40 protein-coding genes and 6 pseudogenes (2 of these 46 only partly in view) are annotated in these 57,671 nt (G+C 70.3%); 23 read left to right on the forward strand and 23 right to left on the reverse strand.

Translation table 11 applies throughout. From position 1 onward, the window contains the following. Nucleotides 1-1,139, forward strand: partial view of a glutamate--tRNA ligase gene (gene gltX, locus ID554_RS22690; protein ID WP_396888562.1) — the 3' portion only. The gene continues 274 nt to the left of window position 1, outside the view; only the last 1,139 of its 1,413 coding nucleotides appear in the window; its start codon lies off the left edge, out of view; its stop codon occupies nucleotides 1,137-1,139. Between the two features lie 283 nt (nucleotides 1,140-1,422). Here the strand turns inward: gltX and tnpC (ID554_RS22695) are convergent, their stop codons facing one another. The 5 genes and pseudogenes from tnpC (ID554_RS22695) to ID554_RS22715 form a co-directional block, all read right to left on the reverse strand. Then, entirely contained in the window at nucleotides 1,423-2,871 is a 1,449-nt protein-coding gene (tnpC, locus tag ID554_RS22695; protein WP_191088556.1) for an IS66 family transposase, read from the reverse strand. 59 nt (nucleotides 2,872-2,930) lie between these two features. Continuing rightward, complete coding sequence (locus ID554_RS22700) at nucleotides 2,931-3,401, reverse strand: FkbM family methyltransferase (RefSeq protein ID WP_223884203.1); 471 nt, start codon at nucleotides 3,399-3,401, stop codon at nucleotides 2,931-2,933. A 102-nt stretch (nucleotides 3,402-3,503) separates the two neighbouring features. After that, complete coding sequence (locus ID554_RS22705) at nucleotides 3,504-3,995, reverse strand: hypothetical protein (protein WP_223884204.1); 492 nt, start codon at nucleotides 3,993-3,995, stop codon at nucleotides 3,504-3,506. Between the two features lie 478 nt (nucleotides 3,996-4,473). Next, nucleotides 4,474-4,995: pseudogene (locus ID554_RS22710) on the reverse strand (sigma-70 family RNA polymerase sigma factor); the annotation flags it as partial. Continuing rightward, the gene (locus ID554_RS22715) at nucleotides 4,985-5,329 is read right to left on the reverse strand and encodes a YciI family protein (protein ID WP_117231201.1); all 345 of its coding nucleotides are present in this window, start codon (nucleotides 5,327-5,329) and stop codon (nucleotides 4,985-4,987) included. The pseudogene ID554_RS22710 and the gene ID554_RS22715, both read right to left, overlap by 11 nt. A gap of 306 nt (nucleotides 5,330-5,635) precedes the next feature. Between ID554_RS22715 and ID554_RS22720 the strand changes: the two genes are divergently transcribed. Beyond that, complete coding sequence (locus ID554_RS22720; protein WP_117231200.1) at nucleotides 5,636-5,905, forward strand: hypothetical protein; 270 nt, start codon at nucleotides 5,636-5,638, stop codon at nucleotides 5,903-5,905. Beyond that, nucleotides 5,905-6,942, forward strand: coding sequence for a hypothetical protein (locus ID554_RS22725; RefSeq protein ID WP_117231199.1), 1,038 nt, complete (start codon nucleotides 5,905-5,907; stop codon nucleotides 6,940-6,942). The genes ID554_RS22720 and ID554_RS22725 overlap by 1 nt, the downstream gene beginning before the upstream one ends. 10 nt (nucleotides 6,943-6,952) lie before the next feature. On the opposite strand, the gene ID554_RS22730 is transcribed toward ID554_RS22725, so the two are convergent. Both ID554_RS22730 and ID554_RS22735 read right to left on the reverse strand, forming a co-directional pair. Beyond that, the gene (locus tag ID554_RS22730; protein WP_117231198.1) at nucleotides 6,953-8,107 is read right to left on the reverse strand and encodes a hypothetical protein; all 1,155 of its coding nucleotides are present in this window, start codon (nucleotides 8,105-8,107) and stop codon (nucleotides 6,953-6,955) included. Further along, nucleotides 8,104-8,628, reverse strand: a complete 525-nt coding sequence (locus ID554_RS22735) for a SigE family RNA polymerase sigma factor (RefSeq protein ID WP_117231197.1) — start codon at nucleotides 8,626-8,628, stop codon at nucleotides 8,104-8,106. Before ID554_RS22735 ends, ID554_RS22730 begins: the two co-directional genes overlap by 4 nt. A gap of 149 nt (nucleotides 8,629-8,777) precedes the next feature. Here ID554_RS22735 and ID554_RS22740 point away from each other — a divergent pair, with 149 nt between their 5' ends. The 3 genes from ID554_RS22740 to ID554_RS22750 are packed head-to-tail and all read left to right on the forward strand — an operon-like array spanning nucleotide 8,778 to nucleotide 10,737. Then, nucleotides 8,778-9,137, forward strand: a complete 360-nt coding sequence (locus ID554_RS22740; RefSeq protein WP_117231202.1) for a GntR family transcriptional regulator — start codon at nucleotides 8,778-8,780, stop codon at nucleotides 9,135-9,137. Next, nucleotides 9,134-10,045, forward strand: coding sequence for an ABC transporter ATP-binding protein (locus ID554_RS22745; protein WP_117231196.1), 912 nt, complete (start codon nucleotides 9,134-9,136; stop codon nucleotides 10,043-10,045). The genes ID554_RS22740 and ID554_RS22745 overlap by 4 nt, the downstream gene beginning before the upstream one ends. Then, nucleotides 10,042-10,737 carry an ABC transporter permease gene (locus ID554_RS22750; RefSeq protein WP_117231195.1) on the forward strand — a complete coding sequence of 232 codons (696 nt, stop codon included), beginning with the start codon at nucleotides 10,042-10,044 and terminating at the stop codon, nucleotides 10,735-10,737. Before ID554_RS22745 ends, ID554_RS22750 begins: the two co-directional genes overlap by 4 nt. 98 nt (nucleotides 10,738-10,835) lie before the next feature. Here the strand turns inward: ID554_RS22750 and ID554_RS22755 are convergent, their stop codons facing one another. After that, the gene (locus tag ID554_RS22755) at nucleotides 10,836-13,004 is read right to left on the reverse strand and encodes a carbohydrate-binding module family 20 domain-containing protein (protein ID WP_117231194.1); all 2,169 of its coding nucleotides are present in this window, start codon (nucleotides 13,002-13,004) and stop codon (nucleotides 10,836-10,838) included. Between the two features lie 368 nt (nucleotides 13,005-13,372). Here ID554_RS22755 and ID554_RS22760 point away from each other — a divergent pair, with 368 nt between their 5' ends. Then, complete coding sequence (locus ID554_RS22760) at nucleotides 13,373-14,209, forward strand: IS5 family transposase (protein WP_191088610.1); 837 nt, start codon at nucleotides 13,373-13,375, stop codon at nucleotides 14,207-14,209. On the opposite strand, the gene tnpC (ID554_RS22765) is transcribed toward ID554_RS22760, so the two are convergent. Then, the gene (gene tnpC / locus ID554_RS22765; RefSeq protein ID WP_191088556.1) at nucleotides 14,116-15,564 is read right to left on the reverse strand and encodes an IS66 family transposase; all 1,449 of its coding nucleotides are present in this window, start codon (nucleotides 15,562-15,564) and stop codon (nucleotides 14,116-14,118) included. The two genes, ID554_RS22760 and tnpC (ID554_RS22765), sit on opposite strands and share 94 nt — an antisense overlap. A 127-nt stretch (nucleotides 15,565-15,691) precedes the next feature. Here tnpC (ID554_RS22765) and ID554_RS22770 point away from each other — a divergent pair, with 127 nt between their 5' ends. From ID554_RS22770 to ID554_RS33195, 3 genes and pseudogenes are all read left to right on the forward strand, one after another. After that, nucleotides 15,692-17,119 carry an IS1380 family transposase gene (locus ID554_RS22770; protein ID WP_199489339.1) on the forward strand — a complete coding sequence of 476 codons (1,428 nt, stop codon included), beginning with the start codon at nucleotides 15,692-15,694 and terminating at the stop codon, nucleotides 17,117-17,119. Nucleotides 17,120-17,897: 778 nt separating this feature from the next. Then, nucleotides 17,898-19,361: a group II intron reverse transcriptase/maturase gene (gene ltrA, locus ID554_RS22775; RefSeq protein ID WP_199489335.1), complete on the forward strand. Its 1,464-nt coding sequence runs from the start codon at nucleotides 17,898-17,900 to the stop codon at nucleotides 19,359-19,361. Between the two features lie 106 nt (nucleotides 19,362-19,467). After that, nucleotides 19,468-19,584 (forward strand): annotated as a pseudogene (locus ID554_RS33195) (IS5/IS1182 family transposase); the annotation flags it as partial. A 104-nt stretch (nucleotides 19,585-19,688) separates the two neighbouring features. Here the strand turns inward: ID554_RS33195 and ID554_RS22785 are convergent. Next, complete coding sequence (locus tag ID554_RS22785; protein WP_117231187.1) at nucleotides 19,689-21,215, reverse strand: DUF6297 family protein; 1,527 nt, start codon at nucleotides 21,213-21,215, stop codon at nucleotides 19,689-19,691. After that, entirely contained in the window at nucleotides 21,212-21,868 is a 657-nt protein-coding gene (locus tag ID554_RS22790; RefSeq protein ID WP_117231188.1) for an ABC transporter ATP-binding protein, read from the reverse strand. The genes ID554_RS22785 and ID554_RS22790 overlap by 4 nt, the downstream gene beginning before the upstream one ends. A gap of 61 nt (nucleotides 21,869-21,929) precedes the next feature. On the opposite strand from ID554_RS22790, the gene ID554_RS22795 reads away from it, so the two are divergent. The 3 genes from ID554_RS22795 to ID554_RS22805 all read left to right on the forward strand — a co-directional run bounded on the left by ID554_RS22795 (nucleotide 21,930) and on the right by ID554_RS22805 (nucleotide 24,372). Next, on the forward strand, nucleotides 21,930-22,859 hold the full coding sequence (locus tag ID554_RS22795) for an LLM class F420-dependent oxidoreductase (RefSeq protein WP_117231189.1): 930 nt from the start codon (nucleotides 21,930-21,932) through the stop codon (nucleotides 22,857-22,859). A 9-nt stretch (nucleotides 22,860-22,868) separates the two neighbouring features. Continuing rightward, nucleotides 22,869-23,069: a hypothetical protein gene (locus ID554_RS22800; protein ID WP_158573875.1), complete on the forward strand. Its 201-nt coding sequence runs from the start codon at nucleotides 22,869-22,871 to the stop codon at nucleotides 23,067-23,069. Between the two features lie 67 nt (nucleotides 23,070-23,136). Further along, nucleotides 23,137-24,372, forward strand: a complete 1,236-nt coding sequence (locus tag ID554_RS22805; protein WP_117231190.1) for a D-arabinono-1,4-lactone oxidase — start codon at nucleotides 23,137-23,139, stop codon at nucleotides 24,370-24,372. Nucleotides 24,373-24,375: 3 nt separating this feature from the next. On the opposite strand, the gene ID554_RS22810 is transcribed toward ID554_RS22805, so the two are convergent. Next, on the reverse strand, nucleotides 24,376-25,515 hold the full coding sequence (locus tag ID554_RS22810; RefSeq protein WP_117231191.1) for a site-2 protease family protein: 1,140 nt from the start codon (nucleotides 25,513-25,515) through the stop codon (nucleotides 24,376-24,378). Between the two features lie 237 nt (nucleotides 25,516-25,752). Here ID554_RS22810 and ID554_RS22815 point away from each other — a divergent pair, with 237 nt between their 5' ends. Further along, on the forward strand, nucleotides 25,753-29,031 hold the full coding sequence (locus ID554_RS22815; protein WP_117231192.1) for a DEAD/DEAH box helicase: 3,279 nt from the start codon (nucleotides 25,753-25,755) through the stop codon (nucleotides 29,029-29,031). Between the two features lie 32 nt (nucleotides 29,032-29,063). On the opposite strand, the gene ID554_RS22820 is transcribed toward ID554_RS22815, so the two are convergent. Continuing rightward, nucleotides 29,064-29,828, reverse strand: a complete 765-nt coding sequence (locus tag ID554_RS22820) for a helix-turn-helix domain-containing protein (protein WP_223884207.1) — start codon at nucleotides 29,826-29,828, stop codon at nucleotides 29,064-29,066. A 1,512-nt stretch (nucleotides 29,829-31,340) separates the two neighbouring features. On the opposite strand from ID554_RS22820, the gene ID554_RS22825 reads away from it, so the two are divergent. Both ID554_RS22825 and ID554_RS22830 read left to right on the forward strand, forming a co-directional pair. Further along, the gene (locus ID554_RS22825; RefSeq protein WP_223884208.1) at nucleotides 31,341-36,371 is read left to right on the forward strand and encodes a polymorphic toxin-type HINT domain-containing protein; all 5,031 of its coding nucleotides are present in this window, start codon (nucleotides 31,341-31,343) and stop codon (nucleotides 36,369-36,371) included. Between the two features lies 1 nt (nucleotide 36,372). Then, nucleotides 36,373-36,822 carry a hypothetical protein gene (locus ID554_RS22830; RefSeq protein WP_147333525.1) on the forward strand — a complete coding sequence of 150 codons (450 nt, stop codon included), beginning with the start codon at nucleotides 36,373-36,375 and terminating at the stop codon, nucleotides 36,820-36,822. 227 nt (nucleotides 36,823-37,049) lie between these two features. On the opposite strand, the gene ID554_RS22835 is transcribed toward ID554_RS22830, so the two are convergent. Together ID554_RS22835 and ID554_RS22840 are read right to left on the reverse strand one after the other, a co-directional pair. Beyond that, nucleotides 37,050-37,832, reverse strand: a complete 783-nt coding sequence (locus ID554_RS22835; RefSeq protein ID WP_223884209.1) for an ISAs1 family transposase — start codon at nucleotides 37,830-37,832, stop codon at nucleotides 37,050-37,052. A gap of 27 nt (nucleotides 37,833-37,859) precedes the next feature. Further along, nucleotides 37,860-39,174, reverse strand: a pseudogene (locus ID554_RS22840) (ISL3 family transposase). Between the two features lie 514 nt (nucleotides 39,175-39,688). On the opposite strand from ID554_RS22840, the pseudogene ID554_RS22845 reads away from it, so the two are divergent. Then, a pseudogene (locus ID554_RS22845) lies at nucleotides 39,689-40,045 on the forward strand (hypothetical protein); the annotation flags it as partial. Between the two features lie 124 nt (nucleotides 40,046-40,169). Here ID554_RS22845 and ID554_RS22850 read toward each other — a convergent pair. Next, nucleotides 40,170-42,332: an MMPL family transporter gene (locus ID554_RS22850; RefSeq protein WP_199489256.1), complete on the reverse strand. Its 2,163-nt coding sequence runs from the start codon at nucleotides 42,330-42,332 to the stop codon at nucleotides 40,170-40,172. Nucleotides 42,333-42,480: 148 nt separating this feature from the next. Between ID554_RS22850 and ID554_RS22855 the strand changes: the two genes are divergently transcribed. After that, nucleotides 42,481-43,044, forward strand: coding sequence for a TetR/AcrR family transcriptional regulator (locus tag ID554_RS22855; RefSeq protein ID WP_117229759.1), 564 nt, complete (start codon nucleotides 42,481-42,483; stop codon nucleotides 43,042-43,044). 41 nt (nucleotides 43,045-43,085) lie between these two features. Here the strand turns inward: ID554_RS22855 and ID554_RS22860 are convergent, their stop codons facing one another. Together ID554_RS22860 and ID554_RS22865 are read right to left on the reverse strand one after the other, a co-directional pair. Then, on the reverse strand, nucleotides 43,086-43,943 hold the full coding sequence (locus tag ID554_RS22860; RefSeq protein ID WP_117229769.1) for a L,D-transpeptidase: 858 nt from the start codon (nucleotides 43,941-43,943) through the stop codon (nucleotides 43,086-43,088). A 305-nt stretch (nucleotides 43,944-44,248) separates the two neighbouring features. Further along, nucleotides 44,249-45,697: an alpha-amylase gene (locus ID554_RS22865; RefSeq protein WP_117229758.1), complete on the reverse strand. Its 1,449-nt coding sequence runs from the start codon at nucleotides 45,695-45,697 to the stop codon at nucleotides 44,249-44,251. A 268-nt stretch (nucleotides 45,698-45,965) separates the two neighbouring features. On the opposite strand from ID554_RS22865, the gene ID554_RS22870 reads away from it, so the two are divergent. The 4 genes and pseudogenes from ID554_RS22870 to ID554_RS22885 all read left to right on the forward strand — a co-directional run. Next, the gene (locus ID554_RS22870; RefSeq protein ID WP_223884210.1) at nucleotides 45,966-47,780 is read left to right on the forward strand and encodes a ferric reductase-like transmembrane domain-containing protein; all 1,815 of its coding nucleotides are present in this window, start codon (nucleotides 45,966-45,968) and stop codon (nucleotides 47,778-47,780) included. Beyond that, on the forward strand, nucleotides 47,777-49,243 hold the full coding sequence (locus ID554_RS22875) for an NADH-quinone oxidoreductase subunit NuoF family protein (protein ID WP_117229757.1): 1,467 nt from the start codon (nucleotides 47,777-47,779) through the stop codon (nucleotides 49,241-49,243). The genes ID554_RS22870 and ID554_RS22875 overlap by 4 nt, the downstream gene beginning before the upstream one ends. Before the next feature lie 130 nt (nucleotides 49,244-49,373). Then, nucleotides 49,374-49,979: a redoxin domain-containing protein gene (locus ID554_RS22880; protein ID WP_117229756.1), complete on the forward strand. Its 606-nt coding sequence runs from the start codon at nucleotides 49,374-49,376 to the stop codon at nucleotides 49,977-49,979. Continuing rightward, a pseudogene (locus tag ID554_RS22885) lies at nucleotides 49,976-50,845 on the forward strand (cytochrome c biogenesis CcdA family protein); the annotation flags it as partial. The gene ID554_RS22880 and the pseudogene ID554_RS22885, both read left to right, overlap by 4 nt. Before the next feature lie 160 nt (nucleotides 50,846-51,005). On the opposite strand, the gene serS reads toward ID554_RS22885, so the two are convergent. The 5 genes and pseudogenes from serS to ID554_RS22910 all read right to left on the reverse strand — a co-directional run bounded on the left by serS (nucleotide 51,006) and on the right by ID554_RS22910 (nucleotide 56,560). Next, nucleotides 51,006-52,286 carry a serine--tRNA ligase gene (serS, locus tag ID554_RS22890; protein ID WP_117229755.1) on the reverse strand — a complete coding sequence of 427 codons (1,281 nt, stop codon included), beginning with the start codon at nucleotides 52,284-52,286 and terminating at the stop codon, nucleotides 51,006-51,008. Nucleotides 52,287-52,468: 182 nt separating this feature from the next. Then, nucleotides 52,469-53,621: pseudogene (locus ID554_RS22895) on the reverse strand (DNA polymerase III subunit beta family protein). Nucleotides 53,622-53,720: 99 nt separating this feature from the next. Further along, nucleotides 53,721-54,926: a saccharopine dehydrogenase family protein gene (locus ID554_RS22900; protein WP_117229754.1), complete on the reverse strand. Its 1,206-nt coding sequence runs from the start codon at nucleotides 54,924-54,926 to the stop codon at nucleotides 53,721-53,723. 12 nt (nucleotides 54,927-54,938) lie between these two features. Further along, nucleotides 54,939-56,120, reverse strand: a complete 1,182-nt coding sequence (locus ID554_RS22905) for an alcohol dehydrogenase catalytic domain-containing protein (protein WP_117229753.1) — start codon at nucleotides 56,118-56,120, stop codon at nucleotides 54,939-54,941. After that, on the reverse strand, nucleotides 56,117-56,560 hold the full coding sequence (locus tag ID554_RS22910) for a hypothetical protein (RefSeq protein WP_117229752.1): 444 nt from the start codon (nucleotides 56,558-56,560) through the stop codon (nucleotides 56,117-56,119). The genes ID554_RS22905 and ID554_RS22910 overlap by 4 nt, the downstream gene beginning before the upstream one ends. A 187-nt stretch (nucleotides 56,561-56,747) precedes the next feature. Between ID554_RS22910 and ID554_RS22915 the strand changes: the two genes are divergently transcribed. Continuing rightward, nucleotides 56,748-57,671, forward strand: partial view of a helix-turn-helix transcriptional regulator gene (locus tag ID554_RS22915; RefSeq protein WP_117229767.1) — the 5' end (the start) only. The gene runs 1,833 nt beyond the window's last position; only the first 924 of its 2,757 coding nucleotides appear in the window; the start codon lies at nucleotides 56,748-56,750; its stop codon lies beyond the right edge, outside the window.

Here is a 57,671-nt window from a genome sequence, read left to right on the forward strand (position 1 = left end):
AGGCCATCGATCGGCTCCTCGCCGCCGGGCTCGCCTACTACTGCGACTGCGCTCGGGGTCAGGTCATCGCACGTACGGGCAGCGAGCACAAGGGCTATGACGGCTACTGCCGCGACCGTGGTCTGCCCACCGGGGACGGTTGCGCGCTGCGCTTCCGTACCCCCGATGAGGGCTCGACTGTGATTGTCGATCTGGTGCGCGGTAAGCCGACGTTCGAGAACGCCCTGATCGAGGACTTCGTCATCGCTCGTGGCGACGGCTCGCCGGTGTTCCTGTTGGCGAACGTGGTCGACGACATGGTCATGGGCATCACCCACGTGATCCGGGCTGAGGAGCACCTGCCCAACGCGCCGAAGCAGCAACTGCTGTGGGAAGCGCTGGGCGCGGAGCCGCCGGTGTGGGTGCATGCGCCGATCCTGGTCAACGAGAAGCGCCAGAAGCTCTCCAAGCGCCGCGACCGGGTCGCTCTGGAGGATTTCCGCGTCGAGGGCTACCTCGCCGAGGCGATGCGCAACTACCTGATGTTGCTCGGCTGGGCACCCTCCGGCGACCGGGAGATCCTGCCGTGGGACGACATCGTGGCGGAGTTCCGGCTGGAGGATGTGAACCCCTCGCCGGCGTTCTTCGACGTGAAGAAGCTCCGTGCCTTCAACGGGGACTACATCCGGGCGCTGTCGGTGGAGGCGTTCGTCGAGGCGTGCCAGCCGTGGCTGACCGGTGAGACCACGCCGTGGCGGCCGGACGCGTACGACGCCCAGGCGTTTGCCGCTGTCGCCGAGTTGGCGCAGACCCGGATCGCGGTGCTCTCCGAGATTGTGCCGATGGTCGACTTCCTGTTCCTCGATGAGCCGGTCGCTGATGAGGCGGCGTGGGCGAAGGCCATGAAGGTCGAGGCCCCGGCGCTGCTGGCGGCCGTGGTCGAGGCGTACGAGGCGTGCGAGTGGCGGGCCGAGGCGCTCAAGGCTTCGCTGGAGGCGATCGGTGCCGAGCGAGGGCTCAAGCTCGGTAAGGCGCAGGCACCGGTACGGGTGGCGGTGACCGGGCGCACTGTCGGTCTGCCGCTGTTCGAGTCGATCGAGATCCTCGGGCGTGAGCGAACCCTGGCTCGCCTGCGGGCCGCACTCGACCGCCTGAGCTGATCTCTGTTGCGACCGGCGGATCGACCCGCCGGTCAACTCAATCTTGATCACCGGTGGCAGCTGGCCTTGCCCCTGACTCGGAAGTAGACCAGACACCTTGGCTTCGCGGAGCTGAGCGGTCAGCGACTGATGGCTCGCCCTTGCCGTTCCGGTGCGCTCGGACGCTCATCGGCGATGCCGCCCGGAGTGGTCCGTGCGCTGCAGGACGAGGTTTGCCGGGGTGGTATGCACCAGGTAACTGGATAGGTGCTGGAACATCGGGTATGCGTGTACGCCGATTTGCTCAGGTGGTGGCGGGGATCCAGGGGTTTCCGGTGACGGCTTGGATCAGGGCGTCGAGCATGTTGTTGCCTTGGCGGATGGCGGTGGCGGTGTAGCTGCGGATGGCGGCGAAGTGTTCGGCGCCGGTCATGGTGCGCATGCTTCCGGAGACCTTGATCCGTAGTTTCGGCATACGGATGGTCTGTTCGGCGGCGTTGTTGTCGAAGGGGACGGCCGGGTCGGTGACGAATCGTAGGTAGTCGTCGCGGCGGTCGCGGAGCCGGACGAACAGGGCGTGGTGTTTGCGCTGGAGTTTGCCGTCGCGGCCGGCGGTGGCCTGCGCGCCGAGCACGACGGCGGAGCGCAGCAGGTACTGCTGCTCGCGTAGGGCGTCCGGGTTCGCTGTGTCCTGCCCGGTGTGGGCGTCGTCGGCCAGGCGGTTGAGCCGGCGCAGCGCGTTGATGGCTTGGGTGGCGAGGTCGGCGGTGGGGCCGGTGGCGGTGTCGGTGACGTAGACCAGTTCACGCAGCACGTGGGCGTTGCACAGGGCGTGGTTGGCGCTGGTGTAGGTGTCGTATGGCGCCCACGCGTCGTGCACGGCGACACCGGTGAAGCCGGGCAGGACACCGGCGTCGTCAATGGCGGCGGCGCCGCGTCTGCGGTGCGCCGTGAGGAGCACGTCGGTGCCGGTGGACGCGGAGTGCAGCCAGGCCAGACGGCCTTCGACGCGCATCCCGGTCTCGTCGAAGTGCACGACCGGCGCCTGCCGGATCCGGTCGCGGATCACCGGCAGCACCTGCTCGATGATGCCGAGGGCGGTGCGTTTGACCCAGGCGGTGACCGTGGCCGCCGCGACCGGCAGGCCGAACAGGTCCCGCAGCGCGTCGGCGGTACGGCCGATCGACAGGAACTGCCCGTGCAACAGGTAGACCCCGATCGCGGCGATCCGCGGCCCGTACACGGCAGGCGCGGTGGCCTCGGCGGGCCCGATGCCGGTGGTGCGATGTCCACACGGGCAGGCGAGGGTGACGATCTGATGCTCGGTCACCACGACCGTCGGTTCCGGAATGTCGAACACCTGCCGCCGGGTCACGGACACTTCGGCCGCGCCGGCCAGATCGTTGTCGCAGCCCGCGCACACCTCGGGGGTGTGCCGCACGATGACGTCGGGGTCGGCGACCTGCTCCAGAGTGGCGCCGGGCTGCCCGGCCGGGCGCCCCGGCCCCCGCCCGGACCTACCGCGCAAAGATTTGGGTGCCGGCTTGGCCAGCCCGTCCGTCGACGGCGGTTTCGAGGAGTTCTTCGACGACTGCTTCAGCTGGGCTTCCAGATCAGCGATCCGGCACTTCGCCGTACTGAGGTCAGCCTCCAGCTCCGCGATCCGCCCGAGCGCCTGATCCAACCGGGCGAACAGGTCCGCGTTCAGCGCAAGCAGCTGCTCATACGACGGCTGCGAAGGATCGGCGGGCACGAACGGTCAACGACCCACCCCGGCCAAACACCTCTGAAAGATCAACGACACCTATCCAGTTACTGCACCAGTTCGTAGGTCTCCCGCCCCAGCCGGTCGTGAATTTTACGGCGATATCGGTCGGGGTGGCTGTCGTCGTACTCGATGATGACGATTTCGGGTTGGTGTCTGTCGGGGTCGAAGGAGTTCCAGACGTCGAGTTCGGTGCCTTCGACGTCGATGCTGAGCAGGTCGATGTGGTTGATAGCACCATTGGTCGAGGAGGTCTTCGAGGGTGCGGCAGGTGACGACGATTTCCTGGTAGTCGGTGCCGGTGCGGTGTAGCCCGGACCAGGAGGGCTTGTGGCGGTACATGTCGAACGGCCACAGGCCGGGGGTGGCGGAGACGGCGCAGGTGTCGACGGCGCAGCAGCGTTGGCGGAGGCGTTGGTGGTTGCGGGGGTCGGCGTCGACGCAGAGGCCGCGCCAGCCGAGGTTCTCGACGTGGAGGGTGTTGCTGCCGCGTACGCCGTCGCCGGCGCCGATGTCAACGAAGACGCCGTGAGCGGGCAACCGGAGGTTCTCGGCGATCCAACGGTCCTCGCCCCACTGCGAGTGGTAGGGCGCGGGTGGGGTGTACGGAAGCATGACGCTCACCCGTGCCACTCGCGCAGGAGATGCTGTTCGCGGCTCCGGTCGAGCCAGCGTTGGGACCAGCGTCGGCGCAGTGCCTGCCAGGTGAGGGCCTCGGCGATGGAGTCTTTGAGCGGGCGGTGGGTCCGGCCGGCCCTGACGGCGCGGGTGGTGTTGACGGACATGAGGGCGATTTCCGGGCTGCTGGCGGGGAGCCAGAGCGGGATCTCCGTCCAGGGGCGGATGCCGTGGGTGAGGGCGAACTCCTCGCCGACGCGGCATGCGGTGACGGTGCGGCCAGCGTGGGTGAGGACGGTGTCGACCAGGATGCGGGCGGTGGTGGTGGGGCCGGCGACGTTGACGATCCCGGTCAGCTGCTGCTCGATGGCGGTGCGGATGAACCGGGCGACGTCGGCGGGCGTCGACGAGTTGAAGTGGCTGGTGGTCGGGCATCGGGACGAGGACGTCGCCGCCGCGCAGGGCGCGTTCGAGCCAGTAGGCGAGGCGTTCACTGTCGTCGTGTCGGCCGATGACCAGGCCGAGGCGGGCGATGAGGAGTGGTACGGCCATGCTGGCCAAGCGTCGTTCGAGGTAGCGCTCGCAGCGCAGTTTGCGGGTGGCGGAGGCGCGGACAGGGCGGGCGGCGTCGGCGGGGATGGTGGGTGAGCGTTCGGTGAGGCCGTTGCTGCCAGGGTCGCGGCGGTACACGCCACAGCTGGAGATGAGGACGTACCGGCCCAGGGCCAACCCGGCGTCCGGTCCGCGCACCATGCCCACCGCCACCGCCCGGTTCAGCGTCGCCACCGGGTTGGGCGCCAGCCGCTCCAGCACCTCATAGAGGGCGAGGACCTGCGGCCAGTCGGTCTCGTCGGTGCTCGGTGCCTCGGCGTGCACCGCAGTGATGGCCGCCTGCACCTGCCGGACCACGGCCAGCCGACGGCCCTGTTCCGCCGTCGGGGGCGGGGCGAACCGCGCGCCCGCCTCGCGCAGCCGCTGTTTGGCCCGCACGATCCGCTGACCCATGGTCTTCTCCGTCACCAGGAAGGCGGCGGCCACCTCGGCGGTGGTGAGCCCGCCCACCGCCCGCAGGGTGAGCGCGAGCTGCGCCGGAGCGGGCAGCGCCGGGTGGCAGCAGAGCAGGAACAACTCCAGCAGGTCGTGGTGGGGCGCTGCGGCGGCGTCCGGTGGCGGCACGACGAGCGCGTCCCGCGGCAGGGCGTCGTGGTCGGTCCGTTCCCGGCGGGTCCGGGCCGCCTCGGCGCGGACGTGGTCGACGTACCGGCGGGCGGCCACGGTGTGCAGCCAGCCCGACGGATGCGCCGGTACGCCCTCGCGCGGCCACGCCTCGACGGCGGCGACCAGCGCCTCCTGGACCGCGTCCTCGGCGGCGGCGAAGTCGCCGTAGCGGCGCGTCAGGGTGCCGAGCACCTGCGGGACGAGCCGGCGCAGCAGGTCGGCGGTGGCCTCGTCCAGGCTCAGTTCCCGGCCCCGGCCTGGCTCATCAGCGGCCAGACCTCCAGACCGCCGCCGACTCCCGCGCCCAACCGCAGCCCCGGTGCGACCGGGCGATCTCCAGTGCGCGCTGCTCGCTGACCACGTCGACCACGAAGTACGACCCGACGTACTCCTTGGCTTCCAGGTAGGGCCCGTCGGTGACGACCGGCGCGGCGTCGACCATGCGTACGGCCCGTGGCCGGGTTTCCAGCCCCTGCGAGTCCACCAGTTCGCCGGAGGCCCGCAGGGCCTGGTTGAAGGCGTCCACCTCGCCGATCAGCGTGGCCAGGTCACCGTCCGGCAGGCTGCCCCAGACCTCTTCGTTGCCGTAGATCAACATGAGGTACTTCACGTTGCATCCTCATAATGATCGATATGTCCGCAAAAAGACAGGACGGCGGAGCCTTTCCTGACGCACTGTTGTAGCAGGTGGAGCAGCTGCGGACGACAGGCCACAGCCGACTCTCCGGCCGTGTCTCGGCCCACACCGCCCGGTCGACAGGGCGGTTCCCGCCGCGCCCGACAGCGACGTCGCCGCCCGCACCACGCCGGATCCCGGCGGGACGCGATCGCGCCCCGCTCCGGCCGTCGCACTCCCCGCCGCGCCGCCGGCGCAAGATCCGCCGGGTCGCGGCGATCGAGCCAGGAAGGAGCTGCCATGGCCGCTCCCACCGTCACCGCCGCCCTCAACGCGAGCAGCTACGCCCCCGGGGCGCAGATGCTGCTCACCGTCACCTATGGCGACCCGGACACCAAGACGCTCACCGTCACCGTCGTGGTCACCGACGCGCAGGGCAACAGCAGCGCACCGGCCAAGGCCACCGCCGTCATCGACCCGCTCACCGTCACCGTCACCGACGCCTCCGGCCGCACCTGGACGCGGGTGTCGGACAACGGCACGGTGGCCGTGTACCGGGCGGTGGCCTGATGGCCCGGGTCACCGTCACGGTGCGCGACTTCACCGGGCAGACCGCCAGCGCTGCCGTCGACTACGCGATCACGCCGCCGGTGCTCGGCGGCTACTACCTGTCCGGGAACGCCGACCCGACCGCCGACATGGCCGGCGGCAACTTCCGGTCGCTGACCCAGTACCGCAGCTTCGCCGACAGCTACGTCTTCCCCGGGTACAACAGGCCGTGGCTGGTCACCCTCGGCCGGAACGGGATACAGGTCAACATGGTGCTGGAACTCAAGCACTACGGGGCGGCCGACACCGGTGCGCAGACCTTCACCGTCGACGGGGTGCGCTACGTCGTACCCGCCCCGGCGATGACCATCCAGCAGCGTCCCGGCGCGGTCTGGCCGAAGGCGTACGGCTACGGCCAGGTGCTCGCCGGGCAGTGCGACGGACTCTTCGCCCGGGCGCTGTCGCAGTACCGGACGATGGGGTTCGGGGTGAACATCCAGCTCGCCTCCGAACTCGACACCGACCACGAGTTCGGCACCACCGAGTCCGGCCGGGCGTACACCTGGGCGGAGTCGGACGCCCGCGCGGTGCAGGCGATGACGTACATCGTGAACTGGTTCCGGGCCAAGTCGCTGCCGCAGAACACCACCTTCTCGGTCGGTCTCGGCGGCTTCGACCGGCCCTGTTTCCAGCGCACCCACCCGGAGTCGCTGATGTCGCGGCTGGACTTCCTCCAATGGAACGTGTACGCCACCAGCGCCTCACACACCGCGCTGGACCGGTTCCGCCGGACCAAGGACTGGGCGGTGGCCGACCTCGGCCCGGTGGCCCTGTCCCGTCCGGTGCTCATCGCCGAGTGGGGCGTCCGCGTCGCCGAGATCCCCGACCAGGCGGCCTGGATCGCCACCGTGCCGCCCGCCATCGCCCGGCTCAACGCCGAGCGGGGTCCGTTCATCGCCCGCACCAACTACTTCAACTCCGGCTGGGGCACGCTCAGCCCGAGGGCGGCCGGATTGGCCGCCCTGCGGGCCGCGTACGCCCGTCCCCCGTACGTCTGACGGGCGGCCGCTACCGGCCGGGTGGCCGACCGAGCATCCCGGTGAGCGCGTCGAGGAGCAGTGGGGTGGCCTGGTTGTTGGCGAAAAGGTGCCGGGCGTTGCGGCACGGGCTGTGCCGGACCCAGAACTCGGCCGTGGCGCCGGTCGCGTCGGCCACGGTCAGCGTGTCGAACGTGGTGGGCAAGGGGTGCCCTCGCCAGTCCGGCCACCCGCCGCAGTCGCTGCGCGTGGCGGATCGGTCGAACGTCTCGTTGAGGATCGGCCGCAGGTCGTCCGCGTCCGCGCGCCGCTGCTCCTGTCGGACCAGTTCGGCGGTGTCGTCATTCACCTCGTACCGGCAGGCGGCGACCTCGATCAGCGGGGTCGGCAGGATCGGATACGGGTCGCTGTGGTGGAACCGGATCCGGTCCGGTGGCTTGGAGTCGCTCATCCGTTCGGCGGGGATCGTGGCCGGGCAGGCCGGGGTCGTGATGGTGGCCGGGTCGGTGGTGGCGACGAGCTGCTCCCGGTACCGGTCGAGGAACGTCGAGAAGATCCCGAAGTCGACCCCCCTTCCGTGGGTGGCGGTGACCGCCACCCGGCAGTTCGAGTCCGTCCACACGGTCACCGGCTCGCGGTCGGCGTAGCGCAGCACCAGCACGGTCTGCTCCTGCTGTGCCGCCGCGGTGCACCTCAGCTCTCCGTCGGCGTACGGACGCCCCCGACCGTCGGTCGGCCGCGACGGCTGGGCGTTGAGCATGCGGACTATCTCGTCCACTCCGGTGGTGAGGGCCCGTGGGCCGGGGATCTCAGGTGCCGAGTGCAGATTGTCGACCTGCACCTGGCAGTTGATGATCTCGACCGCTCCGGGCGGGACGAGCGGTTCGTCGTCGCCGTAGCGCACGGCGTCCAGGTCGGGCCGTCCGGCGATGCTGGTCGGGCAGACGACCTCGCCGGCCGGATCGGTGGCCGTCACCGGTGGGGTGGTCCGGTCCGGGCCCCGCAGGGTCGGCAGGGCGACGCCGAGCGCCACGATCAGGGTGACGGCCGCCGCCGTGGTGGTGACCACCCGGCGGCGGTGCCGGCGTACCCGGGTCCCGACCTCGGCGATGCGGTCGCGTGGGGCGGGCAGCGGGGGGACGGCGTCGGTGAACAGCCGTCGGATGTCCTCGTCGTCACGGGTCACGACACGACCTCCCGTTTGGTGAACAGGTCCAGATTCGGATCGGCACGCAGGTTGCGCAGGGCACGGGACGACTGCACCTTCACCGTGTTCGTCGAACAACCCAGCACCTCGGCGGTCCGCTCCACGGAGAGGTCCTCGGCGTAGCGCAGCACCACGATCGCCCGCTGCTGGCGGCTGAGCCGGGCCAGCGCCCGGCGAAGCGCGTCCCGGTCGGCGGTCTCGCGGGCCGGGTCGCCCGGACCAGCGTGCTCGGGTGGTGCGGCGGACGGGACCTCGGAGCGCCAGCGGCGTCGCCACCAGGAGACGTACGTGGTGAACAGGGCACGTCGCAGGTATGCCTCGGGATGCCCGGTGGACACCGTCGACCAGCGCTGCCACGCGGCGGCGAGCACGGTCTGCAACAGGTCCTCGGCCCGCCCGACGTCGCCGGTCAGCAGCCAGGCCGACCGGAGCAACGCGGGGGACCGGGCTGTCACGAACTCGGCGAAGCCCTCCGGCGGCGCCGGGTGTCCGTCGGTCATGCGCACCTCCTGGTACGTAGACGCGCACGCCGGGTCGGAAGGTTAACGGACCGCACCGCGACTTGACAGCGACGCCCCTCCGGTTGCATGGTTAGTTACATGAGTAGTGAACCGGCCAACCAAGACGGCAGGCCAGGGTGGCGGACGTGATGGAGGACGGTCGACCGATCTTTCTCCAGATCGCGGAGCTGCTGGAGAACTCGATCCTGGACGGGACGCTGGCCGAGGAGGGGCAGGTGCCGTCCACGAACGAGCTGGCGGCCTTCCACCGGATCAACCCGGCGACCGCCGCCAAAGGGGTCAACAAGCTCGTCGACGACGGAACGCTCTACAAGAAACGAGGAATCGGGATGTTCGTCTCCTCCGGTGCCCGCGCCAAGCTGCGCGGTCGACGCCGTGACGAGTTCGCCCGGCAGTACGTGCAACCGCTGGTCGCCGAGGCACGCAAGCTCGGCATCGACCCGGCGGAACTCAAAAGCATGATCGACACCTGGGAGGGCGAACGATGAACCCGGTCGTCACCGTCACCGACCTGACGAAACGTTACCGGGGCGTCACGGCGTTGGACAAGGTCAGCTTCTCGCTCGCCGGGAACCGGATCTACGGCCTGCTGGGGCGCAACGGCGCCGGCAAGACCACCCTGATGCAGATCCTCACCGCACAGAACTTCGCCACCTCCGGCGAGATCGCGGTCTTCGGGCAGCACCCGTACGAGAACGAGAGCGTGCTCTCCCGGACCTGCTTCATCAAGGAGAGCCAGACGTACCCGTCGAACCTGCGGGTGGAGCACGTGCTACGGGCGGCCATGTTGGTCTATCCGAACTGGGACGAGGAGTTCGCCCGGCAGTTGGTCGACGACTTCCGGCTGCCGCCGCGGCGCAACGTCCGCAAGCTCTCCCGGGGCATGCTCTCCTCGCTCGGCATCGTCGTCGGGCTCGCCTCGCGTGCCCCGCTGACCTTCTTCGACGAGCCGTACCTCGGCCTCGACGCGGTCGCCCGGCAGATCTTCTACGACCGGCTGCTGGCCGACTACACCGAACACCCCCGCACCATCGTGCTGTCGACCCACCTCATCGACGAGGTCAGCGACCTGATCGAGCACGTGCTGCTGATCGACGGCGGGCGGCTGCTGCTGGACGAGGAGGCGGAGGCGCTGCGCGGTCAGGTGCTCACCGTCTCCGGCCCGGTCGCGGCGGTGGACGAGTTCACCCGTACCGCCACCGAGCTGCACCGGGTGCTGCTCGCCGGCACGGCCCGCGCCACCGTACGCGGAGACTTCGGCCCGGCCGAGCGGGAACGGGCCCGATCCCTGGGCCTCGGCCTGGAGGCGTCCTCGCTCCAAGAAACCGTCGTGCGCCTGACCACGTCGAGCAACGGCCACGCGGCCGACGCGACCAGCAAGGAGGCCGTCCGATGAACCGCACACTGACCGTCGCCCGGCTTCAGTTCGTCGCCTGGCCCAGCATGGTCGGCTGGCCCTGGGGGATTCTCGCCCTCAGCTTCCTCATCAACCTGGCGCTCTTCACCGCCATGAACGAGACCGTCGACGCCACACCGACCACCGGTGGCCTGGCCAGCATCTACGTCGTGATGTTCGTGGCCTGCATCAACGTGATCACCCAGGACTTCCCGTTCGCGATCGGGTTGGGCGTCTCGCGCCGTAGCTTCTACCTCGGCAACGTGCTCCAGTTCGGGGGGCAGGCGATCGTCTACGCGGCGGCGCTCTACCTGCTCTCCATGATCGAGGAGGCCACCGGCGGCTGGGGCATCGACCTGACCTTCTTCGGCATCCCGTTCCTCTGGGTGGAGAACCCGGTACTGCGTTTCCTCGGCTTCGCGATTCCGTTCCTGCTGCTCGGCTTCCTGGGGATCGCGATCGCCCTGGTGTTCAAGCGGTGGGGCGTCAACGGCATGCTCACCCTGAGCACCGTGGCGCTGGTCGTGATTGGCGGGACCGTGGTCCTGGCCACCTGGCGGGGCTGGTGGTCGGCGATCGGAGGCTGGTTCGCAGATCAGTCGGGTGCCGCCCTGCTCGTCGGCTGGCCGGCGCTGTTCACGCTGCCGCTCGCGGCCGCCAGCTACCTGATCATCCGGCGCGCGACGCCCTGACCGTCAACGCGCCGGTGATGACGCCCGACGCGGTTGGCCGGGCGCAACGGGGGCGGCCCCTCCCGACCGTGTCGGGAGGGGCCGCGTGCCGGCTGCGTTCAGCGCCAGGTGTCGGTCAGGGTGACCGATCCGGTGGCGGTGGCGGTACGGTTCCCGCCCGACTCCCAGACCACCTGGCCCGAGTCGGTGCGCTTGACGTACTTGTAGGAGAACGTGGTGCCGGCCGGCACGGTCAACCCACCGGTCCAGACCGGGTAGGCGGTCGGTGACAGCCGGACGCCCTTGGCCGGGTCCCAGCCGCCGAGGGCGGGCAGGTCACCGACGACATAGACGTTCTGGCCGAGGGTCGTGGTGGCGGTGGCCCGGAAGGAAACCGTCGTGGCGGCCGGCGGGTTGCCGGCCTGTTGGTTCCAGGTGGCGGTCAGGGCCGTGCCGGCGGTGCCGGTGCGATTGGGGTCGTTCTCCCACTGCACCGCCCCGTTGCCGACCTTGACCAGCTTCCACTCGAACGCGGTGCCCGCCGGCACCGACACCGATCCGCTCCAGGTCGGGTAGCTGCCCGAGGTGGTGGACAGCTTGACCCCGTTCGCCGGGTTCCAGGAGCCGAGCGCCGGGATCGAGCCGACGACGTACACCTCCTGGCCGGGGTTGGTGGAGACGGTCGCGGTGAACCGGGTCGATCCGGCCGGGACCGACGGGCTCGCGGTCGGGGTCGGCGAGCCGGTCGGGGTCGCCGTCGGGGTCGGGGTGGTGCCGTCCAGGCGGGCGTCGACGTGCAGGGCGACCGCCTGGTCGGCGGCGATGGACGCGGTGAAGGCGCCACCGGAGACGGTCACCGCACCACCGGGGCATGCCCCGGTGGACCGGTCGTACGCGCCCCGGCCGACGTTGCAGTAGCGGCCGTCCGGCAACGAGGTGGCGAAGCTACGGCTCCACGCGCTGTTGGTGGCGTTGAAGGCGGCGTATCCCCGGTTGCCACGGGCGAAGGCCAACCGCCCGTTGCCGTCGGTGACCACCGACCCGATGCCGGTGCCGGCGACCGCGTTACGGAAGCCCGGCATACCCGCCACCCCCGCGTTGCGGTGCTCGCAGATCCAGGCGCTGCCGCCGCAGTCGGCGGCCAGCGTGGTGCCGTTGGACGTGCTGGGCGGGCCCTGTCCGTGCACCGAACCGAACGCGTAGCTCGACATGAGCTGGGGCCGACCGTACGGGTGGGCCATCATGAACGTGTCCGCCAGGTAGTAGCGGGCACCGCTCTTGTAGGTCAGCGTCGGGTTCTCGCGCTGGGTGTCGTGGTTGTCGATGAAGACCACCGCCTGCCCGGCGGTGAGCCCGCCGTAGTTGGGCAGGTTGCCCAACTGGGCGATGTTGCCGTCGCGGAACGCCGACGAGACCGCGCGCTGGTAGTCGAAGTTGGTCACCCCGCCGTACGGCGCGTACGCGGTGTAGGGGATCGTGCCGTCGCCGTACACCTCGTGGAACAGGTCCGGCCGGCCGCCGAAGCCGGGCACGTCGCGCAGCCGGTTGATGATGTCGCCCAGGTGCGCCTCCTGCACGTGCTTGGCCGCGTCCACCCGGAAGCCGGCCACGCCCAGGTCGATCACCGCGTTCATGTACTTGGCGATCTTCCGCCGTACCTCGGGGTCGGCGGTGTTCAGGTCGGCCAGGTCGAGCAGTTCGCAGTCCTGGACCTCCTGCTTGTTGCCCCAGTTGCTGATCCGCCGGTAGCAGGGCGCGAAGTCGCCGTATCCGTAGCTGTCGCCGGAACCGTCGTTGAACAGGTTGGGGTAGCTGTACTTGCTGTAGACGGTGCCGGCGCTGCCCGGGCCACTGCCCGCCGAGCCGGTGCCGCTCATGTGGTTGAGCACCATGTCCACATAGATCTTCACGCCCTGGGCGCGGCAGCGCTCGATCATGTCGACGAACTGGGCCTTCGTGCCGCGTCGCGTCGCGTCCAGCCGGTACGACACCGGTTGGTAGTCCTGCCACCACGGGTACGTGGCGCCCTCGGCGCTGGGCAGCACCACGTGCTCCTGCGGCGGGGAGACCTGCACGCCGCCCCAGCCGTTCGGCCCGAGCGTGCTCTCGCACTCGTCGGCGACGGAGTCCCACCGCCACTGGAACAGGTGGACGATCGCGTCGCCATTGGCGCGTACGTCGGCCGCGCTGGCCGGCGCGGTGCCGGCGGCGACGACGGTGAGACCGGCCGCGACGAGTGTCGCGGCCAGGGCCGCGGGTATCGCGGCGCGGGGACGGGGGATTCGCACGGGCCCTCCTCGGGGGACGGTCAGGCATAACGTGGTGACAGCAACGGTTCCTGCAAGTTATGCAAGAACTTGCGGTTAGGGCGTGACCGTAACAGTGACGTCGATCCTTGGGAACCTCTGATTCACAAGTCGATCCAATGGCGGTCAGCCTCTTGCGGATCACTGAAAACACTGCAAGAATTTGCGCCCACGTGGGCCGGAACGGTCGACGGCTCAGAGACCGTCGGGTAACCGGCTCGGGGCGTTGTGTGACGGCGAGACACGTCGATGCGGGACGCTCGACAAATAGGTCATCCCCGCCATGATCGGGTTGTGTGTGCAACGTAGACCTTGGCGGGGATGACGCCCGCTCATGCTATCCGTCGAGCTTGACCGACGCGATGTGGGCGATCCTGGCCCCTCTCATGCCGGTGCGTGACCTGCGTAGAGGCGGCCGGCCCCGTAAGTGGGACGACCGGCTGATCCTCGACTCGATCTTCTACGTGCTGCGGTCGGGCTGTGCGTGGCGAATGATGCCGCGTGATCTGGCGCCGCCGGATGCGGCGCATCGCTGGTTCACCGCTTGGCGTAGAAACGGGACGTGGGATGCGATCCACGACGAGCTTCGCCGGCAGGTACGGGTGGCGGCGGGTCGTGGGCCGGAGCCGACCGCGGCGGTGTTGGACGCCCAGTCGATCAAATCCAGCGAGGGTGGCGAATGCCGTGGGTTCGATATGGGCAAGAAGACGACAGGCCGTAAGCGGCATCTGGTTGTCGACACGATGGGGTTGATCCTGGTGGTGATGGTCACCTCCGCCTCCGTCAACGACCGTCCTGGAGGCCGGCGGATCCTGCAACGACTGGCCGAGGCATTCGCCACCGTCGCGCTGGTGTGGGCCGACGGCGGCTACGCCAACAGCATCGACTCCAGCCTGTTGAGCTGGGCAAAGGACAAGCTCGGAATCCTGCTGGAGATCGTCAAGCGCACCGACGATGTCAAGGGCTTCAAGGTCCTGCCGCGTAGGTGGGTGGTGGAGAGGGTGCGCCGTGAGGCGCTGATTGATCGAGTGGAGGTGAGAGACCGTAACTGGATAGGTGCTGGAACATCGGGTATGCGTGTACGCCGATTTGCTCAGGTGGTGGCGGGGATCCAGGGGTTTCCGGTGACGGCTTGGATCAGGGCGTCGAGCATGTTGTTGCCTTGGCGGATGGCGGTGGCGGTGTAGCTGCGGATGGCGGCGAAGTGTTCGGCGCCGGTCATGGTGCGCATGCTTCCGGAGACCTTGATCCGTAGTTTCGGCATACGGATGGTCTGTTCGGCGGCGTTGTTGTCGAAGGGGACGGCCGGGTCGGTGACGAATCGTAGGTAGTCGTCGCGGCGGTCGCGGAGCCGGACGAACAGGGCGTGGTGTTTGCGCTGGAGTTTGCCGTCGCGGCCGGCGGTGGCCTGCGCGCCGAGCACGACGGCGGAGCGCAGCAGGTACTGCTGCTCGCGTAGGGCGTCCGGGTTCGCTGTGTCCTGCCCGGTGTGGGCGTCGTCGGCCAGGCGGTTGAGCCGGCGCAGCGCGTTGATGGCTTGGGTGGCGAGGTCGGCGGTGGGGCCGGTGGCGGTGTCGGTGACGTAGACCAGTTCACGCAGCACGTGGGCGTTGCACAGGGCGTGGTTGGCGCTGGTGTAGGTGTCGTATGGCGCCCACGCGTCGTGCACGGCGACACCGGTGAAGCCGGGCAGGACACCGGCGTCGTCAATGGCGGCGGCGCCGCGTCTGCGGTGCGCCGTGAGGAGCACGTCGGTGCCGGTGGACGCGGAGTGCAGCCAGGCCAGACGGCCTTCGACGCGCATCCCGGTCTCGTCGAAGTGCACGACCGGCGCCTGCCGGATCCGGTCGCGGATCACCGGCAGCACCTGCTCGATGATGCCGAGGGCGGTGCGTTTGACCCAGGCGGTGACCGTGGCCGCCGCGACCGGCAGGCCGAACAGGTCCCGCAGCGCGTCGGCGGTACGGCCGATCGACAGGAACTGCCCGTGCAACAGGTAGACCCCGATCGCGGCGATCCGCGGCCCGTACACGGCAGGCGCGGTGGCCTCGGCGGGCCCGATGCCGGTGGTGCGATGTCCACACGGGCAGGCGAGGGTGACGATCTGATGCTCGGTCACCACGACCGTCGGTTCCGGAATGTCGAACACCTGCCGCCGGGTCACGGACACTTCGGCCGCGCCGGCCAGATCGTTGTCGCAGCCCGCGCACACCTCGGGGGTGTGCCGCACGATGACGTCGGGGTCGGCGACCTGCTCCAGAGTGGCGCCGGGCTGCCCGGCCGGGCGCCCCGGCCCCCGCCCGGACCTACCGCGCAAAGATTTGGGTGCCGGCTTGGCCAGCCCGTCCGTCGACGGCGGTTTCGAGGAGTTCTTCGACGACTGCTTCAGCTGGGCTTCCAGATCAGCGATCCGGCACTTCGCCGTACTGAGGTCAGCCTCCAGCTCCGCGATCCGCCCGAGCGCCTGATCCAACCGGGCGAACAGGTCCGCGTTCAGCGCAAGCAGCTGCTCATACGACGGCTGCGAAGGATCGGCGGGCACGAACGGTCAACCTCCCCGAGTCAGAGGCGATTTGACTGATCGAGGGCGATAAACGAAAGGTGCTCCTGACCTGCAAGGATTTGGGTGTCGAGTCCATGTCCACAGCAGAAGCGGGTGCACCTTTCTGGTGAGTAAGGGTAGCGGGTGGGATCAGCGGCTGGTCGTCGGCGCGGGCGGGAAGGGTCTGGTCGGTCACGCGGGTGCGGTCCTGCTGCGCAAATGCGCAGATCGGACCGGTCTGACCAGCGGTTTGAACAAGGTGCTACCGCGCGGCAAGGGCCCTGGGTGGTGGGATCGCGGCACGGTCCTGGTCTCACTCGCGGTCGCGATCGTGCTCGGCGCCACGAGCATGTCCGACATCGCGGTCCTCGCCCATCAGGGATTGGTCTTCGGTGATCGGCCGTCGGAGCCAACCGTCCGGCGAGCGTTGGCCGGTCTCGACGAGACCGCGCTGAAACGGATCGGCAAAGCGCGGGCGAAGGTCCGCGCTCACGTATGGGCCCTGCTCGCCCGCCGCCCGCAAGGGTTCCCGTGGCTGACGGTGGCGGGCAAGCTGCTGTCCGGGTGGGTGGTCATCGATCTGGACGCCACCCTGATCACCGCTCACTCACCGAAGCAGGGTGCGGCGGCCACGTTCAAGAAGGGTTTCGGGTTCCATCCGCTCGGTGCGTGGTGTGCGAACACCGCGGAATGCCTGGCCATGCTGCTGCGGCCCGGCAGTGCCGGCTCGAATACGGTCGCCGATCACATCCGGGTTCTCGGTGAGGCGATCGCTCAGTTGCCGGTCGCCTACCGGCGCAAGATTCTGATCAGGGTCGATGGGGCCGGTGCCACCCACGACCTGCTCGAGCACATCGAGGCGATGAACCGGCTGTGGCGCAGCGTGAAGTTCACCGTCGGCTGGACGATCACCGACGCCGACGAGATCGCGATCGAGCAACTGCCTGCTGAAGCGTGGACCGACGGCCTCGCCCAGGACGGCACGGCCGTCGACACCGCGCATGTCGCGGAACTGACCGGCCTCAACCAGCGCCTGGAGAACTGGAACGGCCGGCTACGGCTGCTCGTGCGGCGCACGAAGCCGTCGGCCCGGCACGCGAAGAATCTCACCGCGCTGGAGAAGCGGACCGGCTGGCGGTACGCGATCGTCGCCACCAACATCAGCCGGATCGCCGGGGTGCCGGGCTCGCACCAGCCGCAATGGATCGACGCTTTGCATCGTTCGCACGCAGGAGTGGAAGACAAGGTGCGCACGAACAAGGCCATGGGCCTGCGGAACCTGCCGTCGAAGGCCTGGACCGTCAACCGCGGCTGGGTCCTCGCCGCCAACATCGCCGCGGACATCACTTCCTGGACCCGGTTGCTCGGCCTGCACGACCAGGACGACCTCGCCCACGCCGAACCCGCAACACTGCGTTACCGGCTGCTGCACCTGCCCGCGAAACTGGCCGCCCACGCCCGCCGGCGTGTCCTGTCCATCCCCGAGACCTGGCCGTGGGCCGACGCGTTCACCCTCTGCTGGCAGCGCCTCACCCTGCTACCACTGACAACCTGACCCTGGACCCCTGTACCTACCAGTAGAAAGACCGTGACCGAGGGCCCGGAGAACTCGCGCTTCCACAGCGACACGTGGCGATATCACACCCAAACCGGGTGGACAAAACGGTCAAGCCGAAACGGTCAGGCAGGGAGCAAGACCCTCTGACGGATCGAGGTCAACGACCCACCCCGGCCAAACACCTCTGAAAGATCAACGACACCTATCCAGTTACGAGAGACCTTCGCCGCCGTCCTGTCGCAGCAGGGTGGTGAAGCTGGGGGCAGCCTGATCCGGGAGGTGCCGGGGAGGGTGGCAAGCGGCCCCGACAACGCCGGGACGTAACCAGTACTGCCAGATGGCGCGGGTCCGGCAAGCGAGACGGAGAGGTATACGCGAGGAACCGGTGTCTGAAGCCTCCTAACGATCCCTACCAGCTCGAACCTGGCGGATGTGGGCTGGGTGCGGTGCGTCCTGGTCCTCTTCTCTCGGGACGGGGAACTCCTGCGGCTGCTGACGTTCGGCGGTCCGGGAGGCCACGGTGAAGTGCTGCGGGGTAGCCGTGGCGATGCCGCGGGGGTATAGCCGGGTGCCTCCTTCGTCGAGCGATCAGTCAGTGAACACGGGAACTTTCCCGGCTTTGCCCGGGGCCGTCTCAGCCAGAGACGACGCCTCGGGTTGGGTTCACCGTCGGCCGATCGGGTCGGGAGAGGGCGGAGCCGCCGTAGTACTCCGAGGCCGGGAGAGCCGGTCACATGGGGAAGGGCGGCAGCGAGATCGCAAGGGAGGTACTGCAATGCCCGAAGACACGGTGGTGGATACCGCCGTCACGTGGCCGACCCCGGAAGAGGCATGGACGCGGGTACGGGGAATGCAGATCAAACTGCACCGTTGGGCGGCGGCCGACCACGGTCGCCGGTTTGACGATGTCTACAACTTCGTCAGCGACCCCGCCACGCTGGTCGTGGCGTTGCAACGGGTCGCCGGGAATGCCGGAGCCCGCACTGCCGGAGTGGACGGCGTCACCGCTGTCCACGTGAGCATGGCCGGGCCCGAAGTGTTCCTGGACCATGTCCGTTCCCTGCTGAAGACCGGCACGTTCCGGCCACTACCAGTACGGGAGAAGATGATTCCCAAGACCGGCGGGAAACTACGCCGGCTGGGGATACCGACCATCACGGACCGTGTGGTCCAGGCAGCGCTGAAGCTGGTCCTGGAGCCCATCTTCGAGGCGGATTTCCAGCCTTGTTCGTATGGGTTCCGGCCGAACCGGCGCGCGCACGACGCGATCGCCGAGATCCATCATCTGGCCACCGCCGGTTACCGGTGGGTGCTGGACGCGGACATCGAGGCGTGCTTCGACCGTATCGACCACCCGGCCTTGATGGGTCGGGTGCGAGCGCGGGTGAAGGACAAGCGAGTGCTCGCGCTGGTGAAGGCGTTCCTCAAGGCCGGGATCATGACTGAGCTCGGCGAGCGGAACGAGACCACGTCCGGCACACCCCAAGGAGGGATCCTCTCACCACTGCTGGCCAACATCGCGTTGTCGGTTCTCGACGAGTTCTTCGTCGAGCAATGGGCGGCAGCGGGCACCGGCCAGCAGCGCAGGCAACGACGCGCCAAAGGACTGGCGACGTGGCAGTTGGTCCGCTACGCCGACGACTTCCTCGTCCTGGTCCATGGCAACCAGGAACACGTCGAGGACCTGCGCGACCAGGTGAGTACCGTTCTGGCGACGATGGGCCTGCGCCTATCTGAGTCCAAGACCAGGATCACCCACCTTGCCGACGGGGTCGACTTCCTCGGCTTCCGCATCGTCTGGAAGCGGAAACGAGGAACGGACAAGTGGCATGTATACACGTTCATCGCCGACAAGCCGGTCCAGGCGCTGAAACGGAAGATCAAGTCACTGACCCGCCGGTTGTCGCACCTGAGCTACCGGGAGACGCTGGTCAAGATCAACTACATCCAGCGTGGATGGGCCAACTACTTCAAGCACGCGGTCGCCAAGCACACCTTCTCCCACCTGCAGAACTTCATCTGGTGGCGAGTGATCAACTGGGTGATGCGCCGCAACCGCATGACCTGGAGAGCCATCCAGCGATGGCTGCGCACCCCGCAAGGGTGGCAGCCCATCGCCTTCGACGGGGTCGAGTTGTTCAAGATGGCGAAGGTCCCCGTGACCCGATACCGCTATCGCGGCACCAAGATCCCGAACCCCTGGCAGCCCACACCGACAAGCCCACCCCCAACGGCATGACCTCGTGGAGAGCCCGGTGCGGTGAGAGTCGCACGCCGGGTTCGGCGGGCGGGTCCGGGAAACGGACCTGGAGCAATCCAGGCACCGCGCCCGGGCCCGACCCAACACGTTCGGCTGGCTGGTACGTAATCGGCGTCTGGCCCGGGACTACGAGCGGTTGACCGTCAACTCTGAGGCCATGATCAAGGTAGCGATGATTCGACTCATGACGATACGTCTGGCCGGGCAGGCGGTCCGGTGGAGCAACACTACCGAACGCGAAGCCGCCCGACGTATCAACGCTGAACGACTTATCGCCACGTAGTCACCTGGTTACCCGACGGTCTCTCAGACGCGCGGGCGGCGACCGTCCGCGCCGAAGCGCAGATAGGCCAGGACCGCCACCACCGTGCACACAGCCTGACCAGCGACCCAGCCCCAACCGGGGCGTACCGGCCCCAGCAGGGCGACCAGGGTCGGCGCCGCGAACAGCAGCACGTCCGTCCCGTTGAGCAGCCACAGCACCGGGCCGGGCGAGAACGCGCCCATCGGGGTGACGACCAGCGGCAGGGAGTGGTCGATCCCACCCGCCTGCGCCCGCCGGACGGCCATCATCGCGGCCGTCGGGCCGAACGCCAGCCCCAGCGCCCACCAGGGGCCGGGCGGCAGGTCGCCGAGCAACCCCAGCACCGCCACAGCCAGTCCGGACCAGGCCGTGGCCAGCACCGCCGGCACGACCAGCCGGATCGCGACCGCCCGGCGGCCGGTCAGCCCGAGCAGCCGCAGCAGCGCCGAGTGAGCCGCATCGCGGCGCAGCGCGTCCAGGGTGACCCCGGCGACGGTGACCGCCCCCACCACCAGGGCGGTCGCCGGCAACCAGCCGGCACCGGCGGTGAGCATCGCCGGCAGCGGTGCCGCCGCGGCCAACCAACCCAGCCGCCAGCCGCGTCGACGAAGCACCAGCAGATCCTGTTGCAGCGGCACCAGCCGGCCCAACCGGGGACGCAGCGGCCGGGAGCGCAGTGCCCGCCGCCGCCAGTACCGCCGCTCGCGCAGATCGGCGAGGAAGGACGGCTCGACGGCGTACGCGGCGTCCAGGTACGTGCCGACGGTCAGCGACGGCTCGTGCAGCCGGACGTCGGGCAGGCGCGCCAGGTCACGGACGGCCAGGGCGGTCAGGCCCGCGACGGCGAGCAGGGCGCCCAGAGTGAGCGGGAGTGGCGGCGCGTCGACGCCGGGCAGCGTCGGCAGCGGGCGGACCCGGCTCAGCAGCACCGTCGCGCCCAGCGCCACCAGCAGCGCCGGCACCACCACGTCCAGCACCCGGGCGTACCCCGGCCGGCGCTGCGCGGCCACCGTGAGCAACGCCAGGAGGGCACCGGTGGCCGCACCCAGGGTGAGCCAGCCGGTCAGGGCGTACCCGGAGACCGGGCGGACGGCCAGGCGGGCGGCGCCGGCCAGCGCCAGCAACGTGCCCCCGACCGCCCCGACCGCCAGCGCCCGCACCAGCGCCGGCAGCAGCAGGCCGCGTCGGGGCACCGGCGCCGGCAGCAGCCAGGTCAACTCCCCACGCCCCAGGACCAACGGACCCGCCTGACGCAGCAGCAGCATCAGGCCGGCAGCGCCCGCACCCAGCAGCACCAGCACCACCAGCCGGTCCGGTGAGGCCGCCCCCGCCGCCGGCCACATCGCCGAGCCGACCCCCGGACCGAACAACCCGACCGCCATCGCCACCGTCAGCACCAGCAGGTACGCGCTCTCCAGCGAGAGCGAGGGTGCGCGTTCGGCCCGCTGCCTGCGCACCCAGCGGCGCAGCCGGCGAGCGGTCGGCGGCACCGGCTCCGGCCGGGTCGGCGCCTCGGCCACCCGCGTCATGTGCCCGCGTCGGGTGCCGGTGACCCGGTGTGCAGCCGGAGGACCGGACAGCCGAGGGCGGCCACGAAGACCGGATCGTGACTGGCGAACAGCAGGCTCCCACCGGCGGCCAGATGATCGCCGAGCAGACCGGCCACCACCGGCCGGATCGACGCGTCCAGCCGCTGCTCCGGCTCGTCGAGCACCAGCAGTTCCGCCGGACGGGCCAGGGCGGCGGCCAGCAGCAGGCGTTGCCGCTCACCCGAGGAGAGGCGGTCCGGGGTGCCGTCGCCGAGGTCGCGCAGGCCCAGCACGGACAGCAGCTCGTCCACCCGACCGTCGGCCGGGTCGTGGCCACCGGCCATCCGGACCAGCTCCACGTGCTCCCGGACGGTCAGTCCGGCGTACCAACTGGGCTGCTCGACGGTGGTCACCACCCGGCGCCAGAACGCGGCCGAGCCGTCCGGCGCGGCCCCGAACACCCGGACCCGGCCCGCGCTCGGGTCGGTCAGGCCGGTGACGCAGCGCAACACGGTGGACTTGCCCGCGCCGTTCTCGCCGACCAGGCAGAGCGCGCCGCCCGCCGCCAGGTCGAAGTCGACGTCCCGCACCACGGTCACGCTGCCGAACGTGACGTGCAGGTCCGCGACAGCCACGATCGGTTCACCCACCACACCAGCCTAGATCGACTGCACGAGTCGGGCGGTACGGCCGTGGGCTTTCTATGCTCGGTGCATGGAACTGCGGATCTTTACCGAACCACAGCAGGGCGCGACCTACGACGCCCTGCTGGCCGTGGCCCGCCGCGCCGAGGAAACCGGCTTCGGCGCCTTCTTCCGTTCGGACCACTACCTCATGATGGGGTCGGTCAGCGGCGAGCCGGGCCCCACCGACGCCTGGACGACCCTGGCCGGGCTGGCCCGGGACACCCGCTCGATCCGGCTCGGCACGCTGATGACCGCCGCGACGTTCCGGCTGCCCGGCCCGCTGGCCATCACCGTCGCGCAGGTCGACCAGATGAGCGGCGGCCGGGTCGAACTGGGCATCGGCACCGGGTGGTACGACGCCGAGCACAGCGCGTACGGGATCCCGTTCCCGGCGCTCAAGGAGCGCTTCGACCGGCTGGACGAACAGCTCGCCGTGATCACCGGTCTGTGGCGTACCCCGCCGGGGGAGACGTTCGCCTTCACCGGCCGCCACTACCAGGTCAGCGATTCACCGGCGCTGCCCAAGCCGGTGCAGCAGCCGCACCCGCCGATCCTGCTCGGCGGCATGGGCGCGAAGCGGACCCCGCAGCTCACCGCCAGGTACGCCGACGAGTTCAACCTGCCGTTCGTCTCGATCGACGACACGGTCACCCAGTTCGGTCGGGTGCGTGCCGCCTGCCAGGAGATCGGCCGGAGCCCGGATGAGTTGACCTGGTCCAACGCGCTGGTGCTCTGCTGCGGCAAGGACGACGCCGAGGTGGCCCGGCGGGCCGCCGCGATCGGCCGGGACGCGGACGAACTGCGCGAGAACGGGCTGGCCGGCACGCCCGCCGAGGTGGTCGACAAGCTCGGCCGGTACGCCTCGGTGGGCAGCCAGCGGGTCTACCTCCAGGTGCTCGACCTCGCCGACCTGGACCACCTGGACCTGGTCGCCGCAGAGGTGCTGCCGCAGCTCTGAGTGGTTGCGGTGTCGGCCCCGGTCCGGGGTGGCGGACCGGGAGTCGGCACCGGTGACGGCGCCGGTCCCGGCGAGGGTGACGGCTGCGGGGTGGGCTGGCTCGCCGGGTACGCACCCGTCGGCGCGCTGGCCGGAAAGACGCCGCTGCCGGTCGGGTCGATCTCCTCCTCGGAGGGGTACACGTCGCCACGAGGGGCGGGATCACGGTAGCTGCTCATCGGCGTAGGGTTCCCCGACGGAGCCGGCGGTAACCGTCGGCGCGGAAGGGGGCGGTCGCGTGTCGACGCAGCGCAACTGGGCGGGCAACATCCGGTACTCCGCGCGGGCGTACCATCGGCCGTCGTCCCTGGACGAGCTGCGCGAGCTGGTCGCCGGCAGCGACCGCATCCGGACGGTGGGCAGCGGGCACTCCTTCAACCGGATCGGCGACACCACCGGGGCGCTGGTCGACCTGTCCGGGCTGCCGGCCACGATCCGCCTCGACGCGCAGCGCCGCACCGTCGACGTTCCGGCCGCGACCCGCTACGGCGACCTGGCCACCTGGCTGCACCAGCAGGGGTACGCCCTGGCCAACCTGGCCTCCCTGCCGCACATCTCGGTGGCCGGGGCGGTCGCCACCGGCACCCACGGTTCCGGTGTCACCGTCGGCAACCTGGCCACCGCCGTCGCCGGACTCGAACTGGTCACCGGCGCCGGCGACCTGCACACCGCCGACCGGGACTCGGCCGACTTCGCCGGCACGGTCGTCGCCCTCGGCGCCCTCGGCGTGGTCACCCGGCTCACCCTGGACGTGGTGCCCACCTACGACGTGCGGCAGTACGTCCGGCTGGACCTGCCCCGCGCCGCGCTGGACGAGGCGCTCGCCGCCGCGTACAGCGTCAGCGTCTTCACCGACTGGCGCTCCACCCTCGGCACCCAAGTCTGGCGCAAGCAGCTCGCCGACCAGCCGCCACCGCCCGCCGACTGGCTCGGCACGACGGCGGCCGACCGGCCCTGGCACCCGGTGCCCGGCATGCCCACGGTCAACTGCACCGAACAGCTCGGCGTCGCCGGGCCGTGGCACGAGCGGCTGCCGCACTTCCGGCTCGGCTTCACCCCGAGCAGCGGCGACGAGTTGCAGTCCGAATACCACCTGCCGCGCGCCGACGCCGCCGAGGCGCTCGCCGCGCTGGACGAGGTGGCGCACCTGATCGCCCCGGTGTCGCAGACCAGCGAGCTGCGCACCGTCGCGGCCGACCGGCTGTGGCTCAGCCCGCAGTACGACCGGGACACCCTCGCCGTGCACTTCACCTGGATCGCCGACACCACCAAGGTGCTGCCGGTGCTCGCCGAGGTGGAACGCGTCCTGGCCCCCTTCGCCCCGCGCCCGCACTGGGGCAAGGTCTTCACCCTGCCGCCCGAGGCGATCGCGGCCACCTACCCCCGCTGGGCGGACTTCGCCGCCCTGCTCATTCGGCTGGACCCGGCCGGCAGGTTCCGTACCGAGGAACTGGACCTCCTCTTTCCCCGCTGACCCTCACCGACCCACCGTGACCTGGTCGCGCATGCTGCCGCGCTGCACGGCACGGCTGATGTCGCTGGGCGAGACGATGCCGACCAGGCGACCGTCGGCGACCACCAGCGCCCGCCCGTCGGCGCAGTCGCTGAGCCGGGGGAGCAGGTCGGTGAGCTGCTCGTCGGGGGAGGCCAGCACCAACTCGTCGGAGCGGCAGGACACCGACTCCAGCGTGGTGCTGCCCCGCGCGTCACTCGGCACCCCGCGCACCCGGTCGAGGGTGGCCAGGCCGACCGGCCGGCCGTCCTCGGTCAGCGGCAGCGCGGTGTGCCGGTAGGCGAACAGGTAGTTGTCGACGAAGTCGGCCACCGTCATCTCGCCCGAGGCGGTCTGCGGCTGCGGCGTCATCACCTCGGCCACCCGGATCCCCCGCAGGGCCGAACCCACCCGGGCCTGCCGCTCCTCCAGGCTCGCCGCCCCGATCAGGAACCAGCCGATCAGGGCCAGCCAGAGCCCGCCCACACCGGCGCCGGTGAGGAACCGGAACAACCCGAAGCCGATCAGCGCCAGACCGAGTACCCACCCGGCCCGGGCCGCCACCACCGTCGCCCGGGTCCGATCCCCGGTGGCCTTCCACACCGCCGCCCGCAGCAGCCGCCCGCCGTCCAGCGGCGCCGCCGGCAGGATGTTGAAGACCGCCAGCAGCAGGTTGATGCCGCCCAGCCAGGCCATCACACCCAGCCACAGCCCGTGCACCCCGGCGATGTTGAGTAGCATCGCGAGCACCCCGAAGAAGGCGCCGATGATCAGGCTGACCAGCGGCCCGATCCCGGCGATCCGCAGCTCGGCACCGGGCGTCCGGGCCTCGCCGCGCAACTCCGCCACCCCGCCGAACAGCCAGAGCGTGATCCCGCCGACGCCCAACCCGTTGCGCTTGGCCACCACCGCGTGCGACACCTCGTGCGCCAGCAGCCCCAGGAAGAAGACGACGGCCGCCGCCAGCCCCGCCAGCACGTACGCGACCACCGACCGGTCCGGGTACGACGCCGGGAACAGGTTGGCCGACAGCCCCCACCAGATCAGCGCGAAGATGACCAGGACGCTCCAGTTCACCCCGACGGGTACGCCCACGATCCGGCCGAGCCGGAAACTCGCCCTCATGTCTCGCTGATACCCCCGCAGGTCGTTTCCATGCCCGGGCACAGTGCGACCGGCACGGGTCGGGGGGTAGCGACGGTCTCCGGGCGGACCTGCGGATCCTGCTACCGGTCGTTCACGGTCACCGGATGGCGCTGCGGCGGGGTCGGCACGGCACTGCACCGGCCGGGCCGCCGACGGGTAGGGTGCGAGGCTGAGCCGGGCCGTCGGCAGCAGCCGGCGCACTGACTGAGGACGGACGTGGCGAAACTCGAACTGACCGTGGCCGAGGCTGCGCTGTACGACCTGGTCGGACCCCGCACCTTCGTCCGGGCCCGGCAGCACCTCGACCGCGGCGACCTGGTCGACGTGCGGTGGGATCCGACGACCGGCAGGATCTCTGGTCAGCTCACCGGCACATGCTCGGGTCCGGTGACAGCTCACGTGGCGATGCTCGACGAGCGCATCACGGCCCTCGAAGGAGATTGTGCGTGTGGGCAGGACGGCTGTGCCCATCTCTCGGCGATGGCTCTCGCCATGCTGTCGACGGGCGGGCCGCCGCAACGCGATCCGGTGAAGCAGCAGAAGAAGAAGGGGAGCTGGGAGTCGGCGGTCGCCAGCCTGGTACGCGACATCGCACCACCTGAGGCCACCATGCGACCCGAACAGGCGGGCGTCGGCCTCCAGTTCGAAGCCGTTCGACCCACTCCGGACAGTGCAGGCTTCCGGGTCGGACTCCGTCCGGTCGTACCGGGGCGTACCGGCTGGGTTCGCTCCGGGATCAGTTGGTCGTCGTTGAGTTACGCGTACACGGGAAGGTCCAGGCAGTCCGAGCGGCATCGCCGACTGCTCGGTGAGATCGTGCGGTCGGCTGCCTCCGGCCACGACCCGTACGGCTACCACTACGGCGGCCATCGGCAGACCATCTTCCTCGACGAGATCGAGACCCGACGCATCTGGGACCTGCTGGCCGAGGCTGACGAAGCCGGTGTCCCGTTCGTACAGCCGGGTAAACTGCCCGGTCCGGTACTGGTCGGCCGCCGCCCGGTCCGGCTGTCGGTGCGAGTCGACCGGGCCGACGGCGAACTCGCTCTCGGCGCCGCGCTGTCGGTCGACAGAGCGCCGATCGACACGACCGAACTGGTGCTCGTCGGCGATCCCGCGCACGGTGTCGCCTGGTGGGGGCAGCCGGATGCGAACGCGCCCCGCCCCGGGAAGCGCGCATTGCATCTGGCGCCGTTGGATGCCGCGATGTCACCGCGCACGACGCGGGCGCTCGCCGGACCACCGATCCGGATTCCGGCTGCCGAGGAAGCGCAGTTCTTCGATCGTTTCTATCCGGACCTGCTCCGCCAGGTGGAGGTGATCGCGGCCGGTCCGGCGGTCCGCCTCCCGGCGGTCGGGCCGGACACGCTGGCAGTGACCCTGACGCCGGAGCCCGGCCACCGTCTTCGCGTCACCTGGGAATGGCACCGCGTGGTGGGTGACCGACGCCATCCCGAGCCCCTGCGGGCCGGTACGCCCGGCGGAGCCGACGCCCACCGCGAGCGGGTGCTCGGCCAGGTGATCGAGGTGGTCGCCAAGCCGGTGGCCGAACTCGTCGAACCGACCCCGGCCGGGCCACAGCTGACCGCCTCGACCGTCGTCGCCGGTGACGCCCTGATCCGTTTCCTGACTGACGTCGTGCCCCGGCTCGCCGACATCGACCACGTCGAGGTGATCACCGCGCCCGACGGAACGCTGCCGGACTACCAGGAGACGTTCGACGCACCGGCGATCACCTTCACCGACGGAAATGGTGCCGGCGACCACGACTGGTTCGACCTGTCGGTGCAGGTCAGCGTCGGCGGTGAACCGGTCGACTTCGCCACGTTGTTCGGCGCGCTCGCGCAGGACCATCAGTACCTCATCCTGCCCAGCGGGACGTACTTCGCTTTGGACCGAGCGGAGTTCCGCCAGCTCAGGGAGCTGATCGCCGAGTCGCGTACCCTCTCGGACGCCCCACCCGGGACGGTGCGGGTCGGCCGGTTCCAGGCCGGGCTCTGGGACGAACTCGCCGAGCTCGGCGAGGTGACCGGCCAGGCAGCCGCCTGGCAACAGTCGGTGCGGGCGCTGAGCGAAGCAGACCTGGCCGTCCCACATCCGGTTCCGACGGAGGTACGGGCCGAGCTGCGGCCGTACCAGCAGGACGGTTTCCGGTGGCTTGCCACCCTGCACGACCACGGTCTCGGCGGCGTCCTCGCCGACGACATGGGACTCGGCAAGACCCTCCAGGCGTTGGCGCTGATCTGTCACGCCCGGCGGGAGCAGCCGTTCCTGGTGGTCTGCCCGGCCAGCGTCGTCGACAACTGGGCCCGCGAGGCGGCCCGCTTCACGCCGGATCTCGCCGTCCGGGCGATCACGCAGACCGTGGCGCGACGCGGCGTGGAACTCGCCGAGGCGGTGTCCGGCGCGCAGGTCGTCGTCACCTCGTACACCCTGTTCCGGCTGGAGTACGACGACTACCGGGCGCTCGACTGGGCGGGCCTGATCCTCGACGAGGCGCAGTTCGTCAAGAACGCCCAGTCCCAGGCGCACCGCTGCGCGAAACTACTGCCGGCACCGTTCAAGCTGGCGATCACCGGCACGCCGATGGAGAACAACCTCGGTGAGTTGTGGGCGCTGTGTTCGATCGCCTCACCCGGGCTGTTGCCGCGCGCCGACCGGTTCACCGAGTACTACCGTAACCCGATCGAGAAGGAACGCGACGCGGACCGCCTCACCCAGCTCCGCCGCCGGATCCGGCCACTGATGCTGCGTCGGCGCAAGGGGGACGTGGCCGCCGACCTGCCACCCAAGCAGGAACAGGTCCTGGAGATCGAGCTGGACCGCAAGCACCGGCGCGTCTATCAGGCGTACCTGCAACGGGAGCGACAGAAGGTCCTTGGCCTGCTCGGCGACCTGGAGAAGAACCGGTTCGAGATCTTCCGGTCGCTGACCCTGCTGCGGCAGGCCAGCCTCGATGTCGGGCTGGTCGACCCGGAGCAGAGTGTGCCGTCTACCAAGCTCGACGTCCTCGCCGAGCGGGTCGCCGACCTGGTCGCCGAGGGACACCGAACCCTGGTGTTCAGTCAGTTCACCCGTTTCCTCGACCGGGCCCGGCAGCGGCTCGAACAGGACGGCATCGGATGCAGCTATCTCGACGGCAGCACCCGCGACCGGGCCGCGGTGATCGACGAGTTCAAGAGCGGCACCAACCCGGTCTTCCTGATCAGCCTCAAGGCCGGCGGGTTCGGCCTCAACCTCACCGAGGCCGACTACTGCCTGCTGCTCGACCCGTGGTGGAACCCGGCCGCAGAGAACCAGGCGGTGGACCGGGTACACCGCATCGGACAGACCCGCAACGTGATGGTGTACCGATTGGTCGCCAAGGACACCATCGAGGAGAAGGTGATGGCCCTCAAGGCGCGCAAGGCCGAACTCTTCGACAGCGTCCTCGACGGCGGCGAGTTCGCCTCCGCGCAACTCACCGTCGACGACATCCGCAACCTGCTGGAGTAGGTGCGAGGTCGGAAGGCGCCAGCGCGACGATATCAAGATCCGTCGAAGTCGACATCGCTATGACGGAGGCGGTCACCATCGAGTGTCGTCGACTCCACCACCATGAAGTCGTAGTTGCCGGGGCCGACCGTCCGGTCGAGGGTACGCATGATCCGGTCGGGGTTGTCGCGCGGACCCTGGTGGAAGAAGGGCTTTCCGTTCAGGCCGAAGGTGATCCGGCTCGGCGGCTCCCAACTGCCGAGGTACGGCGCGGCGCTGTAGAAGTCACGATGCGGGTCGAGACCGAGGCTGCGGGCGTAGTCCACCGCTCCGAAGACCAGGTGCCGGGCAAGCTCGACGGGCGCCTGGAGTGGCGCGCGGTCGTAGGCGCTGAAGAACTCCGCCACAGTGCCGTTCAGGCTCGTCGGGTCGCTGGTGATCGGGGGAATCGCGTTCTTGACGCCGAGGCAGTAGGTGTCGACCAGGTACCCGCACGTGGTCACCCCACCGTTCTCGGCCCGGGCGACCATGACACTGACCAGCCCGGCACCGATCACGAACGGCGGTAGCTCCGCGTCGTCCACCCAGTCGGCGGGCCGGTCGACGATGCTCAACCCATTGCTCCACTGCCGGCTGACCCAGCAGCCCAGCAGCGGCAACTCCGACGGATGGGTGCGCTCCGGCCGTACGACATCGACGCCGCGCACCAGCCGGGTGACCACCGCACGGGTCACGCTCAACTCCCGGGCGATCTGCTTTGGCGTCTTTCCGGCGGCTCGCAGCGCCTGAGCCCGATCCTTCAACTCCTTTGATTCCACGCGGCCATGGTGGTGCTTTTCCTGCCAACTTGCAAAGCCGCCACTCGAAGCACATGCCTGCGTCAGGGCGGGTTCCGTCGATCTCGGCTGCTCAAGCCAGCTACGGGCCTGTCGTTGAAAGGGTGTAAATCCGAACAAAGGAGACACAGGGATGGTAGATGTGACGATCACTTCAACGGCCCCCGTGGACTCGGTGGCCCCGTTCCGTGGGCCGTGGGCTGCGCTGCGTCGCTCGGACCGGTGACTCCCGCGTCAGCGGCGGCTCTGGCAGCAACTACGTAGTCGGACTCGCCCGGTCTGCGTGCGTCAGTTGGAGTTGCCGCTCCACAAGGAATTCTTCACCCTCGGTGATGCCCGCGTGTGTAACGGGTGACGATGTCTGGTTTGTGGTTGCAGCTTGTGACCGACCTTTACATCGGTGGTTCGGCATCCTTACAGTTCGGGCATCGACTGGCTTGATCACGGGGGTGGCCGGGTGGCTGGCGTCTGCATGGGTACGGCGCGGCGTTGGTGGATAGCGGCGTTGGTGTCGATGTTGGTGACGTCGGCGCTGGTAGCGCCCACCCGGGTCGAGGCGGCTGCGCCGAAGTCGGCGGTGGCCTGTGAGGACGAGCAGCCGGACGCCGATTCCGCGGGGCGGATGGTCGGGACGTGTGGTCGGCGGGTGGAGATCCTCGCCGAACGTACCGAGTGGTCGCAGACGTTCGTGAACGTCGACGGTTCGCGCACGTTGGAGCAGAGCATCGAGCCGACACGGGTGCGCAGGGGGAGGTCCTGGGCGCCGGTGGACACCACGCTCAAGGTCTCCGCGGAGGGGGTCACTCCCCGCGCGACGGTGTTGCCGATGGTCTTCTCACCCGGTGGTGACGCGCCGTTGGCACGGCTTCGCGACGGTGAGCGGGAATTGGCGATGACCTGGCCGGGTCGTCTACCGACGCCGGTGTTGGAGGGTGCGACCGCGATCTACCGCGGCGTCCTGCCGGACGTGGACCTGCGGGTCACCGCGCAACCGATGGGTTTCTCCGAGGTGTTGGTGGTGCGGTCTCGTCAGGCGGCGGTGAGCCCTCGACTGGCGTTACTGAAGTTCGGGTTGGAGACCAAGGGCGTCACGGTCGGCACGACCGGCTGGGGTGGACTCGCGGCACGCGACGGCGAGGGCGCTGCCGTGTTCGCCGCGCCGGCACCGATGATGTGGGACTCCTCGGACGCGTCGGAGGCTGAGACGCCGGACGGGACGACCGAGAAGCGTTCGAGCGAGGTGAGCCCGCAGCGCAAGCCGAGTACGGCTGAACAGCAGCGGCATCTGGATGAGGAAGCCTCGGTTCAGGCGGAGTCGCGCCGGCCGGGCGCACGTGAGTTCGTACGACGCGCGGTGATGCCGGTACGGGTCGATGGTCAGGAGATGACGCTCGTGCCCGACAAGGCGATGCTGTCCGATCCCCGATCGAAGTTGCCGATCTACATCGACCCGTCGTGGACGGGCGGGGTCGCCAGTAACGCGTGGACGTCGGTGTGGAGCAAGCACAAGTCGAGTTCCCGGACCCCGGCGACGGCACCCGAGCCGGCCTCTGGCTGGAGAAGATCTCCCACGCGGGGCTCGTTGGCACCACCAGCAGCGTGCCGGACATCGAGTTCACCCCCGTGCAGAAAGCCAACCGGGTCGACGCGATCGGCGACCATTCGCTGGCGATGAACTGGATGCGGATCGCCCGGATCCGTACCGAGTCCGGCGGCACCATCAGCGTCACCTACTCCGACACCGACTGCGCCGCCGACCAGCCCAAACCCAATCCAGCGACCAACACACGCCGCTGCTACCCGGTGATCTGGGAACCCGAAGGCCACAGCACGCCGGTCACCGACTGGTTCCACAAGTACGTCGTCACCACGATCTACGAAGCGGACAACACCGGCGGCGCCCCACCACAGGGCAGCCCCCGCGTCGTCTACTCCTACAACTACTTCGACGCCGCCTGGCACTACAACGACGACGACGGAATCATCGACAAGAAGAGCAAGACCTGGTCCGACTGGCGCGGCTACGGCCGAGTCGAAGTCACCGTCGGGGACCCCGGCGAGCAGAGCGCCACCGAGACCCGCTACTTCCAAGGCATGCACGGAGACCGGGCCTCCACCACCGCCGGTGACCGTCGCACCGTCACGATCGACGGCATCACCGACCACGACTACTACGCCGGCATGGTCCGGGAGGAGAAGAACCTGAACGGTCCCGGCGGCCAGGTCGTGTCCCGGGTGACCAACGAACCCTGGGCCTCCGGTGCCACCGCCACCCGCACCATCAACGGCGACACCGTCACCGCCCGGTTCACCAGGATCGCCACCGTCCGTTCCTACACCTCCCTCGATGCCGGGCGCGGTGAGCGTGCCACCGGCACGACCACCACCTACGACGCCTACGGCATGGCCACCGCCGTCGACGACCACGGCCATGACGGCGTCGACGGCGACGAACAATGCACCAAGATCAGCTACACGCCACGCAACGACAACATCTGGCTCATGGACCGCCCCCACCGGACGCAGACCTACGCCGTCAAATGCGCCGACACCGGGGGCGCCCTCACCGAGAGCCAGGTCATCGGGGAGACCCGAACCTCCTACGACGGCAACTCCTTCGGCACCGCCCCCACCCGTGGTCTGACCACCCGAACGGAGGAGATGGCCACCTGGAACGGCGGCACCCCCACGTTCACCACCACCGGCCAGGCCGGCTACGACGCCCACGGGCGCATCACCTCGTCGCGTGACGCGATGAACAGTGAGACCAGGACCGCCTATACGCCGGTCACCGGCGGACCGGTCACCTCAATCAAGATCACCAACGCGATGCTGCACGAGACCACCACCACGGTGTCACCGGCCTGGGGCTCGGTCACCAGCAGCGTCGACGCCAACGGCAAGCGCACCGACCTGGCCTTCGACGGCCTGGGCCGAATCACCCGGGTCTGGCTACCCGACCGCGACAAGGCCACCGATCCGGCCAGCGTGGCCATGGACTACCGGATCCAGAACACCGCCGCCAGCTACGTCGCCACGTCCCGGCTCAACGCCGCCAGCGGCTACGTGACCTCCTACGCCCTCTACGACGGCCTCCTGAGGCCCCGCCAGACCCAAGCGTCCTCCCCGTCCGGAGGACGCCTGCTCACCGAGGCGTTCTACGACTCGGCCGGACGGACGAAGACCGCCTTCGGCGCCTACCACACCACCGGAAGCGCTGGCGGCACGCTGGTCACGGCCACCGAACGAGCCCTGGTGCCCACGCAGACGCGGACCGACTACGACGGCGCTGGCCGGGTCACCGCCTCCGTTTTCCAGCCGTATGACGTGGAGCGTTGGCGGACCAGGACCTACTACGCCGGTGACCGTACCGACATCACTCCGCCCAACGGCGGGACCGCGACGTCCACCGTCACCGACGCCCGCGACAGGGTCGTCCAGCTGCGCCAGTACCACGGCGCCGCTCCCACCCCGACCGTCGCCGGCAGTTGGGACACCACCACCTACGCCTACAACCGCAAGGGCCAGACCGCGAGCATCACCGACGCCGCCGGCAACGAGTGGAAGTACACCTACGACCTGCGCGGACGGCAGATCACGACCGAGGACCCCGATCGGGGCGCCACCACCCTCTCCTACGACAACGCCGGCCGGGTAACCACCACCACAGACGCCCGGCAAAAGAAGATCGCCTATCTGTACGACCCGCTCAACCGTAAGCGTGCCGCCTACGACAACCAGGTCGGCGGCACCATGCGTGCGCAGTGGATCTACGACACCCTGGCCAAGGGCTACCTGACCCAATCCACCCGCTTCCTGCCCGGCGGCGTCAACTACCAGGTCAAGGTCACCGGATACAACGACACCTACCAGCCGGAGGGTACGCAGTACATCATCCCCACCTCCGAGACCGGCCTCGGCGGCACCTACAACTACACCAACACCTGGAACCCCGACGGCTCTCCCGCCTCACTCGTCCTGCCCTCCACCCGATCCGACCTCGGCGCCGAAACACTTCTGTACGGCTACAGCAACCTGGGGCTACCAACGACACTTCGCACGCTGACGGGCAGCACCACCACCAGCTACGTCGACGAAACGACCTACAACGCCCTCGGCCAACTCGACGAGTACGACCTGCACACCGGCAGCGGCGGACACGTCTGGCAGCGCTTCACCCGCGAGCTCGAAACCGGGCGACTCACCGGTCTGCGCACCGTCCGCGACAGCGTCGCCCCCCACACCCTCGCCGACACCCGCTACACCTACGACCCCGCCGGCAACATCACCAAGATCGCCGATACGGCGCCCGACCCGGTCGACGACACCCAGTGCTTCACCTACGACCATCTCCGCCGACTCACCCACGCCTGGACACCGGCGTCAAGTGACTGCACCGCCACGCGCAACGCCGCGAACCTCGGCGGCCCCGCACCCTACTGGCACTCCTGGACCTTCGACACCGTCGGCAACCGCACGAAGCAGAACGTCCACACCACCACCGGCACCAGCACCACCGACTACCACTACCCGGCAGCCGGCTCTCCCCGCCCCCACGCGCTGACCTCCACCACCGGCGCCAAGACCGGCACCTACACCTACAACGCGACCGGAGACACGCTCACCCGTCCCGCCTCATCAGGCACACAAACCCTGACCTGGGACGAGGAAGGGCTCCTCGAAACCACCACCGACACCACCGGCCAAACCCGCTACATCTACGACGCCGACGGCAACCGCATCATCCGCCGCGACCCCACCGGCGCCACCCTCTACCTCCCCGGCCAGGAAATCCGCTACACCAACGCCACCGGCGCCAACACCTGCACCCGCTACTACACCCACGCCAGCCGCACCATCGCCTCCCGCACCACCAGCGGACTCACCTGGCTCAACGAGGACCACCAAGGCACCCAGAACATCGCCATCGACGCCGTCACCCAGGTCGCCACCACCCGCCGCCAAACCCCCTACGGCGAACCCCGCAGCACCCAACCGACCTGGCCGAACCTCAAAGGCTTCGTCAACGGCGACACCGAACCCACCGGCCTCACCCGACTCGGCGCACGCCACTACGACCCCGCCACCGGCCGGTTCATCTCCGTCGACCCCATCCAAGACATGGCCCAGCCACAGCAATGGCACGGCTACTCCTACGCCAACAACAACCCCACCACCTTCAGCGACCCCAGCGGCCTCTACGCCACCGGCGACAACGAAGGCCACGTCCGCGACTACAGCCCCAAACGCGGCGTCCACAAAATCGTCGACCACACCCCGAAGACCAGAAACACCACCGCCCCGCGCCCGCCCATCGTCATCGTGAACACCCCGAACTACAAGGTGACCATCGAAGACGACGGAAAGGTGTACGTCAGCACCTACCCGGTGCCGCCTGGCATAAGTGGCACCAAGGTCGCCAAGCTGCTCGGCGAATGGTGTGATGCTAGTGGATCACAGTGTGATCAGCACTTCTACTGCGGAACCATCCTGACCTGCGACGAACTATCTTCTGACCAAGCGGCAGTAATGGCCCTCTACAGCATCTGCAGCACGGGAGAGTGTAGCCACTCGGTTCGGATCGCGATCAGCGATGACGAACGACTCATCAACCTGCTGGCCGAAGGGCTATTCGATAGCGGCGGTGGAGCAGCGCCGGGCGCACGAGGCAGCATGGCTGGGGCGGGTGGCCGAACCGGATACAAGGCGAAACTATCCGGCTGCCAGGGCTCGAACAGCTTTATACCCGGAACCCATGTTTTGATGGCCGACGGCACCACCAAGCCGATCGAAGACATAAAGGTTGGCGACCTCGTACTCGCCACCGATCCCGACCCCGAGACCGGGAAGACCAACGAACGGCTCGTGACGCACGTCATCAACAGCGAAGGGCTCAAGGAACTCGTTGCGATCACTGTTGCCGCCGATCCGAATTCCGGACACGCTGAAGAGATCGTCGCCACCGGCAGCCACCCGTTCTGGTTGGAGAAACTCCGGCGGTGGTTCGACGCCAAGGATCTACGCGTCGGTGACCTGTTCAGGACCTCTTCCGGCACCTATATCCAAGTCGCTGCGGTTCGCATGTGGAGCCAGCACCAGACGGTGCACAACCTCACCGTCGCAGACACCCACACGTACTATGTGCTCGCCGGCAAAACCCCGGTCCTCGTGCACAACACGGGCGGCTGCATCCCTGCGCTGCGTAGCTGGCAGAGTGAGCGATTCCAGTTCGGCAACCAGCAATTCCTGCTTGACAAGAGAGGCATGGAGCACATCCTGACGCGGCATCATCCTGCCCACTGGGACGGCTCAGTGAAGGCGCAGCAGAGCTTCTTTGACCGCTCCATGTCTGTAGAGGATGTGCAGGGTGCGATCGGCTCGGTTATGCGGCAGAACCGGGATGCGCTGGTACAGCGTGGAGGGCGAGGCATGTATCAGATCCAGGGAAATGTGAACGGCGTGGATTACGTACTCGGAGTCAATAATGGTCGCGTGGGCCAGTTCTATCAATTGCCGGGTAAGTGAGATGTTGGCTGTCAATTCTTTTATCAGACTCCCTAATGGATCGTTTGTGCACGTCGATTCATATGGGGAACGTCCAGCAGATCCAGACTATGTCGAGGGCGCGATCGAGATCGTTGCGGATGGCGTGGAGATCGTTGGTCAACGGGAATGGGACTACGTCGATCAACTTTGGTCCTATCTGGCGGATGCTTTGGAGCGGCTCCGGGCGGATGGGACCGCGAGCACTTACTATCCGGATCAGCCGATTCGGATTGATTTCTCGGTGCAGGGGTCCCGTGTTCTTATTTCTTCTACTGCGGGAGACCATGTGCGTCGGGCCAGCGTCAATCGAACTGAGTTCGACGAGGTCTTCAGTGCGGCTGGCCGACGTTTCTTCGATCGAATCTCAGAGATTGTCCCGGTGAATTCTGATGGCTACGCAGCGGCCCGCTCCAAGCTGGTGAATGGCTGAGCTTCCCGTTGATCGAGCAACCCAGCGTTGCTGTGCGTAGCGGTGTCGGCGTCGTCGCCTGTGCTGGATCGTGGACGGTGCCGTCAGGGTTGCCGTCAAGTAAAAGCATCGATCGATGAGTGTCGATCAATGTGGCTGGGTGGTCAGCTGAGATTGGTCACCCAGGCACGTCAGCGGCTGGGCGCCGAGCCGGTGAAGATGTTGTTCGACAGGGCGTGCGTGCAGGGTCATTGCGTGTTGAGATAAGGGCTGGTCACGGCCTGTATCAGGTCGTGTGACCGGCGGTCAGCGCGTCGGTTGGCGCGGGCGATGTTGGTTTCGCCGTTGACGCGGTGCCAGCCAATCGCGGTGTTACGCAAGGTGGCCATGATGGCAGGTCCGGTCCCGGTCCGGGCTTGATGTAGATCTTCACGGAACGTGACATCTCTGACGTTGTGGACCTGGTTCTCGATCAACCACTCTGCCCTCGCCCACCTCTGCAGGTCAGCGGGCTGAGTGTCGGCGGCGGTCAGGGACGTGACCAGGTAGGCGGTCTCCCTGCTGGTCTTGCCGTCCACGGTGCGGGTGCGGATGATCCGGGCGGCCTGCTGGGCGTGCGGGAAGGCGATCCCGCCCGGGGTTTGCAGGGTGACCGCCTTGACCGTGCGGGTTTCCTTACGGCCGTGACCGCGGTCGCGGGTGCGGTCGCCGACGGGGATGTGTGCCCAGGCAATGGTCTTGAGCTGGGCATGAAGGGTGGGCCGGTTGCCCTTGGCCTGCAGGAGAAGGTGTGCTCCGCGGCTGGTGACCTGCTCGGCGTGACCGGTCTGGGTGTGCATCGCGTCGGCGACGAACAGGACCCCGGTCAGGCTGCCCAGGACTTTCTCGACGGCGTCGAGCAGGGGTGTGAAGGCGGGGATTTCGTTGCTCTTCGCGTCAACGGTGACCTGGGCCAGGACGATGCCGGTGCTGGTGTCCAGCGCGGACAGCAGGTGCACCTGGCGGCCTTCGGGCAGGCGGGCGCCCCGCAAGGTCTTGCCGTCGACGGCTCTTCGAAGTTAAGCGGGGTTCAGGTGTCCGCGGTGGCGGCGGGTGGTGGCGGTGCGGGTCCGTAGTCGCTGGTTCTCTGGGTTCCGGAATCCGTAGGCGTCGCGGGCGACGGTTTTGCTGACGCGGTTGGCGCCTTCGGAGCCGGCGTTGGTGATGCCGGTGTGCAGGAACGCGTGGATCTCGGGCCGCCAGGTCTCGATCGTGGTCGCGAGGCGGTGCAGTTCGAGTAGGTCAGTGGCGGCGCAGCGGGCGTAGAAGCGATGTAGCAGCCGGGCGATGGTTTCCCGATCCGGGTGGGTGCGGGCGAGCGCGAGCAGGTCGAGGAGGTCCTCTTTCGCGTTCCAGGCGGCCAGGATCGGTCTGCCGATCGTCGTCGGCAGGTTGCTGAGAGTGTCAACCAGCCGGTCGACGTGTTCGGCGCGTAACCGGGCTGCTGACCTGGTCAGCCGGTTGCGTTGTTGCCATTCCGGGTCGGTGGCGCGGCCCCGGCGGCCGCGGTGGGTCATCGTCATGCGGCGGCGGACCTCGGTGACGGCCCGGTTGGCCATGGACTACGTGGAAGTGGTCCACGACCAGCAACGCGTGCGGCAGGGCCTCGCGGATCGCGGCCTTGAACACGGTGCGCATGTCGATCGCGACGGCTTGGACCTGCTCACGCCAGGCAGCGGGACGCGCGGTCAGCCAGTCGGTCACCGCCTTGCTGGTCCGGCCTTCGACCTGGGCGAGCAGCCCTTGCCCGCCGCCGAGATCGCAGAATCCGACATGCCAGCGGTCGACGAGGGTGGTCCACGACTGCGTGACCGCGTCGAAGCTCCAGCGCGGTCTACCGCGGCGGACCTCGTCGATACCGAGCACGGCCACCGGCTCGGGTTCGGCCGGTAGCACGTCTGCGGCGTACGCAGTGAACGCCGCAGCGACGATCGGCCACGAGATGCCCAGTTCGCGGGCGGTCTGCACGATCGTGCGGTTGCCGTCGGCGACCGCAGCGCCGGCCGCCTGCCGCAGCCGGACGGTGACCCGGGCCCGTGCCGGGACCTGTGGCGCCTGCTCGGTGAACGACTTGCGGGGGCATCCGGGCTGGTCGCAATGCCAGCGTCGTTTACGCCACCGCAGCCGAGCCGTCCGCCCCGCCATCGGCAGATCTCGTGGCCGGATCGTGGTCCACTGCTTCACCCGCACGGCCCGCAACCCGCACTGCGGGCAGCATCGTGCCTGCTCATCACCGGTGGACAGGTGAACTACGGGGGAACCGTCCGGGTGCTGCTCGACCCGATCGGCCACCAGGCCGTCCAGGCCCAGCAGCCGGGTCGTATCGTTGACCATGCTCGCAGCTCTTCACTTGTGACTATCCGACTAGACACTCAGATGATCACTGATGAGCTGCCAGCCCTCACGCTCGGGCCGAACCCAGCCGCGAACCCCGCTCAACTTCGAAGAGCCGTGATGCTCTCCGTGCCAAGGTCGCGCTCGATCCGGGATCGACTGGCATCCCCGCGCTTCCGTAACCACTCGATCCCGGATCGAGCACGACCTTGAGGCTGGCGAGCGAGTGAGGCGGCGGGACGTCGATTCGAGGCAAAGACATGCCGTAGGTCGCGTGCCGACCCACCTCGACTGGCAACGCAGCGTGAGTGGCGGAAGGGAGGTCGCTGCGCACGCAGTCGAGGCGGCAGACAACCTCCGGCCTGTGTACGTCTGGCGTACCTGGCTCTACCGCTGGAACCGTACGCCGACAAGGAGGCGCTCTGACGGCGTGGACGAATCGCTGGTAGGTCGGAAGCGGTGTCGATAGCGCCAGCGGTTCAGCTCGACAGGGGCGCGAGGAGACAGCTCTTCCCCGCGTAGGTGGCATAGTCCCACTGCCGGGAGCGGCACCCGTGGAGGCCGTCGTCGCGCGAAACCGCCGCCCCTGACCGACGTGAGGCGGCTCGCCCACGCGCTCGACCTGACCGCCGTGCTCACCTACTGCGACCATCGGCGCGACGCGGGCAACCCGCTGAAGATCCAGGGCGAACGCTGGGACGTACGGCTGATCGCCCGAGGGGCGCAGGTCGGCTCGGAGTTTCCCTTCCTCGCCAGCGTGCCGAGGGCGCCCGACCAGCCGGCTCCTGCTCCGCAGACCGCCCCCTCGCCGCCGCTGCCGGACCCGACCGCGCTGCTGTCGGGGCCAGCGACACGATCCGGATGCCGCCTGGCGATCCGGTCCACGAAGGTCTTCGCCTCGGCCGGGCGCCGTACGTCGGCCCGCAGGTAGGTCGCCTCGCCGGTGATCCGGGTACGTCGGCCGAGGGGTCGTTGGTCGGGCACGCCTGCTCTCCTCATCGGGTGAGTGCCAGGTCGTCCTGGCGTGGGGTGGGTTCGTCGGTGAGGCCGATGCGGCGGTGCAGGCGGCGCAACAGAGCGGGTGCCCACCAGTTGGCGCCGCCGGCCAGGCGCATGAACGCGGGTACGAGGATTCCCCGGATGAGGGTCGCGTCGACGATCACCGCCAGCGCCATGCCGATGCCGAGCTGTTGGAGGAAGACCACCTGTCCGGTGGCGTACGTGGCGAAGGAGACGGCGAGGATGACGGCGGCGGCGGTGACCAGCGGTGCGCTGCGCGCGATGCCCAGCGGCACGGACCCGATCGCGTCGCCGGTCCGGTCGTACTCCTCCTTGATCCGGCTGAGCAGGAACACCTCGTAGTCCATGGAGAGCCCGTACGCGATGCAGAACATCAGGATCGGGATGCTCGGCTCGATCGACCCGGTGGGGGTGAATCCGAGCAGGCCGGAGAGGTGTCCCTCCTGGAAGACGAGGACCAGCGCTCCGAACATGACCGACAGGCTCAGCGCGTTGAGCACGGTGGCCTTGACCGGTGCGACGACGCTGCCGGTCATCACGAACAGGACCACGAACGTGACCAGCACGATCAGCGCGACGATGAGCGGGAGGCGTTCGGTCACCCCGTCGCGGTAGTCGGTCAGCTCGGCCGGGTAGCCGCCGACCAGCACGTCGACCGGTGCGGGTACGGCCCGTACCTCGCGGACCAGGCCGATGGCGTCGGACGCCAGGCGTTCACTGCTGGGGACGACCGACAGCCAGGTGCCCTCGCCGTCGTACCGGACGCCGGTGGGCGCCGGTGCCGGTGTGCCGTCCATGTACGAGCCGGACGCCGAGTCGACCCGGACGACGCCGTCGAGGCGGGACAGGGCGGCGGCGTACGGGGCGACCGTGGTGGCGTCGCCGGTCGGCGCGACCACGTGCAGGGCGTCGGCCTCCTCCTCGGAGAAACCGGCCCGGATCTGGTCGTACATCTGGCGTACCGGGGCCGAGGTGGGCAGCACCCGGTCGTCGGGCAGTCCGAACCGCACCCCGAGGAAGGGGGCCCCGAGCAGCAGCAGGACGGCGAGCGCCGCGCCACCGTACCCGAGCGGCCGGCGCATCACGCGGGCGGCGAGGGCGTACCAGAAGGTCCCGCTCTCGGGCCGGTCCGGGCCGCGTCGTTGCACGCGGTGGCCGAGCAGCGCGAGCGCCGCAGGCAGGAACACCGTCGCGCCGACCACCGCGGCGAGCACGACGGCGATGCCGGCGTACGCGAAGGAACTGAGGAACGGGAAGGGGAAGGCGAACAGCACCGACAGGGAGGCCGCGACGGTGGCGCCGCTGAACAGCACGGTACGCCCGGCGGTGCGGACGGTCCGGGTGACCGCCTCGGATACCTCGCTGCCCCGACGTAGCTCCTCGCGGAACCGGAAGATGACGAACAGCCCGTAGTCGACGCCCAGCCCGATGCCCATGACCAGGGCGATGTTCGAGGCGAACGTGGAGATGTCGGTGATCGTGGTGGCCGCACGCAGCAGTGCCAGCGAGCCGAGTACGGCGAAGATTCCCACGCCGAGGGTGACCAGCGCGGCGGAAATCCGCCGGTAGACCAGCCACAGCAGCAGGAGCACCAGCGGTACGACGACGAGTTCGGCGCGGATGAAGTCGCGGCGGGCCTGCTCCATCACGGTCCGGAACACCTCGTCGCCGCCGCCGACGGTCACCGTGACGACGGCGTCCTCGCGGGTGAAGTGCGGTGCGAGATCGGGCAGCACGGCCCGGCGTACCTCGTTGGCGTCGCCGGGCACCCAGGCCAGCACCATCGCCTGCCCGGCGTCGTCGCTGCGCAGCGTCTCCGGAGTGCCGCGCGACCAGTACGACCAGGCGTCGCCGACCCCGGGGTGGCCGGCCAGTTCCTGGGTGAGGGCGCGGCCGGCGGCGGCCACCTCGGCGCTGTCGACGGTGCCGTCGCGTGCGGTGACCAGCAGCGCGACGTTGGGGGAGCCGGTGCCGAACCGGTTGCCCAGCAGGTCCCGGGCCTGCATGGATTCGGAGCCGGGTGCCTCGAAGCGGTTGAGCGAGAGGGCGTTGATCGTGCCGGCTCCGACGAGTCCGGCCAGGACGGTGGCGAGGAGTGCGATCGCGAGAACCCATCTCGGTCTGCGCGCGACGAGCACGGTAATCTCCCTCAGGACGATTTTGCGAGTTCTCACTCGTGTTCGTCCGCAACAATACGAGCGATTGCTCGTGTTTTTCAAGAGGGGGTCGACTGTGGAGGCGACTGACGGTCAGCCACGGCGCCGACAGGCACGCGGAGAACGGCGCATGGCCGACATCCTCGAAGCGGCCGCCGCCGTCTTCGCAGAGTCGGGCTACGAGAAGGCGACGACCAACGCGATCGCGACCGCGGCCGGCATCTCGCCCGGATCTCTGTACCAGTTCTTCCCGAACAAGGAGGCCATCGCGCAGGCGCTGGCCGACCGGTTCGTCACCGGAATGCGCGAGGCGCACCAGGGCGCGTTCGAGGGCGCCGACTTCGCCACCATGGACCTCGACGAACTGCTCGACCGGGTGGTCGACCCGATCCTGGCCTTCAACCTCGACAACCCGGGCTTCAAGGCGCTGTTCGCCCGGCCCGACATGCCGGCCGGTCTCACCCAGGCGGCGGCGCCGATCCAGGCGGCCCTCCTGGGGCGGGTCGAGGCCGTACTCGCCGCCCGCGCGCCCGACCTGGCAGCCGGCGAGCGCACCCGGGCCGCACGTACCCTCGTGCAGGTCTTCAAGGGGATGTTGCCGATCGTCGTCGCCGCACCCGAGGGTGAGCGCGAGGTCGAGGTGCGGGAGTTGAAGAAGATCCTACGCGGCTACCTGGCCCCGATCACCGGCTGAGTCCCGGCCGGCGGCCTCTAGCTCGGTCGGTGGCCGTCTGCTCAGGCGGTCGCCGGTGCGGTGGGTAGTTCGTCGACGACCACCACCGGGCTGCCCTCGGGCACCTCCGCCAGCAGCATCCGCTGCCCGCCGGGAGTGAGCCGGATGCAGCCGTTGGTGGTCTTCCGGCCCAGCTCACCGTCGTGATACCAGGTGTGGATGCCGATGTGGGCGCCGCGCAAACTGGGCGGGACCGAGTCCGGGTCGTCGGGGATGGAGCCGAGGGCGTAGATGTCCACTCCGCCGTACACGCTCTCCGGGGGTGGGGTGCGCCCCAGGACGAAGGTGCGGCCGAGCGGTGTCTCCTGGCCGTGCTGGCCCAGGCTGACCTGCCAGGTGCGGCGGGCGACGCCGTCGCGGAACCAGGTGAGGCGGTACGCCACCCGCTCCACCACGATCTGGTCCCGTAGCGCCACGGTGCGAAAACCACCGGGCGGGAGCCAGGCCAGCTTGCGATTGGCCGAGGGGAGCAGGACAGCCGTCCAGCCCCGCTCACGTCGGGCGATCGGCACGGTGAGCGGCACGCCGCTGATGGTGGGCATCAGGAAGGCCACCGGCCGCCCGCCCGGCCCGTCGTACGCGGCCAGTCGCCGGGTCGGCCGCAGCCCCTCGGTCAGCGGCGTGGTGTCCAGGGTGTCCGGGTCGTCGGGGAAACCGGCCGGCGACGGGGCGTAGTCGATCTCCGGCAGATCTTCCGGCGCCGGCGCGGCCGACGGGACGGGCTCGTCGAGCGGTGGCAGCGTCGTGCTCGGCACCTCTGCCCGGTCGCTCGGTCCGGCGACCGGTGCCGGCCCCGGCCCCGGCGGCGTCAGCGTCCAACCCGCGTACGCCGACCCGCCCAGCAGAACGGCAACCCCCACCGCCACGACTCCCCGCCGCCCCCTGCGCCAACCCTCAAATAGCACAACCCACCCTAACAACCCAAACCCCCCAAAACCCCCATTTCCCCCACGCGACTCCCGCCCCACCCACCCCTAACTCGGAAGTAGACCTACTTCCTCCCGATTAGGGCCGCTTCGCGAAGCGGAGCGACAAGGACTAACCCCCCACCCCCCGCCGTGTTGATCAAGAAGTTTGCGTCGACGGCAGGCGGGAACCTGACGCAAACCTCTTGATCAACTCGACGGGGCGGGTGCGGGGCGGGGAGTGGGGGGTGGGGGGGTGGTTAGGGGAGGCGGGCGTTTTGGTGGAGGGCTATGGCGTCGTGGGCGGGGACGGTGGCGGCGAACCAGCCGTTGGCGTCGACGGTGATGATCGGGCCGGTGCAGGTGCCGTTGGTGAAGGTGCCGTGGATGACGTCGCAGTAGCGGCCGGCGGGCAGGCCGGTCTGGTACGAGCGGCCGGTGATCGGGAAGTCCTCGTCGTTGATGGTGATGAAGCCCCGACCGGTACGGCTGAAGGCGATGTGCTGGTAGCCGTTGTCGTACCAGTTGCTGACCCCGGCGCCCTCGGTGGCGTTGCGGAAGCCGACCATGTTCGCGATCACCGGCCAGCGGTGCTCGCACTCCCAGCCGGAGTAGCAGGTGGTGTTGAGCGTCCTGTTGCCGCCGTCCGAGGGCGGGCCCGCGTCACGGTTGGTGATGGTGTAGCTGGACATCACCGTCGGTGAGCCGTACGGCCAGGCCAGCATGAAGGCGTTGGCCAGGGCGTAGATGCCCCGGTCGCGGTAGGTGAGCACCCCGCCGTCGTCGCGTTGGGTGTCGTGGTTGTCGACGAAGACCGACGCCACCGAGCTGGGCAGGTGGCCCCAGCCCTCGCCGAAGTTGCGCAGGTAGGCGAGCCGTTCGGAGCGGAACACCCGGGCCAGGTCCTTGCCGTAGCGGAACTCGTGCACGTCGCCGTTGCCGGTGTACTCCTCGGGCCGGATCGGCTCGCCGGCGCCGTGGATGACCTCCTGCACGACGTACGCCGGACGGTTCAGGCGGCGCAGGATGTCGGCGATGTCGGCGGCGGGCATGTGCTTGCTGGCGTCCAACCGGAAGCCGTCCACGCCGAGAGAGAGCAGGTCGTTGAGGTACGCGGCCAGCCGGGACCGGACGTACTCGGAGCCGGTCTTGAGGTCGGCGAGGTTGACCAGCTCGCAGTTCTGCACCTCGTAGCGGTCGAGGTAGTTGACGATGTCGTTGGTGCCGTTGCGGCCGCAGTAGTGGAAGTCCTGCGCCTGGTAGATGCCGGGGTAGACGTGGTGCTGGTAGGACGACCCGGCCCAGCCGGTGCCGCCGTTGGTCTGGCCGGACATGTGGTTGACGACGGCGTCGACGATCACCTTGACACCGGCCGCCTGGCAGGTGCTGACCATGGACCGGAACTGCTCGCGGGTGCCCTTGCGGGATTCGATCCGGTAACTGACCGGCTGGTAGGCGACCCACCACTGGTTGCCGCGTACGTGTTCCTGCGGGGGCGAGACCTGGACGTAGCCGTAGCCCTTGGGGCCGAGCGTGCCGGTGCACTCGGCGGCGACGGAGGGCCAGTTCCACTCGAAGAGGTTGGCGATGACCTTCTTACCGCCGGTCGGGGCGGCGACGGCGGCGGGCGCGGTCACGGTGCCGGGTGCGAGGAGACTGGCGATCACGGCGAGGGCGATGATCGCCGGGCGGAGTCGACGTCGACGCATCGGGTGCTCCTGGGTGCCGGAGGGCGGGGTATGGTGGCGCGGCTGCCCGGATCTTGCACTCCGGGCTGAAAGTTTCAGCAAGGTTAACAAGTACGTTTCGGTGCCTGTCAATGCATGGGCGTCCGTAACCGCGTCCCGGCGGTGCGGCGGAGTCGTTACACGCGCCGTAGGGAGGGACGGTTCGACAACTCGTCGAGAAATTTTTGTCCGGAGCTAATCCGACTGCCCGATCCAGACGTACTGGTGTGGGGAACAGGGTCGGCCGGCGGTGCGCCGCCGCGAGACGATCGAGGAGCACATGGCCCGGGCTACGCAGAACGAGAAGGCGCCTGCCGTCCGTACCAGCACCAGCACCAGAGGGATCCGGGTACGGTCCCGCGGCCAGATCCTGGCGCTGTCCGCGTCCGGGATCGCGGCGCTGTGGGCGCTGATGATGCTCACCAGCTTCGGCCAGCGGGCGTACGCCATGGGCTTCTTCTTCACCGAGTTCTTCGCCGGTGTGATCGCCCTGGTCGCGTTGAGCCTGACCGTGATGATGGGGCTGCTGGCCACCGACCGGCTCGTGCTGCTGATCCGGCACCGGGTGCTGTTGCAGTCGGCGCACCGGGCCACCGGCATTCTCGGTGTCGCCGGCCTGGTCTTCCACGTGATCACCAAGATCGCCAGCGGCCGGGCCGGAGTGACCGACGTGGCGGTGCCGTTCGTCGGCGGCCGAGGGCTCTACGTCGGCCTCGGCACCATCGCCGCGCTGCTCATGGTGGGTGTGCTCTGGACCGGCATCATCCGGGCCCGGTTCGCCGACGTCGGCCCCAGGTGGCTGTGGCGCGGCCTGCACTCGATGGCCTACCTGGCATGGCCCTTCGGCATCTTCCACGGCCTCGGCGCCGGGCGTGCGCCGGCCACCTGGGTCACCCTCAGCTACTGGCTTTGCGTGGTGCTGGTGGTGGTGGCGCTGCTGGTCCGCCTCTCGGTCAGCCTTCAGCGCCGCAGTCGCGAGCAGCACCAGGCCGCCGCGCTCAACGAGGCGATGGCCGGTGGCAAGTCCACCGAGGAGACCCGGGGCAAGGGCCTGCTCGGCACCCTGACCGGCCGCCGCGCCGAGGGCGAGGACGGCCGGGAGAAGCGGGTCCGGCGTGACATGAGCTGGGCCGAGAGCACCTCCGGCACCTGGGCCAGCCCGACCATCCGGCGCAACGACCCCGAGCGCTTCACCGTGCCGGTGGTCCCCGAGCCGGGCAGCCTGCGCGAGTCGGTGCGTTCCGGCCGGGACCGTCTCGACGAGGACCTGGAGCCGGTGGTACGGCGTCCCTCGCGTCGCGAGGAGGAGGAGTTCGAGCGGGCCATCCGCCGGGAGACCGAGCTGATGGAGCCGGTGTCCCGACGGCGTGACGAGGAACCGGCCCGACGTACCGCCCGCCGCGACGACGAGACGGAGTCCACGGGGCGTCGCGCGTACCGCCGGGACGAGGAGGAACTGGAGCCGGTGGGCCGTCGGGTCCGCGAGGACGAGGAGCCGGTCCGGCGGCGCGCCTCCCGCCGCGAGGAGGAGCGCGAGTCGACGGGCCGCCGCTCCGCGCGCCGTCGCGAGGAGGAACCGGAGTACGGGCGCGAGCCGGGCGGCCGGCGCCGCCGCGACGACGAGGAGACCCGTCGGTCCCGCCGTTCCCGGGTGGACGACGACGCCGGTACCCGCTACTCGTCCCCGCCCCGCCGCAGTGTCGACGAGCCGGAGGAGCCCTGGGACAGCCCGCGCCGCTGGGAGTCGAACGCCCCGATCTCGGCCGGCCCGATCTCCGGTACGCCCATCTCGGGTTCGCCGATCTCCGGTACGCCCATCTCCGCCGAGCCGCGTAGCGGCGGCGGGCGGCACAGCGCCGAGGACGACGTGCCCGAGGCGGAGACCGACTACTGGCGGCCCCCGGCCCGGTACGCCCCGGAGGACGCCGTGGAGGACGACACGCCGACCCTGGTCGACCTCGCCTCCCGGCGCGCCCGCCGGGCATCCGAGAGCCGCCGCCGCCGGGCCGACCCGGACAAGGTGGACGGTGCCTACTGGGCCGGACTGCGCGGGGAGGCCAAGTGACGGCGCGTGCCGTGGTCCCGCCGGTGGCCTGCGTCGGTGAGCCCCGGCTCACCGCCGGGTTCGCCGAGTTCGGCCGGCTCGACCTGCGGGCCCACGAGATGGTGCACGGCCCGATCAGCCCGATGGAGCCGTCCCACCTGCTGCGTCTCGCCGAGGGTATCCAGCTCAAGGGCAAGGGCGGCGCCGGGTTCCCGTTCGCCAGGAAGCTGCGGGCGGTGCTGGAGTCCTGCGAACGCCAGGACCTGCCGCCGGTGGTGGTGGTCAACGCGACCGAGGGGGAACCGGCGAGCTGGAAGGACAAGGTGATCCTCACCCGGGCCCCGCACCTGATCCTGGACGGCGCGGCACTGGCCGCGTTCGCGTTGGACGCCGAGGAGATCGTGCTCTGCGTGGCCGACGACCTGGTCGGCCGGGACTCCCTCATGGAGGCGCTGGGCGAGCGGCGGATGCCGGTGCCGACCAGCGTGGTGACGGTGCCGCACCGGTTCATCAGCGGGGAGGGCGGCGCGCTGGTCAACGGGATCAACGGGCTGCCGCACATCCCGCCCGGCACCAAGAAGCGCTCCAGCGACTCCGGTGTGAGCAACCTGCCCACCCTGCTCTCCAACGCCGAGACGTACTCGCAGCTCGCGGTGGCCGCCCGCCTCGGCCCGTACGAGTACGCGGCGCTCGGCACCGACGACGAGCCTGGCACCGTGCTGCTCAGCGTGACCGGCGCGGCCAAGCGGCACGCGGTGGTCGAGTGCGCGGCCGGCACCCCGCTGCGGGAGATCCTCGAACTCTGCGAGGTGCCCGACGGGCCGGGCATCCTGACGGGCGGCTACCACGGCAAGTGGATCACCAGGGAGGCGGCGGAGAAGGCCGAGGTCTCCCGCAAGGGCCTCGCGGCCGTCGGCGGCACCCTCGGCGCCGGCATCATCGTGCCGCTCGCGAACGACACCTGCCCGCTCGGCGAGGCCGCCCAGGTGGTGCGCTACCTGGCCGGTGAGTCGGCCGGGCAGTGCGGCCCGTGCAAGCGCGGCCTGCCCGACCTGGCCCGCGCGGTCGACCTGGCGGTCTCCGGCAGCGCGCCGGTGGAGGTGGTCCGGGCCGCCGCCGGTGACGTCAAGGGGCGCGGTGCGTGCAGCCACCCCGACGGTACGTCCCGCTTCGCGCTGTCCGCGATGGAGGTCTTCGCCGACGACCTCAAGAAGCACACCACCGGCGAGGGCTGCGGCCGGCGGGTCAAGGGCATGATGGGCCTGCCCGGCGCCCCCGACCCCGACCCGCAGAAGCTGGTCCTGGACTGGTCCCGGTGCGACGGCCACGGCCTGTGCGCCCACGTGGTGCCGGACTTCATCCGGCTCGACCAGAACGGCTACCCCGCCTTCCCGCCCACCCCGGTGCCGACCTGGCTGCGGGAGGGCGCGTCGAAGGCGGTCAAGGTCTGCCCGGAGCTGGCGCTGCGGCTGACCAAGGCCTGAGCGTGCCGCGACCGAAGCCGGTACCGGGCACGCGTGCCGCGAGCGAAGCGGGAGTGCGTGCGCGTGCGGTGACCGAAGCGGGACCGGGCGGTCGGCCGGTGGCCCTACCAGCGAACCGAAGGAGACACCGATGAGGCCGGTCCGACAGACGCGACGTGCCATCGGTGCGGTCGCCGTCCTGCTCGCCGCCGCGCTGGCGGCCGGCGGCTGCGGTGCCGCGGGCTCGGGCGAGGAGGCCGCGGCCGTACCGGAGTCCGCCTCCGCGCCCGCACCCACCCCGGCGTCTGCGGCGCCCGCCGGACCGACGCCCGGCCCCACCGCTCCGGTGCCCGTACCCGACACCCTGCGGTTCACCGGGCAGACCCTGGCCGGTACGGCGTTCGACGCCGCGACCCTGGCCGGTCGGCCGGTGGTGCTGTGGTTCTGGGCGCCCTGGTGTGCCACCTGTGCCAGCCAGGCGTGGACCATCGCCGAGATCGAACCCGGCTTCCGGGACACCGTGCCGATCATCGGCGTGGCCGGACTCGGCGAACGCAAGGCGATGACCGACTTCGTCACCGAGTTCGAACTCGGCCCGATGCCGCAGCTCGACGACCGGCAGGGCACGCTCTGGCGGCGGTTCGGGGTCGTCGAGCAGAGCACGTTCGTGATCATCGACCGTGAGGGCAAGGTCGCTCACAAGGGTTGGCTGGACGGGGAGGACCTCACCCGCCGGGTCACCGCACTGGCCGCCTGATGGAGGCGCCGCTCCTGCTCGCGCTGACCGCGGGCATGCTCGGCGCGGTCAACCCGTGCGGCTTCGCGATGCTGCCGGCGTACCTGTCGCTGCTGGTCGCCGGGGCCACCGACATCCGGGGCGCCGTCGGGCGGGCACTCACCGCCGCCGCCGCGCTCACCTGCGGGTACGTGCTGGTGTTCGGTGCCTTCGGCCTGGCCCTGGCCCCGCTCGCCGGGTGGCTGCGTCCCCGGCTGCCCTGGTTCACCGTCGGGCTGGGGCTGCTGCTCGTGCTGTTCGGCTGCTGGCTGCTCGCCGGTAGACGGCTGCCCAGCCTGCGCCCGCTGGCCCGGGCGCCCCGACTGACCCGCAGCTGGCCGTCGATGGTGCTGTTCGGCATGGCGTACGCGACCGCCTCGCTGGGCTGCGCCATCGCCCCGTTCCTGGCGATCGTGGTGACCAGCCTCCAGGCCGGGTCGACCGGACGCGGGCTGGCGCTGTTCGGGGCGTACGCCCTGGGGATGGGGCTGGTGGTCGCGGTGGCCGCGCTCGGCGTGGCGCTGCTGCGCGGCGAAGTGGTGGCCCGGCTCCGGGGCGCCGGCGCCTGGGCGCCTCGGGTCAGTGGTCTGGTGCTGCTGCTCGCCGGCGGCTACGTGGCCTGGTACGGCTGGTATGAGGCGCGGCTGGCCGCCGGTCGCCGCGAGGCGCTCGCCGACCCGGTGGTCGGCGCCGTCGCCGGTATCCAGCGTTCGCTGGCCGCCGCCCTGGACACCGCGGGCCCTGCGGTGCTCGTCGCGGTTGTCGGCGTGCTGCTGCTCGCCGGCTTGCTGCGAAGGAAGGGGCCCTTCCTAACGCCTGCGGTAGAGCAGGGGTCCCCTGCTAACACTGCACCCCATCGCGAGCCGCCGGACGTGAGCGCACGGAGCGGCACTGCACCCAGCGATGCCGCACCGGGCGCAAGCGCACGGATCGACAGCGCGCCGGGCGATACACCGAAGGACGGGTCGGAGTGTCGGGGGTCGCACGCGGCGACCCCCGACGAACCGGTCAGCGCGGGGTGAGCCGGTCGGTGCCGATCCGGTCGCGGAGCACCTCGGGCACCAGCACCGAACCGTCGGCCTGCTGGAACTGCTCCAGGATCGCCGGCAGGAGCCGGCTGGTCGCCAGCGCCGAGCCGTTCAGCGTGTGCACGAACCGGGTCTGCTTGCCGCCCGGCTCGCGATAGCGGATCGCCGCCCGGCGGGCCTGGTAGTCACCGCCCCAGGAGACCGACGAGACCTCCTTGTACTTGCCGGTGCTGGGCATCCACACCTCGATGTCCAACGTCTTGCGCATCGAGGCGCTGGAGTCGCCGGCCGCCAGCAGGCTGCGCTGGTAGTGCAGACCCAACCCCTCGACCAGGCCCTCCGCGTGGGCGACCATCTGCGTGAGCGCCGCGTCGGCCTGCTCGGGCAGGGTGAACTGGAAGATCTCCACCTTGTTGAACTGGTGGCCGCGCACGGTGCCGCGCTCGTCGGAGTGCGAGCCCGCCGCCTCCCGGCGGTAGCAGGGGGTGTACGCGAACACCCGCAGCGGCAGCTTCGCGGTCTCCAGGATCTCGTCCTGGTACGCGCCGAGGATCGCTGTCTCCGCCGTCGGCAGCAGGAACTGCCCGCGCGGCGCGGACTGCTTGTCCAGGTGGTAGACGTCGTCGTAGAACTTCGGGAACTGGCCGGCGGCGAAGCCCGCGGTGTCCAGCAGCAGGTGCGGCGGGAGCAGGAACTCGTACCCGGCCTCGATGTTCCGCTCGATCAGCCAGTTGATCAGCGCCCACTCCAGCCGGGCACCCAGGCCGGTGTACATCCAGAAACCCGACCCGCCCAGCTTGACCCCGCGCTCGTGGTCGACCAGGCCCAGCGCCCGGCTCAACTCGACGTGGTCACGCACCTTCTCGATCGCCGGAGGCGCGCCGAAGGTCTTCACCACCCGGTTGGCCTCCTTGCCGCCGGGGACCACGTCGTCGGCGGGCAGGTTGGGCAGCTCGCTCATCACGGTACGCAGCCGTGCCTGCACCTCGTCGAGTTCACTCTCCAACTCGGCGATCTGCTTGCGGCCGACCTCGGAGGTCGCCTCCGGCTCGACACCGGCCCGCTTCGCCTGCGCGTACGCCCGGGCCTCGGCCTTGCGACGCTGGCGTTCCCCGTCGATCTCACTGATCAGCCGGCGACGCTCCCGGTCGAGCTGCTGGATGTCGTCCAGCGCCCGGTCGACCTCGGCGGCCTCCAGCCGCTTCGCCAGCGCGGTCGCCACCGCGTCGCGATCCCTCCGGATCAACTCCATGTCGAGCATGCTGCTCCGTACGCCTCCGTCCGGAAGTCGGGTGGACTCCCAGATGCTACCGCCGCGCCCGGATCGCCCCGACTCCCGCACCCGGCCCGCCGATCCTGCCCAGCGGCGGCTGGTACGTCCAGACCCAGCGGCGCGCCCTCAGAGCCAGCGGCCTCTTTGCTCAGCGCCAGCGGCGGGCTCGGTCAGAGCCGGATCGGCATCAGGATGGAGAAGGCGCCCGCGTCGTCCGGGCGGCGGATCGCCAGCGGGGTGACCGGGCTGTCCAGTTCGAGCACCAGCCGCCGACCTCCGGCCGCGTTCAGCGCGTCGAGCAGGTACTCGCCGTTCACGCCGACCCGCAGTTCGGCGTACTCCCCGCCGGTAGGCCCGCCGCCGTCCGGCTCCCCGCCGGCCGAGTCGGGCGGCCCACCGAGGTCGTCGGCGTGGTGCACGTCGTCGGGCCGGTGCACGTCGTGGGGGCCGAGCAGGCGCAGCCCGGCCCCGAGCCCGAGCACCGTCACCGGCAGCAGGGCGCCGGCGTACTCGCGGGTCAGCGTGGGGCCGCCCGACCGCAGCGCGTCGGCCAGCCACTCGGCGTCCACCGCGATCCGGCGCGTCGGCCCGTGTTCGCCCGCCCGTGGCAGCAGCACGTGGTAGTTGGGGAAGTCGTCCGGCAGGGCCGTGACGTGCAGCTCCCGCCCGGCCACGTCGGCGCGCAGCAGGGACCCGGTCAGCGTCAGCCGCACCTCGTCCGCGTCGAGGTCGTCGGTCAGCAGTCGGCGGAGCCGGTCCACCGCCTCCAGCGGCAGCAGGGTGCGCACCGCCGGACCGTCCACCGCCGCGTCGGCCGTCGCCACCGCCAGCCGGTGCCGGTCGGTCGTCACCAGCCGTACGCCCGCGTCGGTCACGTCGAACAGGACGCCGGTGAGCGCCGGCAGTTCCGGGTCGGTCCCGACGGCGAAGCGGACGGCGTCGACGGTGTCGGCGAGTCCCGCACGGGCCAGGGTGAGTCGGGTGGCGACCGTCGACTCGTCGACCGGCATCAGCGCCCGGATCCGGGTCACCTCGCGGCGCGCGTCGGCCAGCCCGTCGGCCAGCCGGCGCAGCTGAGTGTCGAGCAGCCGGTGCACGACGGCTGGATCGGCGCGTACGGCCTGGGCGATCTCGGCCACCGGCATGCCCACCCGGCGCAGTCCGGCGACCAGCCGGGCCGAAGCGACCTGGTCGTCGGTGTACCGGCGGTACCCGGTCACCGGATCCACCCGGGCCGGCACCAGCACCCCGGCGGCGTCGTAGAAACCGTAGGGCACTCACCGTCAGCCCGCTGTCCCGGGCCACCTCGCCGATGCTGCGCAGGTCACGCTCCACCCCGCCGATCCTGCCGCCTCGACCGGGTCGAGGGTCAACCCGGCCCCGGACGGATGTTAGGAAGGGTCCCTTCCTATGCGCCAGGCGTTAGGAAGGGTCCCTTCCTTGCAGGTCACGCTTCACCGAAAGCACGCGGAAGGTGAGGCCGGCGGCGGTGAGTCGGGTCAGCAGCGCGTCGCCCATCGCGGTCACCGGCGTGACCTGGCCGGACGTGGCCGGCAGGTCGTCCAGGGCGAGGCAGAGGGCGGACTCGGCGAGCATCTTGGCGGTCTCGTCGTAGCCGGGGTCACCGCCGGCCACCTCGGTGACCACCCGCTGGCCGCCACCGGTGCCCACGAAACGGACCGTGAACCACGACGTGGCCCGCTGTTCGGCGCTGGGGCCCTGGCCGGAGGCGAGCCGGCCGAGCAGCCAACGCCGGGTCGGGGGCAGCCGGGTCAGTCCGGCCAGCGCACCCAGGCCGGCGCCCGCCACCAGCACGGTGGGCAGGCGCTTCACCGCCGCGAAGTGCCGGTAGCGGAAGTCCGGCCCGTACTCGGGGCGGGCCGCCGCCGAACGGCGCACCACCTGCGGGTCGATGGTCGGCAGCGGCACCGCCCAGACCGGCAGGTCCCGCGACCGGGCCAGCTTGCCCGGTATGGCCCGGACCCGGCGGTCGGCAGGGCGGGGTTCGACGGCCCGCCGCTCGCGGGCCACCCGGGACGTCTCGGCCCGCCGGGAGAAGGCGGTCAGCGCCGAGTGGTACGTGCCGGCGGAGAACCGGCCGCCCGCCCGTACGTAGCCGTCCACGGTGATCGGGACGGCGGCCGGGAGTTGCTTGACGGTGAACCAGACGCCCAGGTCGTGCGGGATCGAGTCGAAGCCGCAGGCGTGCACGAGCCGGGCACCGCTGCGGGTCGCCTCGGCGTGGTGCCGCAGGTACATCTGGTCGACGAACTCGGGTTCGCCGGTGATGTCGAGGTAGTCGGTGCCGGCCTCGGCACACGCCGCCACCAGCGGTTCCCCGTGGTGCACGTACGGGCCGACGGTGCTGGCCACCACCCGGGCCTGCGTGGCCACCGCCCGTAGCGACGCCGGGTCGGTGACGTCGGCGGTCAGCAGCGGCAGGTCGGCCAATGCCGGCGTGATCGCGGCCAGCCGGTCCCGGACGGCGGCCAGCTTGTCCGGGTTGCGCCCCGCGATCGCCCAGCGCAGTCCGGCCGGCGCGTGCCGGGCCAGGTACTGCGCGGTCAGCTCACCGGTGAACCCGGTCGCCCCGAACAGCACGACGTCGTACGTCCGTTCCGCAGCCATCACGCGATGATGTCATCTACCGACCCGGCCGTCGATTTGATCGTGCGGGGTGAACACGGCCCGCAGGCAGTCGTCGGGGCGGTCGCGGAACAGCGCGTACCCCTGGGCCGCCCGCTCCAGCGGGAAGTGGTGGGTGGCCAGGTGCTCGGTACGCAGCTCGTCGCGGGCCATCCGGTCCAGCAGCATCGGGATGTACCGCTGGCCGTGCTGGCGCGCTCCGCGCACGGTGAGCCCCTTGTGCACCACCGCGCCGATCGGGAACGCGTCGACGAGGCGCGCACCGCCGTTGAGCACGAAGACGGTGCCGCCCTTGCGGCAGGCGTGCACCGCCTCGCGGAGCGCCTCGGGCGCCCGGCGGCGTCCGGTGAACCGGTCCGCCAGGGACCGGGGTTCCTCGGCCGCGCCGCCGACCGCCTCCACGCAGACGTCCGGCCCCCGTCCGCCGCTGAGTTCGCGCAGCTCCGCCAGCACGTCGGTGTGGCGTAGGTCGATGGCCTCCGCGCCGGTGTGCCGCCGGGCCATCAGCAGCCGACCCGGATGCCGGTCGACGACCACCACCCGGCCGGCGCCGAGCAACCCGGCCGCGCGGGCGGTCAGTTGGCCGACGGCGCCCGCTCCCCAGACGGCCACCACGTCCCCGGGGCGTACCGCGCCCAGGTCGGCGGCCATCCAGCCGGCCGGGGCGGCGTCCGAGGCGAACAGGGCCCGGTCGTCGCCGACGGAATCCGGCACGGTGAACGCCCCGACGTCGGCGTACGGCACCCGCACGTACTCGGCGTGGCTGCCGGCGAAGCCACCGGCGGCCCGGGGCTGGCCGAAGCAGCCGGCCACCGGATGCCCCCACTCCGCCTCCCCGGCGTCCGGCTCGGTGCTGCCGTTGTCGCAGCACGCGGGCAGCCCGCGCCGGCAGTACCAGCAGGCGCCGCAGGCCACCGAGGCGCAGACCACCACCCGGTCGCCGACCCGGTGCCGGCGGACCGCCGTTCCCGTCTCCACCACGTCACCGAGGAACTCGTGGCCGAGCACGTCGTCGGGGGCCGGACCGGGTGCCTGTCCGGCGAGCAGCGACAGGTCGGCGCCGCAGGCGGCGCTGCGGCGTACCCGGACGATCACGTCGTGGTCGTTGCGCAACTCCGGGTCCGGGACCTGGCGTACGGCCAGGTCCCCGCCGGAGGTCCAGCACAACGCCCTCATCCCGGCGGGCGTGCCGGCCGGTCGGTGGGCAGCCGGTCGGCGCGCAACACCTCACCGGCCTCGACGAGCTGCTTGACCTGCCACAACGTCCGGCGGACCAGGAGCTTCGGGTCGTCGCCGACCAGGTGCGCGGCGAACCCGGACGGGGTGGCGTCGGGCCGCGGGCGGGCGGCCAGTTCGACGCCCCGGCCGCCGGGCGCGGCGCGCAGCGCGACGTCGACCGAGCCGTCGAGCCGACGCAGGGGCTCGGGCCAGCCGCGCACCGGCAGGACCTGCTCCGGCGGCCGGTCGACCGTCACCACCTGCCAGTGCCCGGCACGGTCACCGTCGCGTCCCCGGCCGCGCGCGGCCCACCGGCGCGCGACCACCGCCCGGGCGGTACGCGCCGCCGCCCCGCCGAGGACGCCGGCCACCGCGACGACCGTCCTGACCCGTCCCACTCGTACCTCCTGATCGTGTCCGCCCCCGATCGCCCGGATCGGCCGCCCGACCAGCAGACGGAACCTTCCCCACGGTGGCCCCGGGTCAGGTGAACCCGACTCGCCCCGAAGGGGTGAACCGCTGCCGGTGGGGTAACCACCCGCCGCAGGACCGGGGGAGGAGTACGCGTCCGTGGGGGTGGGCCGGATGCCGGATGACCGCAACACCGTACGGACCGCCGGGACGGTCGGCACACCGGCCGGCCCGCCCCTGCTGGCGTCCCGGCTGACGCCTGCCGTACTGCCCAGGCCGGTGGTGCTGCGCCCCCGGCTGGCCCGGTTGCTGGACGAGGGGGTGGCGGCCCCGGTCACGCTGGTCCGCGCGCCCGCCGGCTGGGGCAAGACCACGCTGCTCGCGTCGTGGCGGCACGCGGTGACCGAGGCCGACCCGGACGCCCCGGCACCGGCCTGGATATCGGTGGAGGCCGGCGACGACAGCGACCGCCTCTGGTCGTATCTGGCGGCGGCGCTGCGGTCGGTCGCGGACCCGGTGGCGGACCCGGCCGGGACGCCGGTGCCCGACCGGGCCCCGCGCCCGGACGAACTGGAGGTGCTCGCCGCTGCCCTGGCCGCCCGGGAGCGCCCTGTGGTGCTGGTCCTGGACGACCTGCACCGCGTCACCGATCCGACCGCCCTGGCCGGACTGGAGTTCCTGCTGCGCCACACCGAGCAGCGGCTGCGGGTGGTGGCGGCCGGGCGGGCCGACCTGCCGCTGGCGGTGCACCGGCTGCGGTTGGCCGGTGAACTGACCGAGATCGGCCCGAGCGAGCTGGCCTTCACCGCCGACGAGGTGGCCGACCTGCTGACCGCGCACGGGGTGGCGGTGCCGGCCGCCGCCGTCGAGCGGCTGCGCGGGCGTACCGAGGGGTGGGCGGCGGCGCTGCGGATCGCCGCGCTCGCCCTGCACGGTCAGCCGGACCCGGCACGATGGATCACCCAGCTCGGCGCGGACCAGCCGGAGATCGCCGGCTACCTGCGTGCGGAGGTGCTCGCCGGGCTGGACCCGGCCGACCGTGACCTGCTGCGGCGCGCGGCGGTCGCCGACACCGTCTGCGCCGGTCTGGCGGTGGCG

The organism is Micromonospora craniellae, assembly GCF_014764405.1.
GTDB classification, from domain to species: Bacteria; Actinomycetota; Actinomycetes; order Mycobacteriales; family Micromonosporaceae; genus Micromonospora; species Micromonospora craniellae.

Coding starts and splice junctions, on each gene's coding strand:
- ID554_RS22810 (WP_117231191.1), bottom strand. CDS start 25,515: ATGAGGGCGAGTTTCCGGCTCGGCCGGATCGTGGGCGTACCCGTCGGG.
- ID554_RS22750 (WP_117231195.1), top strand. CDS start 10,042: ATGAACCGCACACTGACCGTCGCCCGGCTTCAGTTCGTCGCCTGGCCC.
- ID554_RS22720 (WP_117231200.1), top strand. CDS start 5,636: ATGGCCGCTCCCACCGTCACCGCCGCCCTCAACGCGAGCAGCTACGCC.
- ID554_RS22785 (WP_117231187.1), bottom strand. CDS start 21,215: ATGACGCGGGTGGCCGAGGCGCCGACCCGGCCGGAGCCGGTGCCGCCG.
- serS (WP_117229755.1), bottom strand. CDS start 52,286: ATGCTCGACATGGAGTTGATCCGGAGGGATCGCGACGCGGTGGCGACC.
- ltrA (WP_199489335.1), top strand. CDS start 17,898: ATGCCCGAAGACACGGTGGTGGATACCGCCGTCACGTGGCCGACCCCG.
- ID554_RS22900 (WP_117229754.1), bottom strand. CDS start 54,926: ATGGCTGCGGAACGGACGTACGACGTCGTGCTGTTCGGGGCGACCGGG.
- ID554_RS22735 (WP_117231197.1), bottom strand. CDS start 8,628: ATGACCGACGGACACCCGGCGCCGCCGGAGGGCTTCGCCGAGTTCGTG.
- ID554_RS22740 (WP_117231202.1), top strand. CDS start 8,778: ATGGAGGACGGTCGACCGATCTTTCTCCAGATCGCGGAGCTGCTGGAG.
- ID554_RS22855 (WP_117229759.1), top strand. CDS start 42,481: ATGGCCGACATCCTCGAAGCGGCCGCCGCCGTCTTCGCAGAGTCGGGC.
- ID554_RS22745 (WP_117231196.1), top strand. CDS start 9,134: ATGAACCCGGTCGTCACCGTCACCGACCTGACGAAACGTTACCGGGGC.
- ID554_RS22880 (WP_117229756.1), top strand. CDS start 49,374: ATGAGGCCGGTCCGACAGACGCGACGTGCCATCGGTGCGGTCGCCGTC.
- ID554_RS22905 (WP_117229753.1), bottom strand. CDS start 56,120: ATGAGGGCGTTGTGCTGGACCTCCGGCGGGGACCTGGCCGTACGCCAG.
- ID554_RS22830 (WP_147333525.1), top strand. CDS start 36,373: ATGTTGGCTGTCAATTCTTTTATCAGACTCCCTAATGGATCGTTTGTG.
- ID554_RS22795 (WP_117231189.1), top strand. CDS start 21,930: ATGGAACTGCGGATCTTTACCGAACCACAGCAGGGCGCGACCTACGAC.
- ID554_RS22865 (WP_117229758.1), bottom strand. CDS start 45,697: ATGCGTCGACGTCGACTCCGCCCGGCGATCATCGCCCTCGCCGTGATC.
- ID554_RS22725 (WP_117231199.1), top strand. CDS start 5,905: ATGGCCCGGGTCACCGTCACGGTGCGCGACTTCACCGGGCAGACCGCC.